Below are 57,671 nucleotides of genomic sequence, written 5' to 3' on the forward strand. Positions count from 1 at the left end.
CCAAATTTAAGAAGGATTGATAGTTATGGCGGGATGGGGGATGAGTCTGAGCAAGGCGGCCCGATTGGAGGCGGGTCTGCGACCCGTGCCAATCGGGTCCCGCATCCGCGGGACTGCTCAGGCTCATCCCCCGCCCGTCCGTAAGGATGCGCCCGGAATCGAAGGTCGCGGCGTTGCAGGGATCGACGCGTATCTCGATACGCATCCGATCCCTGCGCCTTGCGCTGCTTCGATTCCGAACTGCACCACAACTGTCAATCCTTCTTAAATATGGTATTACATCAGTCCGGGTAGATTCATACCTCCGGAAATGGCTGACATTGCCTCGTCCCCCTCTGACTTCGCTTTTTCCTGGGCCTCCTGAAGAGCTTCCAACAAAGTCTCGCGAACGAAGTCCAAGTCTTCCTTTAGAAACTCGGGGTCGAAATTGACGTCTTGGATCGTGCCCTGACCACTGATTTTGACTGTCACCGCACCACCACCACTCGACACTTCGATGGTCTTCTCCGCTAGTTCCTCCTGCATTGCCTCCATCTGCTTCTGCATCTTGGCGGCCTGTTTTAATAACTTTCCTACTCCTGCCATAACCCCTCATAGCCTCCGAAACTGCCTAAACAAAGGCAAGCGGAGATTCCGTTCCGAAGACCATGATACCCTGTCAATTATTTTTAACCTGGTTAATTATTAGAGAGGACTAACACAAGGGTCCTAAAGAACTCCCAAAAAGACCTTATTGACTCATCAATATATCCTGATTTGTTGATACGTATGAGTTTCTTCCGCGATGTCTGGCTGCAAAAGCGTCCTGTGTGCTCCATCGAGTTTTTTCCTCCTAAGAATGACGCCACCGAAAAGCAGTTTCTACAAACCGCCGAGGCACTGCAGGACTATGCACCGGACTTCGTTTCGATGACCTATGGCGCCGGGGGCACGAGCCGGGAGCGTTCTCTTGGATACGGGCTGCAACTCGTTCAGGAGTTTGGCTACACAGTCTTGCCTCATCTCACCTGCGTCGGGCACTCAAAAAACGACCTTCGCCAGATTCTCGGTTCTTTCAAAGACGCAGGATTCAAGGGAATCATGGCCCTACGGGGAGATCCCCCAAAAGGGGAATCTAGCTTCAATCCTCATCCGGATGGCCTCCGCCACGCTTCTGATCTGGTCCGATTCATCCGCTCCGAACATTCGTCTTTCGCTCTTGGAGTCGCCGGCTACCCGGAGACCCATCCTGAGGCAAGTTCACCGAAGGATGATCTCGATCACCTCGCCTTCAAAGTCCGTGCTGGTGCGGATTTCATCACCACACAATTGTTCTTCGACAATGAGGAATACTTTCGGTTCGCCCAGTCTTGTGGAGATCGCTCAATCGACGTTCCGATTCTCCCGGGTATCTTACCGGCAGTGTCGTGGAAACAAGTGTCCCGTTTTTGTGATCTTTGTGGGTCGTCCATTCCTTCCCAACTGGCCGCTTCCCTCGAAAACGTTGCCGGAGACGAAAAGGCAGAGGCTGAAGTAGGTATCTCCTGGGCTCACGGGCAAGTACTTGACCTTCTCAACAAAGGTGCGCCTGGATTTCACCTCTACATACTGAACCGGTCAGGTCCGGCCCTTGAATTGATGCGTCGCCTACGAAGCGACCTCGGTGACGATTTTAGAACGTTTACCTCTAGGACAGCTTCTTGACTACTCCAACAAGGCTCTCGACCACGCGAGTCACACCATCTCGTGCCCGTTCGTCAACCCACTGACCATTTTCATCAAACGCTTTGTGCGCACTGCCAATTCCTCTCTCATCGGGGATCACAAGGACGCCAATGTTTCCCAAAATATCCCTGAGGTGAACCAAAGACCTCATCGCGCCCAAGCGTCCCGGTGATGCAGCCAGTAGCGCCGCGATTTTACCTGTAAACTCGGCCATTGGCTCTTGTCCCTCTTCTGGTCGAGAAACCCAATCGATTAGATTTTTCAGAAACGGAGTTACAGAAGAGTTATATTCGGGGCTACAGAACACTAATCCCTTATGTTCGCGGAAAAGTCTCTTAATCCGAACCGCATCGGGAGGTAAGCCCTGCTCCTCTTCCTCGTCTCCATGGTAGAGCGGCAAGTCGACTTCACCCGCTTCGAGAAGGGTGACTTCAACTCCTCTCGTGATGAGGATTTGCTCAACCGCTCTGGCAAGAACGCTATTCAGGGAGTTTTTTCTCGCACTTCCCGCGAGAACCAGGATGCGAGGCTCACTCACCGGATAGGATGGATGAAATGGTCGAGGACCCTTGCACTGCTAATAACGCCCGGAAGACCAGCACCCGGGTGAGTCCCCGCCCCGACAAAGTAGAGGTTTTTGACGTCCTCGCTTTTGTTATGTGGCCGGAACCAGGCGCTTTGCGTCAGCGTAGGTTCAAATTGAAAGGCTGATCCGGTGTAAGCGTCCAGCTGAGTTTCAAAATCCTTCGGTGTAAAAATCAACTTTGACTTGAGGTGTTTTCGAAGGTCCGGAACCAAATAATCCTTCTCCATAGACGCGAGGATACGGTCTGCATAATCCTCTTTGATTTCATCCCAGTCCTGCCCGCCTCTAAGATTCGGGACAGGGCTTAGAACATAGAAGCACTCGGATCCGGGAGGAGCGAGAGAAGGATCAGTGCGAGTCGGCGCGTGGAGGTATAAGGAGAAGTCTTCCGCAACAATCTTCTTGTCAAAAATGTCTTTCAAAAGACCTTCATACCGTGGCCCGAGAATGATCGAGTGGTGCGGGAGATGATCGTAGGTCCGGTCCGTCCCAAAGTAGATGACGAAGAGCGACATCGCGTAACTCATCTTCTCAAGCTTACGATCCGTCCACTTCTTCCGGTGCCGCGGGTGCACCATCTTGCGGTAGGTGTTCGCCACATCGCCGTTCGAGATGACGACTTCCGCTGGAAACGTTCTTCCATCAGAAACTCTGACCTCTTTCACTGCACCTCCATCGACGACGATCTCTTCGACTTTGGCATTCAGCTCAATCTTTCCACCGATGTCCTGAAACATTCGGACAAGGCCATTCACCAAAGAACCAGTGCCTCCCATCGCGAAATGCACGCCCCAAGTCTTTTCGAGGTAGTGGATCATCGAGTAAATCGAGCTTGATCGAAGCGGATTCCCACCAATCAGCAAAGGCTCAAATGTAAATACCTGACGGAGTTTCGGGTGCTTGATGAATGACGAAACCCGTCGAAACACGGACTGTTCAGCACGGAGCCGGATGAGATCGGGTGCCACTTTTACCATCTCCGTGAAACGGTCGAAGGAGTGGTCTGCCAAATCCGTAAAGGCACGATCAAAGACCCGCTCACTGTAATCCCGAAATCTCCGGTAACCTTCGACGTCTTCTGGACTAAATTTCGCTATCTCTGACTCCAGCCGTTCCTGTTCTCCACGGTAATCGAAGATCGAGCCGTCGTCGAAGTAGATCCGGTAGAAGGGATCGCAGGGAACAATTTCTACATAGTCGGCAATCTTCTTCCCAGCAGCCTCGGCAAGATCGTCGAGAATGAAAGGCACGGTGATAATGGTTGGCCCTGCATCGTATATAAAACCCTGATCCTCATATACATAGGCACGTCCACCAGGCTTATCACGCATTTCCAGAAGTGTGACCTCGTAGCCCTTCGCTTGGGTCCGAATCGCGGCCGCTAACCCCCCGAAACCACTTCCAACAACAACCGCCTTGCCCGCTCCCTCGTGAACTACTGAAACCATAGGACCTGATAGCCCCAGAGAAGAGGGGTTTCAAGCTTCACAGCGGAAAAAGAGTTAGGAAACCGCGACTTTGGAGTTTCGTCTCAAAGACCCAAACCACGTCAATCCGACGGATTTTTCGGCGTTCCTCTTCTCACGCTGCCCCTGAATTAGGTCGAGGATCCCTCCAAAAAGCCACGCCTGCTCTTCACTCGTTAGGCGAAAGTCCAGCCACAGCTCCACCATTTCACAACGCTTCTCCAGACAGCGGGCCTTAAAGTCGCGTAACTCCGGAGATCTGCTAGTAGCTTCAGCAATCCGTTTGCGTTGTCGCTTGGATAAATCGCGACACAGATGGGTGCTTACATCCCGCAGGACCCTTTTCTCATCTTCAGTGAGATTGATGAAGTGCACACCAATCAAGTCACAACGAATCCTAAGTAGTCGCTGGCACATCGCAGACTTCGAGTAGCCAAAAGCTCTTGCGGCGCCCTCCACAGTCCAATTCCCAATCTCAACCGCCAAGGCAATCACGCGGTCAGAGGGAGAAAGTTGACCCAAGGCAGCTATTCTCGAATCCGGTGAAAGAGTTCCGTCAGCAAGGTCACTCTGCTCCAATGCGGTTACCAACTCCCTTTCGTAGTCAGTAATCTTGGAAAGCGATGGCAGCCTCTCCCAAAGCCGAAAAAATAGATTTTGAGTCGCGTTCATAGCTTCGGTGAGCTGCAACGGAGCCGACGCCCGAAAAAAGCCAAACACCAGTGCTTCAAAACGCTGAACTACAATCACGTAGTCCTCTTCGGAGCCGGATCGTGCCCTTGAAAACGCACGAGAAAGATCAGATTTCATAGGATGTAGAGATAGATGCCCACTCGCATAATCAAAGGTCGCCAGAGGTAGAACCTCAGTCCCGGTCCGTAGGTCGTCGCCGTGCCTCGTCGCGGCACTCGTAAATCACCCGCAAAGCAATCTCGCGCAAATCAAACAACGCACCCCTCAAAATCCGGTCGGCTGACCGCACCTTTCGGGAGCGTCCGCTTTCCGGTTCCGGCAGGATAGAGAGAGAGCGGTTGAGCTCTCCTAGCATCCCTTTGAAGTGACAGACAGCCAGTTCCACATCTCCCATTTCGACTGCCTGTGTGGCCAAAACTCCGGCAATTTCTCCCTCATGAATAGAGCGGGCAAGCATCCACGAGACTTGAGGATCGGAAGGTGCTAGACCAGTGTTTAAAAGCGACTCCCACTCCCTCCGGATCAACAGGTAAAGCCCACGCGTAGCGAGAAACACCGGGTGTTGATGAACAGTAAACGGATCGAATTCGATAGAACCACGCTGCTCGGGTTCCGGGATGTCGGTCCGCTCGGCTGACGCAAAACCTGAATCTTCAATCGACCAGTCACCACTATCCCATCCCATGTGACGGGCCACCTGGTCAAGGCGTTCATGGGAGGACTTTAAACCGGAATAAATCTGAACAAACCGTTCAATCTCACCATCGGACTCACTCAGGTAACGCTGCCAGTCGAATTCTTTCCAAACTGGCTCGGGAACATCTTCCCAATCGCTTTCCTCATAGAACTCGGAAAAGTCTTCGCTCATCCGCGTTCTTCCCCTTTCCAGCCGTTTTCGGCTGCTTCGATTGCTGACCTGTGGAAAAGGCAAACGGTGACTTGGCCGCCGCCCGGAGAGAGTAATCTCATTACCGAAAACCATACAAAACCCGTCCTTTCATGCAATAGAATTTCCCGAAAACGAGGAATTACTTCTAAGCCGTTTTCCGTGCGCGGTTTACCGCGCTGAGGAGGGCAAAAAGACCAGCTTCCTCGATATTTGTATCCAGCCCACAGCCGTAAAATCTCCCTCCATTGACCGACTCGATCACAATGTACGCTGCCGAAGAGGTCGCCGAACCATGGCCGATCGCATGCTGTTCGTAATCCTGAAGGTGGAAGTTCTTCCATCCTTGGTTTTCGAGGGCATGAACAAAAGCGTTGATTGGGCCATTCCCTGACCCCTCCAGAGGAAAATTCCTCCCATTTTCTGCAACAACCCCAGAAAATTGATAGCGGTTTTTATCATCGTTACTTCGCCGAATGTCGTAGGATACCAGCTGGAAAGGCTTTGAAACGTTTACGAACTCCTCCCGAAACAGATCGTAAATATCTTGTCCGCTCAGCTCAGCACCCCGCTCATCCGCTACCTCATTCACGTACGCCCCCAGTTCCGGCTGCATCGCCTTGGGAATTTTAAACCCGAAATCGCGGGCGAGAACGTGCGCCACGCCACCTTTACCACTTTGACTGTTGATTCGGATGATTGCCTCGTAGTTTCGCCCTATGTCACGGGGATCGATCGTCAGATAGGGAACATCCCAGAGTATTTCCAAATCCTCCTTCTCCTTTTCCCGCAGATCAAAGCCCTTCTTGATCGCATCCTGATGAGACCCCGAAAAAGCGGTAAAGACTAGGTCACCACCGTAAGGATGACGTGCGTGGACATCCATCCGCGTGTTGTCTTCGTAGATCGCTCGAATTCTCGCCAAATCCTTGAAATTCAGATTCGGATTTACCCCCTGAGAATACAGATTCAGGGCAACGGTAACGATATCGAGATTACCCGTCCGCTCACCATTGCCGAACAAGGTCCCCTCTACACGATCGGCACCAGCTAAAATACCTAGTTCAGTAGCTGCGACGCCAGTCCCTCTATCGTTGTGGGTATGCAAACTGATGATCACGGAATCCCGCCTTTCCAAACCCCTACAAAACCACTCGATCTGGTCGGCGTGAACATTTGGCGTGGCCACCTCAACCGTAGCAGGAAGATTGAGAATGATCTTTTCCTCCGGTGTCGGCTCAATCACATCGCAGACCGCTTCGCAGACTTCCAGAGCGTACTCCATTTCCGTGCTGGAGAAGCTCTCCGGCGAATACTCCACGCGGATATGAGAATTCTTCATTCGAGGCAGCCAGTCTCGCACCACTTCTGCCCCACGAACCGCGATCCCTTTGACCTCCTCCTTGGACAGGTTGAAGGTAATACGGCGCTGAGCCGGAGAGATCGAATTGTAGAGATGCAGAATTGCGTTCTTTACGCCCGTAAGTGACTCGAAAGTCTTGTCGATCAGGTGCTCCCGCGCCTGCACAAGCACCTGCACGGTGACGTCGTCCGGAATACGGTCTTCCTCGATGAGCCTTCGCAGAAAATCGTGTTCCACCTGAGAGGCAGAAGGGAAACCCACCTCGATTTCCTTGAAGCCGATCTCGACCAGCAGTTCGAACATCCGCAGTTTCTCCGTAACACTCATTGGAACCGCGAGTGCTTGGTTTCCATCACGCAAATCGACCGAACACCATACCGGTGCACGTTCTATCCGCCGGGACGGCCATTGCCGATCCGGTAAGTCAATTCCCTCAAATGGGCGATACTTTCTATGAGGTTCTTCTAACATGGAAAACCTTGAAGAATGACTGATCCGTTGGAACGGAGCAAGAATGCAATCAAACCGGTTTTCCCTGCGACCCGCCTTCTTGAGACGGCTCCCTCAGTCTCCCATGCTACTTGTCCTGATTCTCAAGCTCAAAAACTTCGAGGGCCTCTACTGAAGTATTTTTGACCGGCTCAATCCCAGCCCGACGAGAGGCGCGGGCGATTAGGTGAGCCGACACTGGCATCGTAGTGTAGAAAAAAACGACCAGCAAAATCGCTTCCAACCATGCTCCGAAGGTGCTGAAAAAGATGCCCACCGCCAACGCAAGGAGCGATCCTCCGAAGGCACCTGCTTTCGTCGCAGCATGAAGTCTGCAATAGCAGTCCGGGAAACGCACTACCCCGATCGCGGCCAGCAGTCCAAAGGCTGAGCCAATCAAGACAAGAAGAGAGACGACCGTTTCCATTACTTCCGACCCTGCCTTTCTAAATGCCGTGCGATCGCGATCGTTCCAATGAAGGTTACCACGGCTATCGCAAACGCCACCGTGAGGTAGAGCGACCTTCCACTTTCCAAGGCAATCAGAAGAGAGAACGAGAGAACGATACCCGCAATAAGATCGATTGCCACCACGCGATCCGTCAGAGTGGGACCGCGAAACAATCGCCATGCTCCGACAAAAAGCGCTGCAACGAGGAGGACTTTTCCGATGGCAATGGCTAATGTGAGAGGGATCATGTTTTCAAAAAATTTCCCGCACCCGGTTCACATATCCTTCCTCAAAGCTCCTGCGATCCTCTTCAGGGGATTCGCCGGGTAAAAGGAGGTGAATCAAGGCAGTTCGCCGGTCCTTGGAAACGTCGAAGGAGAGCGTTCCAGGGGTCATCGTGATTAAATTGGTTACGATAAGAAGCTGAAGATCGGTCAATCCCTCTATCGAGATCACAAGGAAAGCCGGGTCCCGCCTCAGACAAACGGGCCTAAGCACCGCAATCGCAATCTGTAGGTTGGCCACTATCACCTCCTTGACGTAGAAAACCAGAAAGGCAAAAAACTTACCCACCCTAATCATGATGGCTCTCCGCCGCCGAGGACGGCATCAATATAAAGAGAAGGATCGAGCAGTTGACGGGCGGCTTCCATCGACCAAACAAAAACGGGCTCCCCGAAAAAGCTCAGACAGAGAATGCCCACGACCACCATGACCATTGGAGCCAAAGACAGTCTATGAGATTTCTCCGAGGATAGTTCCACCTTTCCTTCTTTTTCTGCATCAGGGTCTTTCTTCCAAAACGCCTCAGCCCAGATCTTCGTCATGGAAAAAAGAGTCATCATCCCCACCGCAAGTGCCGCGACCGTCAACCAATAGAATTCACCATCCAAACCAGCCCGCACGATTCCCAACTTCGCCCAGAAACCGCTCAGCGGAGGGATCCCGGCAAGTGCAAAAGCCGAGATCAAAAAGATCAGGCTGCAGCCAATGGATGCCCGGTAAAATCCACCTATCTTCGCCAAGTCAACTGTTCCCCGTCGGTGCTCGATCCAAGCAGAAACCAAGAGCAGGTTCGTCTTCGCAAGATTGTTGTGGACGAAGTAAAACAGCCCGGCGGCAAGACCGAACGGAGTAAACATGGCCAGTCCCGCAAACAAATAGCCAACCTGACTAATGATGTGAAAGGACAGAATCTTTCGCATCTCGAACTGCGCTGCCGCACCCAAAACCCCTGTGATCATGGTCAGTGCCGCGACCCATAGGAATAGGTTCTGCCACGAAGCGATATCCTCACCGATAAACAAGGTTGCGACTCGAAGGAATGAATAGATTCCGACTTTCGTCAGCAAACCTGCAAACAAAGCCGTCACGATTGGAGCCGGTGTGTGGTAGGACGCGGGCAGCCAAAAGAACAGGGGAAAGAGTCCTGCCTTTACTCCAAAAGCAGCAAAGATCAGCGCTGCTCCACCTTTGATGAATCCAGCAGGACTGCCGCCATCCCGAATGATCATGGCAAGATCCGCCAAATTCAACGTTCCCGTCTTGCCGTAAATCAAGCCAACACCCGCCAGAAAAAACGCGGATGCCACCAGATTCATCACCACATACTTCACCCCGCCTTCCAACTGTGGCCGTTTGCCCCCAATCACCATAAGAACGAACGAGGAGATCAACATCACCTCGAACCAGACAAATAGGTTGAACAAATCTCCAGTAAGGAAAGCGCCATTCACACCCAGAATGAGCAGGTTCTGAAGCGGAAAATACCATCGCTCGAGAGGATCTCCCAAGCGATGAAGCAGGCCAAACAAAGTGACCGCAAACCCGGTAAACGAACAGGTGAGGAGAAAAATTGCCGCAGTAAAATCGAGGACCAAAACAATCCCGAACGGAGCGGGCCAGGACCCAAGGGGCAAGGTGTAGATCGATCCGGACGTGACACAAGAAAAGAGCCAACCGCTCGCTACCAACAATGCCAGTGAACTGATCAAACCAATCGCACTCTGGACCTTTTTACCTCGAGGAAAAGCCAGCCCGAGAAGGGCAGCGAAAAGCGGTATAACGAGCGGGAGAGTCAGTGCGTTCAAGGCTTACCCTCCGTCTGATTGAACTGATTCAGATCGTCGGAACCGACCGACCGCTCCGCTCGATGCAGGAGTGCGATCGTAAAGGCGATTACTCCGAACCCAATCACGATTGCAGTCAGCACCAGTGCCTGTGGAAGAGGATCAGCGGCCGCAGAGGAAAGCAGTTCCTCCGAGCCAGGGATCACGGGTGGCTCACCCCGAGTAAGTCCCCCGGAAGTAAACACGAGCAAGTTTGCCCCTTGACCAAGAAGCATGATCCCGAGCACGAGTCGGAACAGACTCCTTCGCAACAAACAGAACGTTGCCGCCGCAAAAAGAAAGCCGATGAAGAGAGCGATAAAGACTTCCATCAATCCTCCTTCAACACGGTTTCAAAGTCATCCGTCTCGTCCTTGAGGCACCTCGCCGCATGAACCACAAAGCCAATGACCGCCAGATAGACTCCTACATCGAAGAGCAGAGGCGTTCCCAAATGGACCTTCCCTAGCAAGGGCAGTGAAAACCCGGGAAGCCAAAGCCCGGTGAAAAACGGTTCTCCGAACACTACGGGTATCACCGCGCTAAGGCCCGCGATAGCAAGACCAAGAATCATCCAGAGGATCGGTCTGGGGAGGCCATTCAACTCGTTCGCCGTTTTTCCTCGGCCCCGCGCGTCCTTTCCGAAGTCGCTCAATAGAATCGCCGTGGCGGCAGTCAATCCACCGATAAAACCGCCTCCCGGCAAATTGTGTCCGCGGTAAAGCAGCACCAGTGACACTACGAAGATCACCGGACTCACATACCGGGCAGCGGCACGAAGAATCGCAGAGTTCATTCGCCCTTTCTCCCCTGACGCATGAGTATGCCAACGCCCAGAGCGGCGATCACGATAACGATCACTTCGCCGAAGGTATCCAGAGCGCGAAAATCGACGAGAATCACATTGACGACATTCTTGCCCTTCGCGAGCGGATAGCTCCAATCCCCCAGCTGCGCTGAAATCGCAGGAGCCAGCTGAACGAGATCCGCCTTGAGGACCAAAGCGAAGACCAAAAGACCAACCACCGCAGAGAAGCCCGCATCGAACCAGAGCGTCCGCTTCGAAGAGATCCGACGCATTTCCGGCAATCGCGATAGCACCAAAAAGAGAAGTAGCAAAGTGAGTGTCTCCACGACAATCTGGGTGATCGCCAGATCGGGTGCACCAAAGTAGGCGAAGAGTAACGCAATCCCGAAACCGACGATACCAAATCCGAGGAGCGCATTGGTTTTCACATTTGTCATCAAAACCAGCACGGTCGCTCCCGTCATAAGGAGTAAAAGAGCAATTATGTGGATTGGTGCCCCAATATTGAGCGGCTCCACATCCAGCTCAGCGATCGACCGTAATTTCCACGCTACCAGAACCGAAACTGCTCCAAGAATGGTAAAGAGGTAGATTCGCAGCTTCCCGTTTTGCAAGACGCGGGTCTGCCACTTCGAAAAAGAAATCACCCCGTTGAGAATCCGTTGATAGACATCGTTCGCCTCAACAATGCGGGGAAGACCCCAAGAGTTGGATCTCCAGAAAATCGCCCGGAACCGGTAAAGCGTAAATCCAATTAGGAGAGTCACTCCGCTGAGAAGGAGTGGCAGGTTAAACCCGTGCCACAGAGCCAACTTCAGTTCCACTGACTGGTTCAAGACGCTTTCTACGGCCGGCTCGACCAGAGGCCGTTCCAGTATGCTGGGAAAAAGACCAAGAGCCAATCCGGTGACTGCAAGCACGAGCGGCCCAACCCAAAGGAAAAAGGGGCCTTCATGAGGCCGTTTGGGGGTGTCCGCTTCCCCCTTACTCCAGAAAGGATGCACACCGACTTTGAAGGCCAGAGCGAAAAGGAGAGCATTTCCCAGAATCGCACATCCAAGGAAGAATGGTGCGAGGTCACCTATCGCCACGCCCGCTTTGTAGACGTATTCCTTCCCCACAAAACCGAAAAGCGGCGGGAAACCAGCTTTTGATAGAGCAGCCAAACCCGCCGCAAGTGCCGTCATCGGCATCAACCGACGGAGGCCATGCAAACGGGTCACATCACGGGTTCCGGTCTCGTGATCAAGGTTACCCGCAACCATGAACAACGCCCCCTTGTATAATGCATGCCCCAAAAGAAAGAGAACAGCGGATTGAGCCGCCATTTCGAAGTCGAGGCCAAGCAGTAAAACCAAAAGACCAAGGACACTGATCGTGGTGTAAGCCAGGATCGCCTTTAGATCCGTCTGAAAAAGTCCACGGATTGCCCCAAGGAGGAAGGTGATTCCACCAATGGAGACCAAGATGATTTCCCACTGTGCCGTTCCTCCCAGAACAGGCGCAAGAGCCGCCAATAGAAACACGCCCGCCTTAACCATAGTCGCTGAATGCAGGTAGGCACTCACCGGCGTCGGCGCAGCCATCGCATTGGGAAGCCAGAAATGAAACGGGAACTGCGCGGACTTCGTGAAAGCTCCCAGAAGGATCAGGATCAAAGACGCGGTGTAGAATGGATGACCACGGAAATCTACGCCATCCGCCATTAAGCCCGACAGCGTCCATTGCTCGGTTCCAAAACCAAGGAGCACCAACCCAGCCAGCAACGCCAGTCCGCCCAGTCCAGTGATGATTAATGCCTGAAGAGCCTTTTTCCGTGACTCAATCGACTCATGATAAAACCCGATCAGGAAATAAGAAGTAATACTCGTCAGCTCCCAGAATACGAAAAGCAAAATCAAGTTGTCCGCGAGAACCAGCCCCAGCATTGAGCCCATGAATCCAGTCAATGCGACCAGGAACCGTCCGAGATCCTTATGCCCGGCCAGATACCCATTCGCATACAGAAGGATAAATGCGCCGATTCCCGTCACGAGAAGGGCCATCAAACGGGAAAGCCCATCGATTCGAAAATCCAACGAAGCTCCTAGAACGGAATACCACTCTACGGTGACAAGCAGAGGGTCTGAATTCAGACCCGCCAAAAGAAATCCAAAGATTGTCGCGGGGACTGCAGCAAGAATCCACGGCGCCGCTTTCGGAACGATCCGCAAGAGGATCGGCGCAAGAGCACCGATCAACCAGATCAGCGGAATTCCCCAAAAAACGACCATCGGCTTTCTTTGTGGACGGAAAACGCTGTCGTTAGCAAGCCGATCCGCATTTGGGCCAAAGATCTCAGTCGCTTGCGCATGCCAGATATCCACACCACCCTCACTGCATGCCCGAGTTAGCGGAAGTCGAATACTACAAGCGACGGTGGGAGCCCTCCCTCGGCGAAAGGGTGGTTTCCGTCTCCCTTCATGAACAGAATCGCATCTTTCGAGGCACCCCAACCGCAGCCCTTGCCTCGCAGATCAAAGGGACCAGATTCCAGCAAGCTTTGACCCACGGCAAACAGATGGTCTTTCGCTTCGGAGTTCGTGGATGGGTTGGCATTCACCTAGGAATGGCCGGGAAGCTACTTCGGGAACCCACCGCAAGTTATGTCCCTCACAAACACGATCATTTAGTGATCCAAACTGGCAAAGCCTGCCTGGTCTTTCGGGATACGCGCTATTTTGGACGCGTCCTATGGTTTTACGGCAAAGAAGATCCGCCATGGTGGGCCCATCGCGGTCCCGACATTCTTTCACCGCAGTTTTCCCATGCCTATTTCGACAGAATTCTCGATAAGCGGCCGGGATCCCCCATCAAGCCACTTCTTCTCAATCAAGACGCTTTCCCCGGAATCGGAAACTGGATGGCAGACGAGATCCTCTGGAGAGCAGCCATCCATCCAGCGACTCGGACGCGAAGATTAGACCCAAACGATCGCCGGATTCTCTATGCAAAGACCCGTGAGGTATGTCGCGCTGCCATGAAAGTGATCGCACCGGATTGGTCCACTCCGCCAAAGACTTGGCTCTTCACCCACCGCTGGAAAGACGGTGGAACCTGCCCGAAAACGGGTGAACCGCTCCTAAGAATCGAGGTAGGAGGTCGAACCACCTGCTTCTCTCCTGCAAGACAGGGAGCCAAACCAAAAGGTTAGGCTGGAGGCCGGCTCAGAGGGATATCGGAGCGGCTGCTTCAGCTGCCGAAAAACGGGGAGGTTTGGAATTGGATTGCCCTCCCCTAGAGATCATCCCCAAGACAAAAGAGAATCGGCGACTGAAGTCGCCGCTCCCCTGTTCTACATGCCCGAATCCTCGGGCTAGGATATGGATCGGTCGCGAAGACCAATGACCTGCAAAGGCTGACGGATACTCATGACGCCGAAGTCATCCGCCTCCGCGGCGGATGCTCCTCTATCTTTGTTAGGGAAGCTTATCCTAGCTCCATTTACCCTTACCCCAAGCGTTCGCGGAAAGTCTCGTACCCAAAACGCTTCGTGGTTTCAAGAGTACCGTCCTCTCTCAAGACCGCAATTGACGGCAATTGGAGTCCGTTAAAAGTCGTGTTTTTTACCATCGTGTATTGGCCCATGTCTCCAAAAACGAGTCGGTCTCCTACCTTCAATGGATGATCGAAAGAATAGTCTCCAACCACATCTCCCGCGAGACAGCTTCGACCACAAAGTTGATAATCGAAAGGCTTTTCACCTTTCCGCCAAGCACCCCAGACCTCCGGACGGTAAGGCATTTCCAATACGTCCGGCATGTGAGCCATTGCAGAAATATCAAGAATGGCGCGCTCTCCCTTGTTCTGAACGATATCAAGGACAGTGGTTACCAAAACCCCTGCACCCAAAGCAAAAGCCTCGCCGGGCTCGAGATAAACCTCCAGCCCGGTCCGTTTCCGAAATTCATCCAACAAATGAATCAATCGATCCACCTCGAATTCATCGCGGGTGATTTGAAGCCCTCCTCCAAGATTCACCCAATCGAGGTAGCGAAACGACCAACCAAACTTCCCTTCCACGACGGCCAAAGTCCTTTCCAAAGCATCCACATCGTTCTCGCATAAAGTGTGAAAATGGAGGCCTGATATGCCGCTCAAATCAGTCAAGCTGAGATCTTCGGATCGTACGCCGAGCCGTGACCCGTCAAAACAAGGATCATACAATTCAATGTTTACCTCCGAGTGCTCCGGGTTGATTCGGAGGCCGAAATCGACTGGTGCGTGATCGCGAACAATCGTCCGCATCCACAGGTCTTTTTGGGCAAGAGAGTTGAATACCACTTTATCCAAGCGACCATCCAAGCTTTTCCAGTCTTCGGACCCATAAGCAGGTGAACAAAGAAAGACTTCACCGCCAACTTCCTCAAACGCCAGTCGAGCTTCGTGGGGAGAGCTTGCCGACGCTCCTGAAACCACCTTTGAAAGAAGTGGTAGGAGTGGTCGACAGGCGAAAGCCTTTAAAGCAATCAGGATCTTCGCACCACTCTCCTTGGCCACTCGCTCGAGGACGGAGAGATTGTAGCGGAACTGCCGCTCAACCAAAACGTACGACGGACTTTCTGCCTCTTGTAAAAGGACACCCAACTCACCGGGCTCCGGAAAACGAATCGCTCGTTCTGTCAAAGTGGCAACTCTTTGCGGGTCCATGGCAAACCGTATCGCTCCAAGTCCCTCATAAAAGGATCGGGATCGAATTGCTCGAGATTGAAGACCCCTTTACCCGTCCACTCTCCTGTGAGCATCAGCTTTGCACCGATCATCGCCGGAATCCCGGTTGTGTAGGAAACTGCCTGGGATCCTACCTCGGCGAAGGCGTCCTCATGATTACAAACATTATACACATAGACTCTCTTTTTGTTTCCTCCGTAAACGCCTGTGCCAATACATCCGATGCAGGTCTTTCCTCGGGTCTGATGTCCGAGTTTCGCCGGGTCCGGAAGTAAAGTCTTCAAAAACTGGAGAGGGACAATCGCTTTTCCCTCATAGTCAACCGGGTCGATCCGCGTCATGCCGACGTTCTCTAAAGCCTCCAGATGGTTGAGGTAACTCTCTGAAAAGGTCATCCAGAAATGAGCACGTTCCAGACTGGGAAAGTGGAGGCAGAGAGACTCCAATTCCTCGTGGTACATCTGGCAGACGTTTAGGGGACCGATACCTTCAGGGAACTCAACGGTCTTTCTGCGAGATAGCGCGGGAGTCTCTATCCACCTCCCGTTTTCGTAGTGACGGCAGGGCGCCGTCACTTCCCGGATATTGATCTCCGGGTTAAAGTTAGTCGCAAAAGGCATTCCGTGATCACCCGCATTCGCATCGAGAATCTCGAGCTCCTGAATCTCATCGAAATCGTGCTTGGCCATCCACGCCGTAAACACATTGGTCACGCCCGGATCGAATCCGGATCCAAGGAGAGCCATCAGGCCCCTTTCGCGAAACCTATCCTCGTATGCCCATTGCCATGAGTATTCGAACTTCGCTGTATCACGCGGCTCATAGTTTGCCGTATCCAAATAATGGACACCCGCGTCAAGACACGCATCCATAACCGATAAGTCTTGGTAGGGAAGGGCCACATTGATTATGAGGTCCGGACTCTCTTCCTTCAGGAAAAGAGTCAGGGCTGCCGTATCGTCTGCATCGATCTCAGCCGTCCGAATCGGTCGATCAATCTGCTTCGCTATCGCCTTACATTTTCCCTCCGAACGACTGGCCAGGACAATCTCTTCAAAGACTTCCGGAACCTGTGCACACTTTTGGGTGACGACTCCACCGACCCCGCCAGCTCCAAGAACGACTACCTTTGCCACTTCGCCGGTTTCGGCTACTCGCTCGTCTCGGAACCGGTTTTTTCGGGCTCCTTCAGAACCGCTAAAGGTAGATCCGCGACACCGGCATAGAAGACTACGATCACTGCCGGGACGTCTCCTTCGTTGTGGCCGTAGTGTAGCAGGTCCACCATTTCAATGATCGCCTCTCCAGCTTTGAGAACCTTGTTTTGACCATCCGCTCCGGTTACCGTCAATTCCCCGCTGACCATATAACCAGCATTGATCGAAGGATGGGTGTGCCATGGTAGTCTTGTGTGCGGAGGCACCGTATACTTCACAATACTGATCTGCGGAGCCTCGGTTGGGTACGCCGGTAGCACAACGCCATTCCATGACGAACCGGATTCTCCCAACACGTCGATTTCAACTTCACTATGGTCTTCCAGGCTGTGAGCCAGGACTGACAATGAGGGAACGGCCAAAGCTAAACAAAGATAGAGGAGTTGTTTCATCAGCAAAAAAATCTCCTAAAGTCCTGTCCCGCGCAAGCCCGGGATTTTGCGCCTCGACACCATCTTATGGTTCTCGAGCCGCCCGCCTAGGAACTGAAGTTCGAAAGACTCCGAAGGCTCAGCGTTGGTCAAAAATCATCCTGACGGCGCGACTTTCTTCACCCCACGGAGCAATATTCGTCATCTGAAGAACCAGCGAACCATCAGGACGCTCAGATAGCTTGATTCTCCATCCCCACTTCGCGTTTTCATCCTCACCATATTCGTACTGAGCGGTGAATACGCCCCACGCTTCAGGGATACTGATGCAAGGCACTGCCTCTTTTTGGTGCCAGCCGTCCACCCAGGTAACCCCATCACTCTCGAAAGTAAAACGTCCCTCGACGACCTCTCCCTTGTAAAACCAGGAATAAAGGATGGAGTCGTCTTTGATGGAAATCTCACACTCGTAGTCTTCACCGGTATTCCCAAGTGGATCCAACCACAACTCGCCCTTACCTTTCCACCGGTTTCCGTCCATTTTAGATAGCCAACGATCCATATGACCCCAATAGCAAACAGCTGCTCAATGTCGACCCCGATAAATGAAACTGTCCGGAAAAACGCCGGTCGATAAATACCCGTTTTTGCCGATTGTCCGAGTAAAATCGAGAAGGTGGGGTTTCTACGGGTGTAATTAAAAGCGAGGGATATCGGGCCAATGGTACTGATGCGGACTCAAGTCCGCGCTCCTCAAGACCATCACGATGGAGCTCGGACTTGAGTCCGCACCAGTGGAGTAGTGTGTTTTCCATACTACCCCGTGGGTTTAATTACACCCGGTTTCTACTCAGTAGCGAGATAAAGCCCTCCGCAGGAAAGGAACTCGGGATTTGGCCAATTACTTTCGATTTGATTCTGAGGAACGAGAAATTCTCGAATCTGGAGCTAGCCTATCGAATCGCTTGCCATTAGCGGATCGCTTCGGAACGATTAGCGGTTCCGCCAAATGACCAAAACAGTTGCACTCATCGACATGACCGGCTTCCCCGGTCTGGTTCTCGCCCTGATTATCGTCGTCGGTTTGTGCTTTTTGATGGTGGGAGGTGATTGGCTCTGCCGTGGCGCAGCGTCTCTGGCAATCCGCCTCGAGGTGCCACCTGTGGTCGTTGGTCTGACGGTCGTATCGATTGCCACATCCACGCCAGAGCTGTTTACGGCACTAGTGGGAGTCGCGAGCGACCAACCAGGCCTTGCCATTGGGAACGTCATTGGAAGCAATGCTGCCAACATGGGACTTATTCTCGGAGTCGCTGCTCTGATTACGCCCGTTACCGTTCACTCCCGACTCATTCGGTGGGAAGTGCCTATACTTTTGGGTGTGACCGCTCTTTTCGGTCTCCTCTGTTACGTTGCAACAGGAATCGGGCGTTTGGATGGGTCTCTCCTGCTCATCCTCACATTCGCCTATCTCGTCTTCATTGTTTTGACCTCGAGAAATTCCCGTATCGGTCCCGAGGTGGAAGAGGAACTTCCCTCCCCGCTGGGAAACATCTTCGTTTGTTTCCTGTTCCTGGGAGGGGGCACCCTTCTCCTCTGGCTCGGAGCCGATCTCCTGGTTGATGCCTCCGTTGAAGCTGCGACCAGAATGGGCGTCAGCGAGACATTGATCGGCATCACAATCATAGCAATCGGAACGAGTCTTCCCGAACTTGGAGCCACGGTCGCAGCAGCGATCAGACGCCAGAGCGGGATTATCGTAGGCAATATTATCGGTTCGAATCTTTTCAACATTCTCCTGATCTGCGGAGTAGTCGGTGTCGCGTTACCATTTCCAGTAGACTCAGGCCTTATTCAGCTCGAAATCCCGATGGTATTTGCCTTCACCTGCGTCTTCGCTTGGTTCATCTTCACTGAACGAACCGTCTCTCGCAAGGAGGGTGGTCTCCTTCTTGCTCTCTATGCGGCATTCATTCTTGTCACCAGTCTCTCACAAACCGGCAGCTTCAGCATCGGTCCGCCCGACAACGAAGCTTCAACTGAAATTGTCCTGACCGAATGAACCCCCCAACCGCCTTTTTGTTTGTTTTCGCTATTCTCGGACCCGTTTTCCTCAACGGAATGGGCCGGGAGCCAGCCTCTGTCCAGATGGAGGTACCGATGGACGGAAAGGAAGGCAAAACCGGTAGCGAAACTCCCTCCGCAGCTGATCCTTCAGTCGTGTCCGATGAATTTATCTCGCTCGAAGACATTGAACCAGGAGATCCCGGAGTCTGGAAGACCGCTGTATCCGGCACAACTGTTGAGACTTTCCCGCTGGAAGTAGTCGGGATACTCGACTCCTTCGTAGGGCCGGAGATGCCAATTATTCTCTGTCGGGCAACGGATGCGGAAAACACCCTTACCGGTCCGGTGTCCGGGATGAGTGGTAGCCCAGTGTACATAAAAGGACGGCTAGCCGGAGCCTATGCCTACGGTTTTCCTTGGTCGAAGGAAAAGACACTAATCGGCGTTACTCCGATTGAGTTCATGACTCCCCTTCTCGACTACCCGGACCGTCCCTACCGCGACTCTTTTGGGCCATCTGATCCGCCGCCTTCGAAAATCGCGGGGCTTGGTTTGCCCAGTGGTTTCAACTTCATTCAGACCAGTGGCCCAGCCTCTTCTCCTGAGGCACTCCCTATTCCGCTTCTTGCGGGCGGTGTCTCTGCAAATGTTCTGCAGGCTATCCAGCCGTGGCTCGAAGAAAGAGAACTCCGAATCACTTCTGGGACCGCTGGAGGATCATCCGCAGAAGAGGTCTCCACGGAAACCTCCTTTGCAGCTGGGGCACCTCTTGCCGTAGTCCTGACTTCAGGGGATTTGTCATTGGGAGGAGTAGGAACCATTACCTACCGGGAGGGAGACCGGCTGGTTGCATTTGGACACCCGATGATGGGTGCGGGTGCAGTGGAATTACCCATTGGTGGCGCAGAAGTGGTCGACGTTGTCTCGAGTTATTCCATCAGTTTCAAACTCTCGAATATCGGGCCTGTTTCTGGAACACTCTGGCAAGACAGCAATCCCGGAGTTCAGGGACAAATTGGTCCGATCCCTTACATGATCCCGATCACCGTGACCTCGGACAACGGTATCCACTCCCCTGTCGAGGGTAAGATTGCCGAACACAGAACCTTTGCACCAACCGGTGCCCTAATCTACGCCGCTCAGACTCTTCTTACCTCGAAAGACAGCCCGGAAAACGGAACCGTCTACGGCAACATACAGCTGAAAATTGAGGGAGAGAACGAGGCGTTGAACCTGACCCGGCGCGGAACAGGGTCCAGCGGAGCGATGGATATTCTTTTCTCCTTCGCGATGATGGTGGACTCTGTGCTCAACGGATCACAGGAGTTTCCTCGCATTGAAGAAATAGCCATCGACTTCACTTCGAAAGAAACGGAACTGCGTCAGATCCTTCACAGCACGCGGCTCGACTCCGCCCGGATCGAGCCGGGCGATTCAGTAGGCTTGAGTGTTTTCACCCGTTCGCGGGACGGAGAACTCGTCCGACATCCAATCGAAATCCCTCTGCCGGACGGACCTGCCGGGACCAATTATTCTCTCTTCATTGCAGATGCCGATGCACTCCGAGCCTTCGACGGCCTCGCCTCTTACAATCCGACTCAAAACCTCGATGACCTGCTGACGGAGCTCCGCCAGATTCGCGACAATGGATCCATCTACGTTCAGCTGCTCCGCCCCAACCCCGGTCTTCGCCTGGAAGGGAGAAATCTTGAGGAACTTCCCCCATCGGTTCTTCGCCTATACCAGAGCAATTTAGAAACCCCAGGGGATAATTTTCTCAAGGAGAGCGTGATCTGGGAGACCGAAATACCACTCCCCGGAGTTTTCGAAGGGAGCACTCGCATCGAATTTCAAACGGTCAATTAAATTATGAAGAGATCCTTTCCATCCATCCTTGGTTTACTCACTTTCACGACCTCCCATCTCTTCGGGGTTCAGACCAGCAGCAAAGTATTCGAGGGATATCCTGAGCTTTCCGATGGAGAACTGGAGGGCGTCGCGGTCCATTGGGATGGAGGCCTCGGACTGGGACCCGCATTGGGATCCGGTCTCCGTCCGGAAGAAGGTGCATTAATCTGGGATATGGCTGCAGACCCGGACGCAGGCCTCCTTTATTTTTCCACTGGAGGACCCGGCGCAGTTTATCGGCTCGAAATCTCTTCTGGAGAGATCTCTCTTATCCTCGACCCGGACGAACCTCTCCTCCGGGCAATCCACGTGGCAAGCGATGGTTACCTTTACGCAGGATCATCACCTGAAGGGCGTATTTATCGAGTCGCTCCAGGAAACGGATTCCCGGAAATCGTTATCGATCTGGAGTCTCTCTATGTCTGGCAAATCGAGGCTGATCCTAACGAAGAGGGCGCATTATTAATCGGTGCCGGAGCACCGGGACGCATCTACCGCCTGCCCGCCGACTTCAGCCCGAGCGACGACCCCGAAATTGTAGTCGATGCCGAGGCCATACACGTTTCCGCCTTCGCCTATGGTCCGGATGACTCTCTTTTCTTCGCCACCGGTCCGGGAGGCCACTTGATGAAACAATCCGCAGACGGAACCGTTCAAACCCTTGTCGAACTGGGCGCAGCGGAGGTTCGGAAGATCTTCCCTGCCGAAGACGGAAGTGTTCGAATCGCGGTCTTTCGTTCCGAAAGTGGCGATGGAGGTAACGGCAACCAATCCGACTCCAAGCCACCTCTTGGACTGCCTTCCGGTATTTTCGAAGTGGGACCAGACGGTTTCGTCGAGTTACTCCTTGCTGGCTCGACGGAGAAGATTTTTTCCGCAACCATGCTAGGAGACGAAATGTTGATTGGGAGCGATACTCGGGGCCGGGTTTATCGTTTTCACAACCGTTTTGACTGGAGCCTTCTGGCGGAAAGTGAGAACGGAGGAGAGGTTTCCGCAATCGAGAGAATTGATGACAAAACCGCTTGGGTAGCCACCAGCAATCCCGCCGCGATCCATCGGCTCAGCTACGATCCAACTGCAACTGGCCTCTTTACCGCCGATGTTTTTAATGCGGGGCAAAAAGTCCGTTGGGGTGCCCTTACAGCGGCTGGAGTCGATCTAGACGCAGTGCGTTTCGAGACGCGCACCGGGAATCGGCGGCAACCTGACGAATCCTGGAGTGAGTGGGTGGCGCTGGACGAGAACAAGATTTCGAGTCCTCCAGGACGTTTTTTCCAGTTCAGAGCCTCTTTTGAAAACCCGGGAGCGGTTGTGCGGAGGATCGAAGCTTTCTACCAACTGCCCAATGAAGCCCCTGCATTTCGGAGAGTCACTGGATTGCCCGTTCGCCTGGAGAGTATCCCGATGCCACCGCAGCCTCCCGGCCGCGCGACACTCCCCCAACTTTTCAATGACAATGGTAATAGCGGAGAAAAAAACGGCAACGGATCCATACCACAGCCTTTTGTCGTCCATGAGGAAACCGGGTGGCTCTCAATTGTCTGGGAAGCTATCGATCCGAATGATGACGAACTCCGATACCGCGTTTTCCTTCGCAAACTGGATGCTCCCAACTGGTTTCTTCTGGCAGAAGACCTTGATCAACCGTTTTTCTCGCTAAACGTCGCTGGTTTTGAACCTGGCTACTACGAACCGCGGATCGAAGCCAGCGACCGCATGAGCAATCCACCCGGAATGGCAAAGACATCAGAGACGAGGGGAAATTTGATTCTCATCGACAACCAACCTCCGGAAATCATTCCTCCGACGAAGGAGAATCCGCTCGAGTTCACGGTGCGCGACGCCTTCAGCGTTATTCGTGCGGTTAGCTTTCGACTTGAAGGATCTGAATCACGAGCGCTTCTCCCGCTCGACGGTATCTTTGATAGCCAAACCGAGTCTTTCCGTCTACCTGAGGATGCAGCCCAACCCGGCGCCACGCTTCATATAGAGGCAATAGACGTTCTCAATAACCGAGCCGCTTGGACAGGACTAATCGAAGGCGAGAAGCCGTAGCTTTTCCCTCGTAACAACCAAACAAATACCCGCCAATAAATCGTTATGAAAACCATCTCTGCCTTGTTCGTGGCTTCCTTATTCGGGAGTCTATCCCATGCGGATCCAACCAACCAAGTAGTCACAGTCTTGGGTGAGTTTCCGCAACGTCCGGGAAATCCGGCGGTTGGGCCCGACGGAACGGTTTACTTCAGCATGCACCCTTTCGATAATCCCGAGTTTTCCGTGATGCGGCTCGAAAACGGGGCAGCGGTTCCCTACCCCAGCGAAGCTATGTCCCGCGATTTTGGGTCTGTAATCGGGATTCAGGCCACTCAGGATGGGTCGGTCTGGATGCTCGATATGGGCAGTGAAGACCTTTCGCCAAAACTGGTCGGTTGGGATTCGGAGACAGACCAGCTTAAAGCCGTCTACACGGTTCCGAGGGAAGCTCGGGTTCCCAACTCATTCCTTCAAGACTTTGCTATCGATGAAAAGCGTCAAAAGGCCTTTTTGGCGGACATGTCGCGGGGTGGATTGATTGATGCAAGTGAACCGGCGATTGTAGTTATTGATCTTCAAACCGGTGATACCCGTCGGGTTCTCTCCGGGGACCCAGTGTTCCAACCGTCCGAAACTCCCATCATTGCCGAAGGAAAAGAAATGCAAATGCGGGACACGGATGGCACGGTCCACCCGATTAAGCTCGGGCTAAACCCTATCGCCATCGATCCGGAAAATGAATGGATCTACTTCGGTCCAATGACACCGGGAAACTTGTATCGAGTCCCAGCAGCGGTTCTAGGAGACTTCTCCCAGCCCGAAGAAGTGATCCGGGATTCTATTGAAATCTATGCCGAGAAGCCTTCCAGCGATGGTATTGCCGCCGGTAAGAACGGCGTAGTCTACATAACCAACGTGGATGAGAGTCGAATCGATGCAGCGGATGGGGGCGGAACAAACCCTTGGGCAGTCGATGACCGATTGATCTGGCCCGATGCCATTGCAATCGGTCCAGACGGCAAAGCTGTCGTGGTGGCCAACCAATTGAATCGGGCGGCAGTTTTTAATGACGGACAGTCGCTGGCCGAACCGCCCTACCTCATTCTCGAAATCTCCGACAACTAGAGCCTTCTCACTACCTATTGTCGTTTCATAGCAGCTCTCAGGATTAGAGGAACGATCCCTTTCATCGAGCGCAGAAGCTCTACACCTTCGACGTTGAGAACTTCCGTTCCGTCGGCTTCTTCAGAAAACCACTCACGCATCCTACGCTCCGTATTCAACTCTGCATCATAGGGGATCCAAATAATCTGATCCGGCTTGAGAGTTCCCCGGTAAATGACCTTCTCGCCCGCCTGGGTCACGTCTGCAAAGAGAAGACCGTTTCTCAGGTAGTTTCTCGCTTCAACAAACGTCATTTCCCCATCGACTTCGAAAGCGGTCAGTGCGCGGATGGACTCTCCAACTTTCCAGTATTCCGCAGCAACGGGGAATTTCCGCATCACCTCACCATCTATGGTTTGGACCGTCACTTCGCCTGTCCAAGAGCCAAGATACTGTTCGAGTCGCTCCGTGATTTCCTCACGTGAGGCCAGCCTGGCATCAAGGCCCAAACCACACGCTAGAAAAATCAAACCACAGAGCTTGAAGGTGCGCATCTAGAGAGGAAAGCGGATATCACTCACCGCGTCAACGAGGCGTCTACGGGTTCGGAGAAAATGGCTGGCAAATCCAGCCTTCAAACTCTGATCAGTCTTCGGGAGTGACTCCAAAAAACTGCGCTGGCACTTTCTCCTGACCCGTCTCGATCACATACTGGAGTTCCTCTGCCAGAGACGGCTTCAACCTTTCGAGGACCGCGTGATCCTCCAAGGCTTTCCCCTGGTCACCCATCTGGACATACAGCACACCGCGGTACATGTAGGCTTCGCTCAGTTTCGGCTCGAGCTGGATCGCCTTGTTGTAGAACTCTAGCGACTCTTCGAAATGATCTGATCCTTGCTTTCGAAGAACGTAGGCCAAATTGTTATAAGCTTCAGCAAGTTTGGGGTCTTCTTTGACAGCTTCTCTGAGCTGCACTTCCGCCTCTTCAAACTCTTCTTCAAAGAGTAACTCCGTTCCTTTGTTGTAGGCTTTTATTCCTGGCGGTTCCTCCACCTTACGCGGTTTGGAGGACGCCGCTGTGAGCATGGAGCTTGAGAAACCGAGAAAAGCGACTGCGAGGAGTATGAATCTTAATTTCTGCATGCCGAAACCCTGCACTGAAGAAGAAGATTTTCAAATGAGAGCAGTCCTTTCGCGAAGCGATACGAAACTGTGCTTGCGATCTCTACCAGACTATCTTGCCTCTAAACCGATGAACGACCAGCTGCCCATGGAGATTTCTGTTTCCGAATCCCAAGCTCGAAGACTGTCGGAAGAGCCTCCTCTATTCCTCGACGTACGCGAGAATTTCGAGCTGGAGATCGCTCACCTTTCACCCGACCTTCACATCCCCATGACTCAGTTAGCGGAGAGATGGCAAGACATCCCACGTGACAAACCCATTGTAGCCTATTGTCACCATGGAAAACGCAGTCTGAATGTGACGGACTTTTTGCGCGAGAGGGGATTGATTCAGGTACAATCCATGATTGGAGGGATCGACGCTTGGTCGCTTCAGGTTGATCCTACAGTTCCGCGGTATTGAGCTCCACATCGATTTGGAAATCAAGTCTATCTCCCTTTTCAGATCATCTATTCGCAAAACGTGCCGCACCCTTTCAAAAGACAAACGGCCAACTCGAAAACGTTAGTCTCTACCTTTTCTCAACCTCCGCCTGCTTGACATCCTTCCTCCGCAAAGCCGATAGTGCGCCATGCACCTTGTGACGCTCGATTTGGAAGGAGTTCTTGTTCCAGAAATCTGGATCGGGCTGGCTGAAAAGACAGGGATCGAAGCACTTCGCAGGACAACACGGGACGAGCCCGATTACGACAAGCTGATGAAATATCGGCTAGGGATTCTTCGGCAAAACCAAATCAAGGTGAACACTATTCATGAAGTTATCGGTGAATTGAGACCTTTGGAAGGAGCCCTGGAGTTTATCGAGTGGCTCAAGAGAAAAACGCGGGTGATCATTCTTTCCGACACTTTCGCACAGTTCGCTGGCCCGCTTATGGATCAACTCGGAAACCCGACCTTATTCTGCCACGAGCTGGTCATCGATGACGAAGGCTGGATAGCAGACTATAAGCTCCGGCAACCAGACCAAAAAAGGAGAGCGGTCGAGGCGTTCCGTAGCCTGGGATTCACAATTTTTGCTGCCGGTGACTCCTACAACGATGTCAGTATGCTGGAATCCGCGGACCAGGCATTTCTCTTTCGCCCACCGGAGAGTCTAGCCAGAGAGAGAAGCGATTGGCCGGTCACGAATGACCACAAAACGCTCCGAGCGAAACTGGAACCACTTCTTCAGTAGCACTACCGATTGCTTCTACCAGTGAGCGATAGATGAATCTTCTCACCATCGATATCGGTAACACCCGCTCTCACTGGGCGTTTTTTGAAAAAAAGAAACTCGTGGCAAGAGGTGCAGAGTCCTCTCGCGATGAGGAGTGTGAGTTTACCCACCTTTTTACGCCAGAGGACCAAAGACTCACTCCTGACGCAGTCATTGCCTCTTCTGTAGTTCCTCGTCTCAACACTCCACTTTCTCAGCAAGCCAGCGACTCCGGTCTCCGCTGTGAGTTTCTCACTTGGGAAAACACCGGCCCTCTACGCCTCCACCATCCCCATCCCGAAGGTGTCGGAACCGATCGATTCGCAAGTGCCCTGGGAGCGATCTCCCACTATGCACCGCCACTGGTTGTAGTGGACATGGGAACTGCGGTCACTGTGGATGCCGTTACCGCAAAGAACGGCTTTGAGGGTGGATGCATTGCTCCCGGTCTCTCCATGCTCTCAGAATACCTATCTGAAAGAATATCACTGTTGCCAAAGATCGATCTCTCTACCGATCAAAACCTGTCTGGCATAGGCCGGTCTACTCTCGAAGCGACGGAGATCGGATGCAAAATCGGTTTTACGGGAATGGTTCGTGAACTCATTTCGACAGTCTCCGAAGAGATCCAATCGATTGACGGAAAGGCCCCGCAGGTTGTCCTCACGGGCGGTAGTTTTCCTCTCATTAGCAAGGGATGGCTTGGCCAATTTCCCTATTTTCCGGATCTGGCCCACGAGGGCCTCCGCACTCTGGGAGACTTTCTCCTCCAGTCATCGTGACCACTTCCACGGGCAAGGTCCCTCTCGACAGTGGAGACTGGCGCAGAGTCGCCCACCTTCTTTTTGATCTCGGAACGACGATTCGCGACCAGATTCAACGCAACCGTGGAGAGGATCCTGATCATTCAGCATCAACCATCCACAAGGTGACTTCTGCTGACACGATCTACCAAATCGACAGGGTTAGCGAAGAAGCACTCGTCGGGTGGTTCGATAGTTTCTGGCCGAGTGATTACCCGGCAATCGTTATCGGCGAGGGACTGGATGATGAAAAAGGAACAGTCTTTCCGCGAAACTCTCCTCGCCCGCTCATCAAAATATTAATTGATCCAATAGATGGCACTCGGGGTCTCATGTATGACAAACGATCAGCATGGATGCTAGCTGGAGCAGCTCCAATCGGAGATTCCGAACCCACCCTTGCTGACCTCAAAGCAGGTGTGATGGTGGAAATTCCAACTTCTCGCCAAGTTTCTTCCGATGGAGCGTACGCATGGGAAATCGGAAACGACGGATTTGTCGTAGAAACTGTTCGCTTTCCAAGGCCCGGAGCCAGTCCATCCCCAATCAAACTCACTCCTTCACGGGCGACAGATTTGAGCCATGGATTCGCTACTTTCGCGTCCTATTTTCCCGAGGGCCGAAAACAGATTCAGGCAATCGAAGAGGCCTTTCTCCGGAGACATCTGCCAGAATATCCGTCCGCTACTCCTCTCGTTTTTTCCGACCAGTATATTTCGTCGGGAGGACAGATTTTCGAACTACTCGCTGGTCGTGATCGCTTTGTGGCCGATCTTCGTCCTCTCGTTTTCGAAAAGCATGGACCCGTCAATGGGCTAACGTGTCATCCGTATGATCTCGCCTGCCTGCCAGTCGCCACAGCCTCCGATTGTGTCATTGAAGATCCCTGGGGAAACCCAATCGAGGCACCATTGGACACTACAAGCCAGGTAGCCTGGGTCGGCTATGCCAACAAAGCACTCGCAGAAGAATTAAGACCTGCCTTAGTCGCCGCTCTTCAGGAAGTCCTGTAGGTAGGGGCTTCGGGTCCCTCCAATTTAGAAATCTGAAATTTCAGATTCATCGGGCGCACGCCCGATTCTACCCCACCCCAAGCAGCGTTTTCATTTCCGCCAACTTCCGAGTGTTGGCCACTTCTTCCGCGGTAAGACCCGCCTTTCGCGCAGTATCTACCCCGAAACGAAGGAACTCCAATCCGTCCGGGCGGTGAGCGTCCGGGTTGATGCAGGCGAGAACTCCTTTCTCACGGGCCCGACCCCACTCGCGCCAGTCCAAATCAAGCCTCATCGGGTGCGCATTGATCTCAAGCCATTTTCCGTTCGCAGCAGCTGCATCAACGACCCTCTTTAAATCAACTGGGTAAGGTTCGCGTCTAAGAAGAAGGCGACCCGTCGGATGAGCCAAGAGGGTAACAGAAGGATGCTCGAGAGCCTTAAAAATCCTCTTCGTCACTGTATCCTCGTCCTGCCCGAATCCTCCCTGGTGGATGGATACCACCACGTAATCGAGTGCCTCGAGAAGATCATCGGGAAAATCCAGCGAACCGTCCTTTAAAATGTCACACTCTGTCCCGGCGAATAGATGGATTCCCAGCTCTTTGTCTTCATTATATTTTCGAATCTCCGCGATCTGTTCCCAAAGCCTATCCTCACTCAATCCATTCGCCTGAAAACTCGAGCGGCTATGATCCGCGATCCCGAGATACTCCCACCCGAGACCTGCCGCCGCAGCAGCCATCTCTTCCAAGGTCCCCTTCCCGTCTGAAGCAACTGTGTGGTTGTGCAAGGCTCCCCGTAAATCATCCAGTTCCAAAAGGTCTGCATTTTTGCCGGATTCCGCGAGCGCCAGTTCTTCGCCGGTCTCTCTCCGTTCAGGGGGAATCCACGCTAATCCTAACTCAGTAAAAACGTCCTTCTCCTCGGCTACTGTCCGATAGTTTCCATCCTCCCCTTTGTTCTGAATGCCCCACTCGCTCAGGCTAAGACCACGCTCTAACGCCCGTTTCCGCATCTGGACGTTGTGCTCCTTCGACCCGGTAAAATGATGAAGGGCGGCGGGAAATTGTGCGTTTGTAACGACCCGAAGATCCGCCTGAAAACCCGCTAGGCGGATGCTAGACTTGGTTCTTCCATGTGCAATGACTTCCTCAACCCCGTCCAAACCAACGAACCAATCCATCGCTTCTTCGGAATCATCAGTAGCCACTATAAAGTCGAGATCTCCTACCGTCTCTTTTCTTCGCCTGAGGCTCCCGGCAATCTCTGCTCGCTCCACGGACTCCAACTTTCGCAACCCCTCAAGAATCGGCATGGCAGTCTCTTCTGCGACAGGGAGCAACTGCCGCTCAGCAAATTTCTCAAGGTTATCGATACCTTTGAGAATCTTCGTAGCGCTCTTTTCTCCAAAACCCTTTAGACCAGCCACAGCACCCGATTCGCAAGCACGACGCAAGCTATCCAAAGAGTCCACTCCCAACTCAACGTGCAATCGATGAATGGATTTGCCACCAAGACCAGCAATCTTGGTCATCGACCGAAGTCCTTCTGGGACCTCGGCCTTCAATTTTGTATAAAACTCCAACTCACCGGTAGCATGGAGCGTTTCAATCTTCTCGCGCAGCGCCTTTCCCACTCCTTCAAGATCGCCGAGGCGATTTTCGTCAATCAGGGTCTCCAAAGTTTCTTCTGATCGCTCCAAAGCCCGCGCACCGTTCTCGTAGGCGCGCACTTTGAAGGCATTCTCTCCCTTTATCTGAAGGAGTAGTGCGATTTCCTCCAGCACCTCTACGATCTCTTCCCGATTCATTGACATTGCCCTCCAGCTTTCAGACCATTCGGCAAAACCACAACAAGGTTTCGCAAAAGCCATTGAAATCCGCAGAAATGCTTAGAACCCTCATTCTCACGACACTCTTTGTCCTCAGTTCCCCATCCTTTGGGCAGTGGTTTATTGATGGCGTAGACGTCAACGATCCTCCGGAAGGCATGTTTGGCGAGGAATGGGTAGAAATGTTCCTCAACGGGCAAAAGATTGGCTACATCCGAACGTTTTTCCGCAGAGAAGGGGATGAAGTAGTAACCGTTGAACGAAGCTACACCCGACTAGGCCGAGACGATACTCAAATCGAGTCGTCCAGCGTAACGAGAACCCGTGAGAAGATCGACGGGACACCAATCTCCATGAGTGTTATCAGTCGGGAAGGACCGCTGACAAAGAAGCAGGAGTTCACCTTCGAAGGTAATCGTGTTTTCGTTCAAACGGACGACGGCTTTCGCTCCTGGGAGAACACATTCGATCTTGAGCCTGGATATCTCATCAGCTGGAGTTTTGTCCGCAAACTGGCGCTCACGCCTCCAAGCGAAGGGGATATTTGGGAAGACAAGATCTATTCACCCGACCTCGTTCTGGACCGCACTCTTCCGGTGACTACAAAGTTTCTCGGCAAGGAAATTCTAAACGAGGACTCTTCTCCCGTGGAAACCCTTGTTGCCGAGCAAACGCTGCGGATCGGTTTTTTCCCTCTTACCGTTTCACTCTGGATCGGTGAAGACGGACGCCTTGTCAAAGCCAATATGCCAATGGGGGGAATTGATATCCTAATCGTCGGATCGACCAAAGAGCAGGCTCTGGCAGATTTTGCGGATCAGGATATCTTCACCGAGTCATTAATCGATTTGGCGATCCACCTTCCTCAGGGTTCAAAGTCGATCACCTTTCTCCTTGAAGCAGAATCAGGCACCATTCCTCCTCCTCCAGAAAGTGCCAACCAAACCGTCACCGAAAAGAGTGTCGGGGCCTACGAAATTCACGTCGTCGAAGGGCAGTTGCCCGATCCCAGTGAAGGGGTAACCCCAGTGGATCCGGTATACCTTGAGGCGTCTAAAATGGTGGATTTTGAAGATCCGGCGATTCTCGAGCTTCTTGCAGAGGAGAATCTGGATTCTCTCCCCTTCGCTGAAAAGGTGGAAAGGTTGGTAGAAATCGCAGATGAGAATATATCGATCAAATCGCTGGATCTCGGCTTCGGTTCGGCCTCGCAGGCTCTGGCCCTTCAGGAAGGTGACTGTACGGAACATGCTCTTCTCCTTACCGCGCTTTGTCGCGCCGCCGGAATCCCTGCAAGAGGAGCTTCAGGTCTTGTTTACACGGGAGAGATTACCTGGTCTCCGCAGATGGGCTACCATATGTGGACCCAAGTGTGGAATGGTGAGGAATGGCTCGATATCGACGCCGCCTTTAGCGCAGCCCGCACCGAGCCGATCCGAATCCTGCTCTCTGTGACGGACCTTTCCGAAATGTCGCTCGCCGAAGATTTCTTTGCGATTTACCAATACTTCGACCGTATCAACCTTTCCGTTCTCGCCATTGATGGAGAGCCGGTGGTGGAGGAAAGCGGATAGCTTTCCGAGAGCTCCCTTAGTGCCCCTAAGAAAAAAATCTACTCCGTTGTCTCCGTGGGGATGGTATTATCTGTCCTTACGACGAGAACCGGTTCCTTGTTCTTAATCCAAACCCCCTGTTCCTTGAAATGTCGGGCAGTCACCGCTTCGCAGGCTTCCCCAATCGTTTGGACCGGCATGCGCCGACCTTTCGGGGTAGCGTTAAATTCATATGCTGCACGAACAATTCGGTCCTTTATCAAGTGAGGGCTCTCGCCTTCTGGCAACTGAACGGCCCAACCCGTGAGGTCCAGCCCCTCCAACTTCCCTTCAGGATCCGAAACGAGTAACGCGAACTCCTTCTTCACCAAGGGCGCCTTAGGCTCATCCTCCCTCTCCAGCTCCTTGCCGATATCCTCCATGATCTGGGCTACTGTTCGCACATCGAGCTCGTTTCTTTCCAAAACCCTTTTTAGGAGCTCCAAATCTACTTTTCGACCTGGCATCAGACTACACCCTCCCTAGGTACGATCCATTGTCAGTGCTCACCTTGATGCGGTCTCCCACTTTAATAAATAGCGGCACCTGCACGGTGAGATTGGTCGTCGTGACCGCTGGCTTTTGCGCCGCACTTGCCGTATCCCCACGAAGACCTTCCGGAGCTTCAGCGACTTCCATCTCAACCGATGAAGGGAGCTGAATCTGAACCGGACGACCATCCACATGTAAAATGTCGTATTCCTGATTCTCGGCCAGGTATGACTTCTTATCTTCTACCATTTCTTGCGGCAGCACCGTGTCCTCAAAAGTCTCAGGATGCAGGAAGTGATACCCCTCCTGATCCTCGTAGCTAAATTCAAGTCTCTGATTCTCGGTGTGGAGGAACTCCACGGAATCCGTTGACCGGAACTTCGTAGTTGTCGTCGACCCCGTATTCAAATTGCGAAGCGTAGTCTGAACAAATCCAGCCTGCCGCCCCTGAGTGCGGTGGAGCATTTCCAGCACGAGATGGGGCGCGTTCTGGTAATCAATTACCCGTCCTTTGCGAATATCGGTAGGTGAAGCCATAAGCGACCCAAGGAAACTGTTGCAGCGGTCGGTGACAAGGGGGAAGTCACAAGACTACCTTAGTGTGATCTGGACGAGTGCTTCATTTCGACTACTGTCATTTCCTTAACTTAGACCTTTTGATCCTCATTTACCCAAAAATGTCCTACCCTGGATGAATTCCTATCACCCGGAGTCTTTTTCTACCCTTGCAGCCATCAAGCGACCTATCCATCTCGCCATTGGAATGTTCGATGGGATTCACCTTGGGCACCAATCGGTAATCTACTCCGCTATCCGATCTGCCGAACTCGATGGCGGTCTTTCGGGAATTCTTACCTTTGATCCCCATCCGAGCCACCTCTTTCGACCCGAAAATCCTACTCCTCAAATCTATCCCGCGCGGGTCAAGGAAGAACTCCTACGAGAGATTGGTGTCGACCTCGCCCTCATACAGACTTTTGACCACAAGTTCTCAAAACTCACCGCCAAGGAATTCGTTGGTTGGTTGCGCGGCATCGTTCCTTCCCTGAGTAGTGTTTCGGTGGGCGAGAATTTTCGCTTCGGCAAAGGACGATCGGGTTCACCAAAGGTTCTCGTGGAAAGCCTCCGCAGCCACGGCATTTCCGTTTACAGTTGCGAAAGGGTTCAACTGGACGGCGAACCCATCAGCAGCACCCGGATAAGGTCCTATTTAGCCGATCGACCTATCGAAGAAGTGAATGCCCTTCTCGGCAGACCCTACCATTCTATCGGAGAGGTTCAAAAAGGAAAACAACTCGGTCGTACTCTTGGGTTTCCAACCCTCAACATGCCAGTCGAACACGAACTGATTCCCACTTTGGGTGTATACCTTGTCCGGTACCGCGTTCTCGCTCCCCAACCGAGCGTCCTTCGACCGGCCGTCGCTAACTTTGGGCGACGCCCAACCGTCGAAGAAAGAGATTTACCGCTTCTCGAAGTTCATTCTCTGGAAGACTGCCCCGCAAGTTATGGAGACACCTTGCTCGTCGAATGGATACGACTTCTCAGGCCCGAGAGAAAGTTCTCAGGGGTGGAAGAACTAAAGGATGCAATTGGCCGCGACCGAGAGCTTGCGCTGGCGCAAATCGCTCAAAATCCGTCCCTCTGTAATACGACTTGAACCACTACTCGATCCCGCTGATCGGAGTATCGTCCCGATTGCCATACTCGAACCAACTCGCGTCGTAGACGACCACGTTGTCGTAACCAAGGTCCTTCAAGGCAAGTGCGTGAAGGCTAACCCGCGTTGAAGTCTGGCAGTAGAGAACGATCGTCTGATCCCGGGTAATTCCCCGTTCGTCCAGCTCAGCCTGAATAACCTCCGCCGGAAGGACCTCCATCGTGTCAGGATCAAGTCCGTCTACGTAGTCGAAACGAATCGCTCCCGGAATATGGCCCCCTCGAGCATTGTCGCGTTTATTCTCACCGACGTATTCCGCCTCTGTTCGAGTGTCTACAAAGACAACGTTCGGATCATCGAGCGAACCCAGCACTTGACCCAGGTTCCAAATGTAGCCGGGAATTGGAGAAGCAACATAGGAGGAGGGTTCCAGAGTCCGCGGCTGATCTGTAAGGTTGAAACCAGCACCAGTCCATTGATCGACTCCGATTCCGTTCAAAAACGCGATATTCTCATGTCCCAACCATTCGAGGATCATCGCTGGAACCGAACCATCTGTTTTGCCTGCGTGGTTCCCGTAAACAATGATGTCGTGAGAATTTTTCACCCCTGCCTGACTGAGGAATGATTCATACTTTTGAACATCCGGCTTCTCGTCTGAATCTCGGAAGATGTACTGGCTCTCTCCCTTGCCGGGTTTTGCCTTCGGAGTGCGCCACCGCGATCCAGGCAAATTGATCGCACCGGGAATGTGTCCCGCCGCGTATTCGTCGGCGCTCCGAACATCGATCGCCAAAGTATTCGGCTTTTCAAGCAGCTCGGCCACCTGAGAAGCGGTCACATAGGTCTTCCAGCCTCCAGCCGAGTTCCCTTCGTCTGCGGAAGCTGCAACTGCAGCCGTCATCGGAAGGAATGCTAGAATGACCAATTTAAGGAATGTATGCGTCTTCATTGTGAAAAACCGGAAGTCTATGGGCTAGAATGCAGAAAAAATCAACACTCTGTGCAGGATGGTTCAAAAACGTTTGCCACAACAACAAGCGTCGAAAGACCATCAAAAGTTCGGCTACACTCAGCCCTTTAGCATGAGAATCACTGGAGGAAAAGCAGCGGGAGTTCGACTCCAAACACCCAGAAAAGGTCCCGAGGTCCGACCTGCGACCGACCGCATGCGGGAAGCCGTGTTCTCCAATATCGGATCTGGTGTGATCGGCTCAAAGGTGCTCGACCTCTTTGCTGGCACCGGAGCCTATGGCCTTGAGGCATTGAGCCGCGGTGCAAGCGCGGTCACTTGGGTAGAGTCCTCCCGGCGGGTAGCTGGCATTCTGGAATCCAACCGTCAGGCTGTTCGAAAATCGATGGGGAGTCCGCAATCGGCCGAGCACGTGATCGTCCGTGACTTCCGTCGCCATGGTATTCCTAGTAATCGGCAGTTTGACTTCATTTTTGCAGACCCTCCCTACAATTTAGCCGAGGACCTGCTAACCGATCTAATGGCTTTTGCGGACAACTACCTCTTTCCATCGGGAACGTTTCTGCTTGAGTGTAGGGGAGATCTCCCGCTTCCCATTCAAGAGTGGACGGAAGTCCGCAGATTCGGTAATGAAAAATCCGGACCATCTCTTCGGGTATTGAAACGGTGCAACGATTAAAATCTCAGCAGGAAAGCAAACGCTGAACGCTCGCCTTACAGAGAACCCGTCGCACCTTACCCGATCCGGGGCACTTTTCCTCACTGTGGCGGGTGCGATTGGTGCGGGCATTGGCGCTTTGGTGTTTAGCCTCATCGAAAAATCGGCGGATACACCCTTGCTGTACATTCACGAGAATTATCCGTGGATTCCGCCATTGGTCATTCCCGCGATGCTGCTCCTGATCCTTTGGCTAAGGGACAAATACTTTCTAGGAACCGATGGAACAGGAATTCCACAGACCATCGCCGCGCTCAAACTCGGACCCGGTGAGGAAAGGGATCGCTTACTCTCTCTCAAGGTAGCGGGGGGGAAGATTCTCCTCACGTCAATGGGACTCCTCTCCTTTCTTTCGATCGGACGGGAGGGACCGTCGGTTCAGCTCGGAGCGTGCTGTATGCATACCCTTTCCCGTCTCCGTGGAGTGCCCCAACATCTGGCAGACCGAGGACTGATCCTCGCCGGCGGGGCCGCCGGAATTGCCGCAGCGTTCAACGCACCTGTCGCTGGAATCGTCTTCGCAATGGAGGAGATCGGGCGTTCCTTTGACAAGCGCAACATGGCCGTGATCGTTCGGACGGTCGTGATCGCCTGCGTAATCTGCGTGATCGGTGTGGGCAATGACTACTTCTACGGAAGGCTCCAAGAAGGCACGAACCCGCTCCTTCTCGCTGGCTGGAAACCGTGGATAGCTGTCCTCTTGATTGGTCTGGTGGGAGGCGCACTGGGCGGCCTGTTTTCCAAGTTACTCCTCATTCTCATGCCATTCGTCTCGAGGATGATCAAAAAAAGAAAAGTAGTCACCGCATTGGTGATTGGAGCAATGATAGCGGTTATCGGCATTGTTTCAGACGGGCAGAGCTATGGGAGTGGATATGCACAGGCCCGTGCACTGCTGCTGGAGGGAAGTCCAGCCTATTTCGATACGCTATCCGAAGAAGCGCAGAGCGAACTACTAAAGATCCGTGAAGGAATCACCCCTCTCTATCCAGCCTACAGGGCTTCTGCCTCTTTCCTTGTTCTCCTTACCGCTATCCCCGGTGGGCTTTTCGATCCGTCCTTTTCAATAGGTGCCGGCCTCGGTTTGGCTACGCATTCTCTGTTTGCATGGACTGGCCTTGAACTTCAGGCCATCGTCCTCCTTTTCATGGCTGCCTACTTCGCCGGAGTGGTGCAGAGTCCGATGACCTCCTTCATTATTCTCCTGGAAATGACGGGTGTCCTTCTGTTTTCACTTCCCCTAGCCGGAGCTGCTATCACCGCCTACGCAGTCTCGAAGTTGATTTGCAAGAATGCCCTCTACGAAGCGCTTGCCGAAAATTTTATCCAAAGGAAGAAATTATGACCACCGCTTGGCTCAATTCCTGCACACTTAGCCTTGCCTTCAATCGTCCACATCCTTACTCATTGGGCACCGATCCTACCTAGCGTGGTACTTCTCGAAATAGTCCTCCTAATTCCGTTCGTCGCTGGCTTTGTGATCGGTTTACATTCACTTCTGCGGCCTGCATCCCATCCGAACTTCGAGGGACTTTTTAAGAGAATTTATCGCAGAACCGAGTGGAATGAACGCAACCCAGAGACCTTTACCCGCAGGATTGGATTTATTATTTTCCTAGTGAGTATCCTATACGGAGTGGGAATCATTGTCCCTCTCATGGCACGGTGAGCTAATCTTCTAGTAATAGTGGACATCGAAATCCTTTCGCGGATCCAATTCGCATTTACGATCTCGTTTCACTACCTATTCCCGCCGATGACCATCGGCCTAGGTCTGATTTTGGTGATTATCTCGGGGCTTTGGCTAAAGACCCGTAACCCTCTCTACCACAACATGGGGAGGTTCTGGACCCGCATCTTTGGGCTGATCTTCGCGATTGGCGTTGCCTCAGGCATCGTGATGGAGTTCGAATTCGGAACCAATTGGGCGACCTACTCCCGTTTCGTCGGAGACGTCTTTGGCTCTCCGCTCGCGATTGAGGGCATTTACGCATTTTTTCTCGAGTCCGGCTTCCTCGCAATCCTTCTCTTTGGCTGGGACAAGGTAGGGCCACGCCTCCACTTTTTCTCGACCTGCATGGTCGCTCTGGGTTCCCACTTTAGCGCGATCTGGATTCTCGTGGCCAATTCATGGATGCAGACTCCCGCAGGATACCACCTTGCAAAACGCTTCAAAGTCGATGAGGAAGGCACACAGCACCCACTTACCGCAGATCTCGCAGAGGGCTCGTATACCTTTGAAGAAGTACCACTGCCGAAAGACTACGTTCTCCAAGCCGAAGACCTCGATAGCGTGCGCGCGGTGATTACCGACTTTTGGGAGATGCTCTTCAGTCCTTCATCAATGGATCGACTGGTCCATACCGTGCTCGCTTGCTGGCTAGTTGGAACTTTTTTGGTGATCAGCGTCAGTGCGTTCTACCTCCTCAAGAATCGCCATATTCCGTTTGCCAAAATGAGCATGAAAATTGCGCTCATTGTTGCAGCAATCACCACTGTCCTCCAATTCTGGAGTGCAGATTCAACCGCCCGCGGTGTAGCCGAAAACCAGCCAACCAAGCTCGCTGCGATCGAGGGCCTAGCTCAAACCACCGCCGATGCTCCCCTTGGAATAATAGGCTGGGTTTCCTGGGAGAAAGACGAAGAGGGAAATCGAATCGGCATCCGGGAAACTTCTCTGAAAATTCCCTACCTACTGAGTATTCTGGTATCCGGAGACTTTCTTCATCCAATCAAAGCAAGCCAGACCATCGTAAAAGGGTTGGAGGAACTGCCTAGCGACGAATTTCTTCTTAGCCGGCACCCCAATGCCACTCCTGAAGAACTGAAAACCATCCGTCCCAACTATTGGCCAAACGTTCCGGTCATATTTCAAACCTACCACATAATGATCGCCTGTGGAATCGCGCTATTTTTCATCGCGTGGGCAGGACTTTGGTTCTGGAAGACGGGTCGCTTGTGGACGACCGACAACCGATTTACCCGTTGGTACCTAATCATTTGCGTTTTCTCTGTCTTTCTTCCGCAGTTGGCTGGTCAAGCCGGTTGGTACACAGCCGAAATGGGGCGACAGCCGTGGATCGTTTACGAAATTTTAAAGACCAGCGAGGGCCTTTCGAAAGCAGTTCGGGCTGAACAGGTTCTCACTTCACTCATCTTGTTTGGCCTGATCTACGCGCTCCTCTTTCTCGTCTTCTTGTACACCCTGCACACCAAGATTCACCACGGCCCCAGTGACGACATCTCCGGCGAGCAGATCCCGGAAAAGTGGCGTTCGATCGAGGTGCTCAGCGAAAAAACCAGAGGATTGTCCAAATGATCGCCTTCGATCTTCCTACCTTTTGGTTTGTTCTTGTTGGTATCCTTTTTACCGGATACGCCATGCTGGACGGATTCGACCTCGGCGTAGGAGCCCTCCACTTGTTTACGAAAACTGACGAAGAGCGGCGGATACTGCTCAATTCAATCGGCCCGGTCTGGGATGGAAACGAAGTGTGGCTCGTTACGGGGGGCGGGGCCCTTTTTGCAGCCTTTCCTGAGGTCTACGCCACGGTTTTCTCTGGATTCTACGACGCTTTTATGTTCCTGCTCTTCGCCCTCATTTTTCGGGCTGTGGCTATCGAGCTGAGAAGCAAGCAGCCACAACTTCTATGGAGGAGGAGCTGGGACAAAGCGTTTGCCGTTGGCAGTGTGCTGTCGTCCTTTCTGATCGGAGTGGCAATGGGGAATGTGGTCTGGGGGATTCCGCTGGATGTTCATCATGAATTCACAGGAAACCTTCTTACCCTACTCCACCCTTATGCCTTGTTGCTCGGCTTCACCACAGTGGCACTTTTTGCGATGCATGGTAACATTTACCTGATCCTGAAGACAGAGGGAGAGCTTCAGGCAAAGCTCAAGCGGTGGATAAAGATAACCATACCGATTTACATGGTTCTGTTCCTGATAGTGGGTCTGAGCACCCCATTCGTCTCCGAACATGTCGCCAAGGCCTTCGATGAGCGACCAGCCATTCTCTTTGTTCTCTTCGCTCTGGCCTTGTTGCTTGCATTCAATATCCCACGAGAGGTGTACCATGGACGCGAGAATATCGCCTTCGTCAGCTCATGTGGATCGATGATTGCGCTAATGACTCTCCTCGCGGCTACCATCTACCCGACAATGGTTTTTTCGACTCCAAACATCAAAAATTCCCTCACGATTTACAACGGATCCTCTACCGAGAATACCCTGAACTTCATGATGATCGTAGCGCTTGTCGGAGTTCCAATTGTTTTAACTTACACGGTTTCGGTGTATTATATCTTCCGCGGCAAAGTAAAAATCACTGAAGAAAGCTACTAGCATGCCTCCCATTGAAATTGAATCATTTGGAAACCTACCCGACGGCCGGGAGGTCTCCCGCTTTACCTTGAGTAACTCCAATGGGATGGTTGTGCGTCTCATCAACTACGGTGGGATTGTTCAGGAAATTCATACTCCGGACACCAGTGGGAACCCCGCTGATGTAGTCCTCGGAGAACCCGATCTCGCCGGGTATCTTGACCATCATCCCCACTATGGAGCCATAACCGGAAGATACGCCAATCGAATTCGCGACGCCGAGTTCGCCCTCGATGGGCACACTTACCATCTTCCGAAAAATAAGTTCAATAAGTATTGCCTCCACGGAGGGTTCAAGGGATTTGACAAGAAACTCTGGTCGGCAGCTACGATGAACGATGGTGCAGATTCCCTGGTCCAATTGTCGTACACTAGTCCTGACGGCGAAGAAGGGTTCCCGGGAAAACTGGAAACCATGGTGAGCTATCGCCTCACCTCCGGAAACGAATTGCGAATTGAATATACCGCCCAATCAGACCGGACAACAGTGATCAACCTGACCAACCACAGTTACTTCAATTTGGGAGGGCCGGAGAGTCATTCGATCAAAGATCACGAAGTCTGCATACGTGCGCCGTTCTTCGTGCCCACCGACGAAGACGATATACCAACAGGAGAGATCCTTGCTGTTGACGGAACTGATTTTGACCTTCGGAAATCTGTGCCTGTCGGTGAGAGGCTCGCTAGCGATCATCCGCAGATCCTGCGGGTCGGCGGATTCGACCACTCTTTCCTTTTCGGTCAGCGTAGCCATGACCGGGACTGGGACTGCCGCGTGGTTCATCCCGGCAGTGGGCGAACCATGGAGGTTTTGACTAGTGAACCTGCAGTGCAACTCTACACCGCAAATACTCTCGGTGATACCACGCTACCCGGAAAAAACGGAGAGAAACCCAGAAACCACCAAGCACTCTGCCTCGAAACCCAGCATCTCGCAAACAGTCCAAACGAGCCTCACTTTCCCTCGACGGTATTAAAGCCGGGAGACACGTTTCGCAGCTTTACGGTATATCGATTTGGCGTGGAGAATTGAACCAAGACCACTTCCGCGTTCGCTCAGGTCTCCTTGGTGGAGACAAGTCCTCGGTTCTTCCTAAGCCCACAGAAATTCGAGAGGCCAATTCGCCCAAAGAACCAAACCCCACGTCGCTCCCGCAAAGACCAACGTCAGAAAAACGGCAGCGCTCCCTAGGTCTTTCGCGCGTTTTGCTATAGGGTGCAGGTCAAATGAAATGTAGTCGATACAACACTCCACCGCCGTGTTGAGAAGCTCTGTAACCAGAACGAAAAACAAAACCCCAACGAGCAAGACCTTTTCGGTCACCGGTAACTCAAGCACAATCGCAAGAGGTATCAATATACAGGCCAAAACGATCTCTTGACGAAAAGCCGCTTCGTGTTTGAGGGCTGCCCCGATACCGTCTATTGAATGATTGGCCGCTCGAATCAAGCGCATGAACCCCTTAGCCTGTGTTGGCTTTCCCCCCTCAGAGGATCCTATCTCACCTACCTCAGACATTCTCCGTTCACTGCTGTTCGAAAATTCCGTTTCTAGGAGAATTCAGACTCGATAAAGTCTTTCAAGCGCTCCAACCCGCGGTCGATAACGTCGTCCGACGTCGCATAACTTAGCCGAATCCCGCTTTTACTTCCGAACCCTTCTCCGGCGACCACTGCAACCAACTTTTTCTCCAAAAGGTCTTTGGCAAAATCCGCTGGAGCTATCTCCAGGGCACTAATATCGGGGAAAAGGTAAAACGCTCCGGTAGAACGGTAGCAGGAAACTCCTCGAATTGAATTGAGACCCTCTAACAGCTTTATCCGCCTACGGTCAAAGACCTGTATCATCTTGTCCATCTCGCGTCTCGCCAGATCCCAATTTCTCATTGCTGCCAGTGCGCCGTATTGGGCGAAGGTCGTAGCATTGGAAGTCGTCTGGCTTTGCAGACTGGAGACTGCTTTTGCAATTTCGGGAGTGGCGACCAGGGTGCCAAGACGCCATCCCGTCATTGAAAACGTTTTACTAAATCCTCCTACCGTTATCACCAGGCGCGCGGCTTCTTCCGAAATCGAGGCGGGAGATAAATGCTCGCTGTCGTCATAGAGAAGATACTCATAGATTTCATCCGACAAAATCAGGATCCCGTGTTGTGAACAAATCTCGAAGATTCTGCGGATTAGTTCAGGAGGGTAAACTCCACCGGTCGGGTTCGAAGGACTGTTTAGGATGAGGAGTTTTGTCTTCTCCGTGACGGCCTCTTGAAGTCGGTCCGGATCAAGGCAAAACCCATCCGAGATTTTTGTTTCGAGTATTTTGGGAATGCCCCCGGCCAACTTTACCATTTCCGGGTAGCTTACCCAGAAAGGTGCCGGAATCAGCACTTCATCTCCATGGTTGCAGACCGCCTGTATGGCCAAATAACAACTATACTTTCCTCCCGGACTCACCACCACTTGAGAGCTTTCGCAGGAGGAAAATCCGTTGTCCCTTTTATACTTCTCGGCAAGTGCCTCTCTCAATTCCGGTAGACCTGGAGCAGGTGCATACTTCGTCTTTCCGTCATGAACCGCCTGAATGCAGGCTTCCTTGATAAACTCCGGTGTATCAAAATCAGGTTCTCCCGCACCAAAACCACAAACGTCGCGGCCTTCGGCTTTGAGTGCCTTTGCCTTGGCATCCACAGCGAGCGTTGGAGAAGGCTCAATAGCCAAGGCTCTAGCGGACAGAAACTTTTGGAATCCTTCCATGCCCAATGAGGAAACAAGATACTAGTTCAGGTTCAAGAGAACCTTTCATTTCAAAATGGGTAGTTCTCCCTTTCCCTTAAATCCAGAGGGTAGCGGGAGCTCCGAGTTCGAGACCGAACGGACCCGGCCCAGCCGGAGCTCAAGTCCAAACAGGCCTATCTCTTACTCCCAAAGAATCTGGTATCTCTCCCTACTGAAGTGCGGATACCAAAACCGCTTAGAAAAGGGTAAAAGCACGTTTCACTGGCACCGGCTCCAGGTGAAACCTTCACCCGGAGCCAGCCAGCTCGTGAAACCGCCTTAAAAGCGTATTACTTCTTCTTCTTTTTGGCCGCCTTCTTTACAGCCTTTTTCGCTGCCTTCTTGGCAGGTGCTTTCTTCACCGCCTTCTTGGTAGCTTTCTTGGCTGCCTTTTTCGCAACCTTCTTGACGGTCTTTTTCTTGGCCTTTTTCGCCACCTTTTTGACAGCCTTCTTGGCTACCTTCTTAGTCGCTTTTTTTGCAGCTTTCTTCGCAGCCTTCTTGGTCACTTTCTTAGTGACTTTCTTTGCAGCCTTTTTGGCAACCTTCTTTGAAGGAGCCTTCTTGACTGCTTTTTTAGCCGTTTTCTTCACAGCCTTCTTGGCCGCCTTTTTGGCCGCCTTTTTTTTCACTGTTTTCTTTGCCATGTCTGTTTTGCTGGTTTCACGAACCACTTCACGGAGCGGTTTTTCGGAGAGCGCACCAAGAGCGGCGCGCAACACTTCTCCAAAACTTACTTTATTCTTTTTAGAAACACGGGACACCACATCACGCAGTTTTGGGTCGAGGCGAACTGACAGTTGGCGGGTCTTAGAGGTTTCAGGATTAAAGTGATCGTAATCGAAAATCTGAAGGGCAATCCGGATTACATCGCTAAGATTTTTAGCACCGGTAAGGTCTACCAATTCTCTTAACTTCCGGAAGGATTCTTCATCCACCTCAAAGGTGAGCGGAGTCGAATAATTGATAGCCATAGTTCCCGGAGTTTCGAGGACTAAACCGCTTTGAAAGCAGCCCGTCAATACTGGTTTTCCATCCTTACCTCCAAGACATGCTTTCTTTCAATCGGATGACCGAACCCAACCATTATCTTTGTATCCAAAAAACACTGATCTCGTAATTGCCGATCACCAGAAATAATTCCTGATGTTAACCCCGAGAACTCAAACCAATCACCATCATTGGATGATGAACGTTCTGCAATCAGGCCGAAATGAAAACGGTTCTTGATCGATAAACAAATGCCTTTGAAGCATCGATCCCACTCCCGGAAACTTTACTCCTCTTTAAGGAGAGAAACGCACAAGATCAAAAGAGTTATCCCTTGCCCAAGGTTGGTGCTTCGCCCGTTGTCTCAACAGTATCGGCTAAACCATCAGGTGTAAAAGTTTCCAACGGAAGCACCAGTTCAACAACTGCGTCATCGATCCGCCATTCCGTCCGGTCCCTTGTCCTTTCGTCTACCACTTCCAACCGTCGAACGATCCAAGTGTCTGAAATCTTCTTAAAACTTCTCGCCTCTAATGAACGGATCACATCACCATCTGCATTCAAATACTCAACTCGAATCGGAGCATCAAAACGAGCGTCCAAAGCAACCATCACTGTTGCAGGTCCATCCCTCGGAAGCAGAGTCTTCCACTCCTCCGGAGGAGAGAATCGAAACCAGTGAGCTGGGCTATCGAGCACTCTCTCCGATTTCACATATTCCGCCTCTGTCCAATCAAGGTAAGGGGTCAAAAGGTCGAAGGCAGTCAGGTCCATTCCCTCGAGGAGAGGTTGAAACAGCTGCCCGCTGGGTAACTCAGCGAGACCTCCCTCCAAACTCCATTCCCATCCGGTAGGACTTTTTCCACCTAGAAACAAAAACCTCTGGGAGGGAGCGAAACCATCTGGCTCCTGCTCTATACGTAGATCGAGGTCTCTCCCCCGCCAACCTGTAAAAACGCGAATGGGAAGTACCGTGCGTTCTCCTCGGCGAGGGTAATGAGTCAAACGACCGTCGAGAACCGAATCCATTCCTCCGCGGGTCCGCAGAAACGAATTCAGGAAAATCTCAGCCTCCGCCGCCGAAAGAGGATTTACGTCTCTAGCCGTTCGTCCGAAATCCCTGCCAGCTTGACCCGATACCCACGTTACCGCTGCCAAAGATAGAAAAGCACAGACGCAAAACCTTTGAAGGCTCCGCGTCATGTCCTCACGAACCGGTTCCGTCTGTTGACGGTTTGTCCAGATCCTCTAGCTGAAGAGCTTCGGACTGAGGGGTATCCGGTTCTGCAGGAACTGCTTCACCTTCTTCCGAAACGGCTGCAGAGGATTCCGTCGATTCAGACTGGTCGCCATCTTCGGTAGTCTCAGTAGCGGCAGGAGTGTCCGTGGACGGCTCCTCTTCGATGTTGGTCAACGACACGCCTGGGGCTCCCCCATCGGCACGCTCAACAGTCGCAAGCGTCGCCAGATAAAGACCGAAGGATAGTATGAAAAAACCGATGATAGCGTAGATGGTCCCGCGGGTAAGGACATTCGTTGCTTCACCACCAAATGCCTGTTCGGCAGCACCTCCCCCAAGTGCGGCACCCATGCCTGAATTCGCACTAGGCTTCTGCATGAGGACGAGCAAAGTCACGAAAAAGCAGATAAGGATCAGAACTACCGAAAAGAGAGCTATCAAAAACGTGGCCATGGAAAATAAAAACCGAAGAGAATGAGTAGATGGAAGGGACCTTTCAACCCCGAAAGTCATTAGAAGCTACGCGTTTTCCTGCGCTGATTCGTCGTACCAGTATCCCTTTTTAGCACTACCCCACCCTGAGTATGCGGGCAACATGGCCTCCGTTCCGAAAATCCAATGTCCCATCGATTGATCCCAAAAATCATCTTTTCGAGTTCGCACACAACACTGGGGATTGATTCTTCCTTCCGCGTCTTCTTTAATCGAAGGTTGCATGTATTCGCGGGACGCCAAACAACGGTACTCAATACCAGCTCTAAAGACTTGGTCACGGTGGCTGGCACGGGATTGGGAAGACCATTTTTCCCCCGATAGACTCTCGCAAGGGAGACGTTTGTATCGCACCAACCGAATCAGCGAAATTTCACTCACCCCTCAGGATTTGACCGTTTCCGTCGATACTGCGGAAGGCGAAGCCTACTCCATTGTCGAGTGGTCGCGGATCGGCCCGAGAGTCCGCGACTCACGAAATGATCCCGACCTCGGACACTCGATCGCGATTGCAGGTCTCTACGAAGTCGAGGAGTTGATCGCAGACCGACTGACACCCCTTCCCTTCCAAGTCACCAACTCGCCGTCTTCTAAAGGATCTGATCAGGGCTCAAACAATTCCCAAGAACCAACGCCGAGTAGAATTGAGGCTAAACCCGTTATCCTTCTCTTCATCGAGGGAGAAAAACTCTGCTTTCGTAGCTTGCCCACCCATGAGTCAGGCCGCGATGAGTCTTCCGCCCATCGGGAAAAACTCATCCAACTCTCTCACATGGCGCGACAGAGCGGCTTTCGCTTCAATAGTCATTCGAAGATTTTTGAGATGCCCGAAACGGAGATGTTTCTCAGCTTTCTGCGAACAGGCGTGCCTTCTTGGCGTCCCTATTTTGACATCCGTCAAACGGCGGATGTGAACCTGCTCGACTATGGTCAGCGGGAAGTTCACCTCCAAGCCAAGGTCTCCCGCTCCACAGCTGGGAAAGGACTCAGATTGGAATGGACTTCCGAGCTCAACGGCGAGCGGCTGTCCGAGGCGGAGATTAACCGACTCATCCGTCGCAAAGAAAGTCCACTATTTCTTCCGGGACGCGGCCTTGTTCGTCTGGATCCTGACGGCATTCATCTTTCTCATCAGTTGGACGGACTGCCGAAAGAGAAGAGACAGGATCTACCGCCCTACTTGTTTCTGAGCCTATTTCAAACCCAACCGGTTACCTTTCAACTCTCTCGGGAGGTCAGCGATTGGGTTGAGGCTCTGAAGTCTCCCGACGCAGTACCTCCTGCGGGCACACCGGATTTTCTAAGACCCTACCAGAAACGTGGCGTCGCACATCTCCACCACCTTTGCCAGCACGATTGCCACCCCTTGCTTGCCGACGAAATGGGCCTCGGCAAAACGGTTCAGGTACTTTCCCTTTTGAATCTAGACGGATTGAGAGAGGCTTCTTCTCTCGTAGTATGTCCGGCTAGCGTAGTTCCTGTATGGATACGGGAGGCCGAACGCTTCTTTCCGTATCTAAAGGTCAAGACTCTTCGATCTGGAGAATCCTGGAAAGACGACAGTGAAGTCTGCCTGTGGATAGCCAGCTATACTCAGCTTCGTCGCCATCGACCTCTTTTGGAAGAGCATCGGTTTCGTTACGCTGTTCTGGATGAAGCCCAACAAATCAAGAACCCTGATGCCAAGGTGAGTCGTTCCTGCTTTGCCATAAAGGCCGTCCACCGGATTGCTCTAACCGGGACTCCTGTCGAAAACAGTCAGATGGACTTGTGGTCCATTTTCCGCTTCTTGATGCCCGACCTTCTCGGCAGTCGCCGGGAGTTTTTTGATCAAATGACCCGGGACAGCAAGTCGTTGATAGAGCGTGTCAAGCTACAAGCGGCACCGTTCCTGATTCGTCGCACGAAGAAAGAGGTCGTGCAGGAACTACCCGGGAAGGTTGAGACAGACCTGTTCTGTTCCATGGGCGACCCCCAAACCAAAATCTATAACCGGATTGCCGATACGATTTTTCAAGACTTCAACACTGGCTATCAGAGTATGAGTGGCCAGCGCAGCTTTCACTTTCTTACCGCGATCACCCGGCTTCGACAGGCTTGTTGTGATCTGCGGCTTCTTCCAACACCGTTTCTCGAGGAATCGGATGTGAATCTGGAAGCCCCGCTCGCGTCACTTAGCGGTAAACTCGAAACCCTTAGCGAGCACCTCAAGGAGATCCTCGTCGGCCCCCGGAAAGTAGTTGTTTTTAGCCAGTTCGTCTCGCTTCTGGATAGAGCAGAGGAACTTCTGCGCGACCGTTTTCCGCAGACGACTCTCTTTCGCCTAACTGGCTCTACCAGAGACCGCGAAGTGCCGGTCGCAGAGTTTCAAAAGCATCGCCGCGCGGGCGTGATGCTCGCCAGTCTCAAAGCGGGTGGCACCGGAATCACTCTCCATGCCGCCGACTACGTCTTCCTTCTCGATCCATGGTGGAACCCGGCCGCCGAACAACAGGCGATTGACCGTGTCCACCGAATTGGCCAACAGAAAACCGTATTTGTCTATCGGCTCATTACCCAGAACACCATTGAGGAGAACATTCAGCGTCTGAAGGAGGAGAAAACCGGCCTTTTCAAGGAGATCGTCGAATCCTCACGTCCACTCGAGGCGATTCGGACGCACTTTGATACGATCGAGAGCTTCCTTCGCCCTTGATCGGAGCCTCCTGTTCTTGCCTCCCGGCGAACAAGGCCGTTGTCTTTCCGAACGGCCATGAAAGTTCTCTCGCTCTACCACATCAAAGGAGGTGTCGGAAAGACTACCTCTGCAGTGAATCTCGCCTACGCTGCTGCAACGGAAGGATTTAGTGTCTTACTTTGCGACCTCGACCCACAGGCTGCTTCGACTTTCTACTTGCGGGCGAAGCCACCGACCAAGATGAAAACGGGCAAACTCATCAAGGGGAAATCGTTTGCCCACAAACAAGTTCGACAAACCGAGTTTATTCATCTGGATCTGCTTCCCGCGCACCTCGAGTTCCGCCATCTCGACCGGACCCTGGACGAGGAAAAGAAGTCTTCGACCGCACTCTCTGCCCTCTTCAAGGGATTCAAGGGGGATTATGATTTGATTGTCGCGGATGCACCTGCCGGGATCTCTTTGCTCTCCGAAAACCTGTTTCGACTGTCACATCTCGTGTTAGTCCCAACGATCCCCTCTACACTCTCCGTCCATACCTTTGACCAAGTGAAGGGTTTCTTTGAGAAAAACAACCTTCCGGTAAATCGCTTAAAAGCCTTTTTCTCCATGGCAGACCAAAGGAAAAAACTTCACCGCGAAACCATGGAGGAATCCCGCGAAGGAAGCCCTCACTTCCTCGCACAAACGATTCCTTCGGCAAGCATTATCGAGCAGATGGGGACTCACCGCCGTCCGGTAGCCGCTTTCGCAAGAACCTCCCCCGCCGCAGCTTCTTTCCAGTCCCTTTGGTCGGAGGTGCGCACAGAACTCGGGTTGGACTAGGGCCTGTACGGGACATCGCAACCCGGCTTGAGGACTACCTTTATGATGAACTTGCAGATGAAGAACCATTGACAATGGCATTGTAATAACTTTTGTTATCACTATGGCCATTGAAACCAAAGTCCGTCGAATCGGGAACTCACTCGGAATCGTTATACCTAAGGAAGCACTGCACACTCTAAAAGTCGAAGAGGGTGCCTCGCTCTACCTTACCGAAGCCCCGGAGGGTTCGTTACGCATTACACCGGAACGGCCGGGCTTTGCGGAGAAAATGGCAATTGCTGACAGCTTGATGAAGAGGTATCGAAATGCTCTTCGAGAGTTAGCAAAGTGAAAGAACCGGTTTGGATAGATGCCACCGATTGCCTTGCGGTTCATTCTTCTGCTCTTGAAAGATTTGGTGGTGCGGATGGTTTGCGTGACGAAGGACCGCTTTTGGCGGCATTGGATCGGCCAAAAAATCTCTTCGCATACGGAAAGCCCGACCCTTTTGATTTAGCGGGATCCTACGCCAGTGGGATCATTAAAAATCATCCGTTCTTGGATGGGAACAAGCGAACCGGCTTCCTCACTGCCACCCTGTTCCTCGAGTGCAACCAATACTTGTTCTCCGCTACCGAAGAGCAGGTAGTTGAGCGAACGCTGGCCTTGGCGTCGGGTGCGATACCGGAGGCCGATTACACCGAGTGGCTTCGGGAGTCCTCCGAAACTTCGGACTAGGAAGCATAAGAATTTGCCTCGCAGTTTCGGGTAGCATCGGCCGTGAGGCCGATGACCACACGGACTACGGACCCGCATCGCTATCCCGCCACACCTGCAGCAGTCCACTCCCGTGGGATGAGGGTTCACCCCTCGATCATCTACTTCGTATTCCAGCCATCTTGGTCGAGGCGTAACCGTCCTTCGCCTTGCTGGCTACGGAGGTCAAGAAGCCTCTCCTACAGGGCGCAGGGCTAGTACCGGTAGTGCTCCGACTTGTACGGGCCTTCCTTTTTCACACCGATGTAGTCGGCTTGGTCATCGGTCATGACCGTAAGCTTTGCTCCGATCTTCTCAAGATGCAGGCGGGCCACCTCTTCATCCAAACGCTTCGGCAGAACGTAGACTCCCGGACGATACTTTTCGAGTTCCTTCCAGAGCTCAACTTGCGCGAGCACTTGGTTGGTGAATGAATTCGACATCACAAAGGATGGGTGACCGGTCGCACAGCCAAGATTGACCAATCTACCCTCAGCCAGCACATAGACCGCATGTCCATCGTTGAAGCGCCACTGGTCCACTTGGGGTTTCACGTTGACCCGCTCGACTTCCGATGAGTTTTCCAGCCTATCCATCTGGATCTCGTTATCGAAGTGACCAATGTTACAGACGATGGCTTGGTCCTTCATCGCCTTCATGTGTTCGTAGGTGATGATGTCCTTGTTGCCCGTGGTGGTCACATAGATGTTGGCGACATCCAAACTGTCTTCGATAGTCGTAACCTTGAAGCCCTCCATGGCGGCTTGAAGAGCACAAATCGGATCAACCTCCGTCACGCGAACCTGCGCGCCCATCCCCCGGAGAGCCTGGGCACAGCCTTTTCCAACATCACCGTAGCCACAGACAACCGCAACCTTTCCGGCGATCATTACGTCGGTCGCACGCTTGATTCCATCGATCAACGATTCGCGGCAGCCGTAGAGGTTATCAAACTTTGCCTTGGTCACCGAGTCGTTCACGTTGATCGCGGGAACGAGGAGCTTCCCCTTCTCGTGCATCTGGTAGAGACGGTGAACACCGGTTGTCGTTTCTTCGGATACTCCCTTCCACTCTTTGAGAACGTTGTGCCAATGGATCGGGTCTTCGGATTTCGTCTTCTTCAGAAGGTTCTTGATGACTTGCTCCTCTTTGGATCCACCCGGTTGCTCGGGCCAATCATCGCCGTCTTCATACTCATAGCCCTTGTGGATAAGTAAGGTTGCGTCGCCACCGTCATCAACGATCAGGTTAGGTCCTTTTCCGTCCGGCCATGTCAACGCATTCCACGTGCACTCCCAATACTCTTCGAGGGTTTCCCCCTTCCATGCAAAAACCGGCACACCAGAGGCCGCAATCGCGGCGGCTGCGTGGTCCTGGGTTGAGAAAATGTTGCAGCTTGCCCACCGCACATCTGCTCCCAAATCCACCAGCGTCTCAATGAGTACTGCTGTCTGAATGGTCATGTGGAGCGAACCACTGATTCGCACACCAGCCAATGGTTTGCTCTGAGCATACTTCTCCCGTGTAGCCATCAGGCCGGGCATTTCCTGTGTAGCGATCTCGATCTCCTTCCGTCCGTAATCGGCGAGAGTGATATCCGCTACTTTATATTCAGTTTGGGTTTCAGTGATGACTGCCATAATAAAATCCTCAGTGTTAGGTTGTCAGTGATATCGGGCTTCGCATACGGGTCAGACTGCCGCCTTCAAGTCTTCCACTTTACTGGTCTGCTCCCAGGGAAGGCCTGCCTTCCCGAAGTGACCGTAGTGGGTCGAGTCTCGATAGATCGGTCGAAGAAGATCCAGCTGCGAGACAATATCCGCAGGCTTAAAGCTAAATACCTCACGGGCCGCAGCGGCTATCTGCAAATCAGTCAGTCCCTCTTTTGCGGATCCAAACGTGTCCACGTGAATACTCGTCGGGTGAGGATACCCAATCGCGTAGGCCACCTGTAGCTCGCACTCCGAAGCCAATCCAGCCGCAACGATGTTTTTCGCTACCCAGCGGCAGAAATAGGCAGCCGATCGATCCACCTTCGAAGGATCCTTTCCGGAAAAAGCACCTCCCCCGTGACGGGCCCATCCGCCGTAAGTATCGACGATGATTTTCCGCCCCGTGAGGCCGGCATCACCCTGAGGACCCCCGATCACGAAATTACCCGTTGGATTGATCAGAAACTGGGTGTCATCCGTGCAGAGATTCTCCGGCAGAACCTTCCGAATCACTTCCTCCACGCAGAACTCCTTGATCTGCTCGTGCTTCACGCCATCGCGATGCTGGGTGGAGATAACCACGTTCTCGATTCCAACAATTTTGCCACCTTCAAAACGCACGGCGACCTGACTCTTCACATCGGGACGCAGCCATTCTACACCCTCTTCTTTCCGCTGGCGCGCCATCTCGCGCAAAAGCCTGTGCGCAAACATGACTGGAGCCGGCATCAGCTCGGAAGTCTGGTCGCAAGCATAGCCAAACATGATTCCCTGGTCCCCGGCACCCTGCTCGTTAGTGTCTTTTCCTTCAGCAGCCGTAGCGTCCACACCCTGTGCGATGTCGGCAGACTGTCTCGTCAAGCAATTCGTGACAAATACACTCTCTGCGTGAAAAACGTCATCGTCGTTCACGTAACCGATATCCTCAATCGCCTCCCGTACGATTTTTTCATAGTCGAGCTTGGCACTCGTCGTAATCTCCCCCGCCAGAACCACGCAGTTACTTTTCACCAGCGTTTCACAGGCTACGCGGCTCTTCGGATCCTGTTTCAGGCAAGCATCGAGGACACTGTCGGATATCGAATCCGAGACCTTATCCGGGTGACCCTCGCCCACAGATTCTGAAGAAAAAACGAATGATTGACTCATAAACCCTCTAGTTTGAAACCCGGAACCTCAAAGGATCAAGCCAATATATCAAAACATCCAGATTCGTTGATTTGTATCTTTCCTACGGTAAATAACTTGCAAAAAACTGCCTAAGATTGCCCTGACGTTGACTTAAAACAGGAAGACTAATCCCGTCATCCCATGCGTGATTCTAAGTCAGCTGCTTTTGCGGCACTGTGTGTCCTCATCCTCACCACTCCTCCACTCAACCTTTTTTCTGCCACAATCGCTTCCGAAACCCTCTCCGAACAGGTAGAAAGGGCCGATGGGGTGGTCGTTGCAGTCGCAAAGGAACAAGGGGTAGAAGAAATCGATCACCAAATTTTCACCCGCTTTGTCTTTCAAACCGTGGAGTCCATCCGCGGCTCCTTTCCAGGTCAATTTTCCGTCCTTGGTTACGGTGGATCTTTAGGTGGGATTGCCGATTACGATGCCCGTAAACCTACAATCATCACTAACCAACGGCTTCTCCTTTTCGTCGACGTTGGAGAGCACGGCCTTCTTTTTCGAGGCGGTCCTGAAGGGGTCCAAGAAGATACCAACGGCCTTGCCGCACAAGCCAGTCAAATCGCCGATCTTTTAGGACCTGGTCTCGACTTCTCCCAATACGTGGCCGAATCCCAGGTAAGTGTTCTCAATGTTCCCGCTAGTGGCCTACTGGGCGATACTCAACCTCGCAGATTTGTAACCCCCGATCGGGGCGAACCGATTCCCGTGATTATCGATACATCAACCCTTCCAAGCGGTATTTCCGAAGAACAAGCGATTACGGCTATTCAAAACGCACTCGGTGCGTGGGAGGCAGTCTCGTCAGTCCGATTCGAGATCGTCGGCAACGAAGTATTTTCAATTTCCGCACGAAACTACGGTCTTGAGGACGGCAGCGTCATTCGAATTCAGATGCATGACAATTTTAATGAGATCGACGACCAGTCGAGTACTTTGGGGTTTGGAGGAGCTACCTTCTTTACCACCAAGCAAGGAGAGGGAGGCACAATCGACGGGCTCGCATTCAACCCATCCACCCATGGATATGTAATTCTAGACCACACAAAAGCCACCCTCTCCGATCCGATTTCTCTTGAAGAAACGCTTACTCACGAGATTGGTCACGTCATCGGCCTTGCTCACAGCAGCGAAACTGCCAGTGAGAGCGATTCGGATCGAGCCGATGCCCAAATGTATTATCGCCTCCACAGAGACGGCCGCGGGGCGGATCCAAGAACGTGGGATATTTCGACGATCGCCAAGATTCACCCTTCCGATACACCGCCTTTCTCCTTTGTGAGGAGAGAGGTTGCTATATCCTATCCCACCGCTCCATCCGCAGGCGTCAACACGTTCACGATTCCCTATGGAGACCTGCAGGGCGATAACGTCACCGTTCAGCTCAACTCTCAGACTGGTAACTTGGGGGTATTCGCCCTTTCTGGCGACCAACTCACTTATGTCCCCAATGCTTATTACGTTGAGGCAGATGCGGGCGTCAACTCATTTTACGACAAAGCGATCGTTCAACTTTCAGACGGCACGAACGAACTTTTGGTGGCCTTCAACATCGTTGGATTCCGTCCCGATTCAAGACCATCAGACGCCCCCGACGGAGTTCCGAACGCTTGGATGACCACGTTTTTTGGTAGTAACGATGGATCTACCGCAAACGCAGATCCAGATGCGGACGGTTTTTCCAATGAAGACGAATTTCACCTCGGAACGGATCCGACCGATCCCAACTCGCGCTTCTGGATCGTTGACAGCGCAGTGGGAAGTATAGAGTTCACCGCCCAGCCTGACGATGTCTATCGGATCGAAACCTCAACCGATCTGGTCACATGGAACGAGATTCGCCTTGTCCAGCAAATGGGCGGCGAAGACACCTTGACTGTCGACGATCTACCGAATGCTTCGACAGACGCGCCGTTGTTTGTAAGAGCGGTTCGGCTTCGGTGAACTCAGGAAGATCTTTCGCACCCATTCAAAAGGAGGGAGGTAGCCAGTTATACCCGAAAGATCGCACCCAGCTTCTTCCCCAACAAGACCGACGCACCGATGATGGTCACTGCGAGAAAGGCCATCGCCCAGACCCCTAGCGCGCTGGCAATGTAAGGTCCATCGCCCAATAGGTTGAGAAGCTCGTAAATCGCTTTCGTGATCGGATAATACTCCTGCTTCTGAGCCAGGATCAAACTATCGGACACTTCTAGCATTGCTTGGGAGAAAGCGAGAATCGCTCCGGCCAGGAGGTTCGCCACAATCAGCGGCATAGTGATCCTCAGTGCAGACTTTACCGGCGGACAACCGAGATTCTGGGCCGCCTCTTCGTAGGTCACACTCGTTTGCTCCAAACCGGCTACCGCCGATCTTACGACAAACGGCAACTTGCGAATCGCGTAGGCGATGATCAACAGCGGAACCGGATTCACCGTCGGATTGATGAAATCAAAAGCCTTTCCGGATTGCGACATCGCGAGGTATCCAAAGGCAATCACGATTCCTGGGACCGCCAACGGGAGCATTGCCATGGCATCGAGAATCGAACGACCCGGTATCGTCGAGCGGACCACCACATAGGCAATCGCAACTCCGAGTGCCACGTTCAGTACGGTAGCCGCCGAGCTGTAGAAAAGGCTGTTTTGGATCGATGAGAGAGTGAGCGGATGACCCAACGCCAACTTGTAGTTCTCCAAGGTCCAGCCTGTGGGCAGAATGCTCGCATACCAATCACTGGAGAAAGAGATGAGAATCACCGCGAGGTGAGGCAGAAGGGCGAGAAAGGTAATCCCAAGGAAGAAGGCAAAGCAGAAAAGCTGGCCGAGTTTGCCAGGACGCTTGGTCACCGATGCGTGGCCCGCCTTCGCCATCATCGAAAAGGTGTTTCTGCCAAAGAGAATCTTACCCACCAGGTAAAAGACAACCGACGCCGTCAGCATCACCGCAACTAAAGCATAAGGAAAAGGATTCGTCCCGATCTCCTTCACTCCATTGAAGATCTGAACAGGAGTGACGCGATTGAAATCAAAGATCAGCGGAACCCCCAGCTCGGTGAAGGCCCAGATGAAGACAATCGTGCTTCCGGCGAACACCCCCGGCCTCATCAAGGGCAGAGTCACCGTAAAGAAACGTTTCCATCCGCGGCAGCCCAAGTTCTCTGCCGCCTCCTCCATCGCAGGATCAATATTCGCGAGGGATGCAACCGCATTCAGATAAAGAATCGGATACAGACTCAGACCATTCAACACGATCACCCCCCAGAACCTGCTATTCCCGAGCCAATCAATGGCGTCTCCGGGATCGATGAGTCCGAGGTGGACGAGTCCAGTATTCAGCAGCCCGTATTGACCCAGAATCTGACGCACTCCAATCGCCCCAACGAAAGGAGGCAGCATGATAGGGAGCAAAATAAGGGCGGAGAAGACCTTTTTCCCGAAAAACTCGAAACGATCGGAAATAAAAGCCAACGGCAAAGCGATCAGGAGAGCGAGAATCGTGGAAAAGAGTCCCATTCCGAAGGCATTTACCAATCCCTCCATATAGAGGTCGTTACGAAAGACTTCGACCACGTAGGCAATCGTCCACTCGCCATCGACCCCGACAAAACCACCCTCTAAAACCTGCCAGATCGGCCAAAGGAAAAAACAGGCAAAGAAGAAGCCGGTAACCCCCAGAATCGTGTAACTAAAACCGCGACTCACACTTTCTCGATAGTCGAGGACGATTCAGATGCGAGGCGAAAAGTAGACGAGGGCAAAGATTTCAAGGAAATCCAGTTCCACGGAGGAAAATCGTCCTCCATGTCCGAATCCCTTACCCGCCAAACAATTCCTGTGCCCGTTTGGCGACTTCCTCATCGGAAATCACTTCAATCACCTGAACAAAGCACCAACGATAGCCAAAAGGATCCAAAACGATCGCAGTTCGTGCACCGTAGAATTGGTCCTCGGGCGCACTGAGCGAGGTCGCTCCCGCAGCAATCGCCCGCTCGTAGTCCTCATCACAATTCCCGCTCTCTACACTGAAAAGGCAACTCGCCATGGCTCCTTCCGGCATAGCATACGCCTTAAAATCATCGTCTTCATCGGAGATGTAGATCTTGGTGCCCTTGATCGCCATTTCCGCATGGGCGATTCCGCCGTCGGGACTTGGTAAACGGTAGAGCTCAACCGCCTCAAAGCCTTTCGCGTAAAAATCCAACGCCTCATTAGAGTCTTTCGTTGTGAGCGAGATAGTAACTGAGGGGACGGTGACGGAAACGTTTTCTGACATAACGGTTGAGCTTCTACGACACCGCGATTCAAAAGGGGAGCATATTCGGCGACCGCCTCCTCCGGGCAAGCTTCGGCGGGCCATGGATGTCGCCGCTCCGCTCAAGATGCCGTCCGCTTCTCGGCCTTGCGCCGCTCGTTCGCATCGAGAAGGCGCTTTCTCATGCGTAGAGAGGTCGGGGTCACTTCGACGAGTTCGTCGGGAGCGATGTATTCAAGAGCCCGCTCGAGGCTAAAGCGCACCGGAGGCGAGAGCATGATCCCTTTGCCCTCCCCGCTACTCCGCATGTTATCGAGCTGCTTCGCCTTGGTCGGATTGACCGGAAGATCGTGCTTTCGGGGATTCTCACCAACGACCTGCCCCGGATAGACATCCTCACCGGGTGCCACAAAAAGTCGCCCCCGCTGCTGAAGCGTATCCAACGCATACGCCATGACCGACCCTTGGTCCATCGAGACCAAGGTGCCCGTGGTCCGCAGATCAATGGGGCCTACGGTAGGGCGATACTCGAGGAAGAGATGGCTCATCACACCGTTACCACTGGTCAAATTGACGAGGTCGGTCTCTAACCCGATCAGACCCCGAGTCGGAATCTCGGCTTCTACGGTCACTCCAGATGCGTGATGATCGAGGTTTGTGACCTGGCCCTTTCGCCGGTTGATCGCCTCTATAATTCCGCCGAGGTCCGACTCTGGAAGCTCCACCCACAGAGTTTCAAAGGGCTCAAAGACCTTCCCATCCCGTTCTTCATAAACCACCGTTGGACGGGAAACCAACACTTCGAAACCCTCCCGCCTCATCGTTTCGAGTAAAACGGAAATCTGCATCGCCCCACGCGCCGTGACCAGAAAGGATCCTCCATCGGCTCCGTCTTCGATTCGGATCGAAATGTTCGACTGAGTCTCCCGGACCAAACGTTCTCGAATCTGGCGTGAGGTCACTTTCTTCCCCTCCCGTCCCGCGAAAGGTCCATCATTCACGGAAAACTCCATCTGGATT

56 protein-coding genes (1 of these 56 running past the window's edge) are annotated in these 57,671 nt (G+C 52.7%); 22 read left to right on the top strand and 34 right to left on the bottom strand.

Annotated features, from left to right (window positions below; all coding sequences use genetic code 11):
* A partial coding sequence (locus AAGJ81_09775; protein MEM0966423.1) for a hypothetical protein occupies positions 1-205 on the bottom strand: 205 nt, incomplete at its 3' end.
* 71 nt (positions 206-276) lie between these two features.
* Positions 277-585, bottom strand: a complete 309-nt coding sequence (locus tag AAGJ81_09780; GenBank protein ID MEM0966424.1) for a YbaB/EbfC family nucleoid-associated protein — start codon at positions 583-585, stop codon at positions 277-279.
* 183 nt (positions 586-768) lie between these two features.
* Between AAGJ81_09780 and metF the strand changes: the two genes are divergently transcribed.
* Positions 769-1,683, top strand: coding sequence for a methylenetetrahydrofolate reductase [NAD(P)H] (gene metF / locus AAGJ81_09785; protein MEM0966425.1), 915 nt, complete (start codon positions 769-771; stop codon positions 1,681-1,683).
* Here the strand turns inward: metF and AAGJ81_09790 are convergent.
* From AAGJ81_09790 to mbhE, 12 genes are all read right to left on the bottom strand, one after another.
* Positions 1,667-2,242 (bottom strand): NAD(P)H-dependent oxidoreductase, encoded by a 576-nt coding sequence (locus AAGJ81_09790; GenBank protein MEM0966426.1) that lies wholly within the window; start codon positions 2,240-2,242, stop codon positions 1,667-1,669. The genes metF and AAGJ81_09790 overlap by 17 nt on opposite strands.
* Positions 2,239-3,738 carry a phytoene desaturase gene (locus AAGJ81_09795; GenBank protein ID MEM0966427.1) on the bottom strand — a complete coding sequence of 500 codons (1,500 nt, stop codon included), beginning with the start codon at positions 3,736-3,738 and terminating at the stop codon, positions 2,239-2,241. The genes AAGJ81_09790 and AAGJ81_09795 overlap by 4 nt, the downstream gene beginning before the upstream one ends.
* 54 nt (positions 3,739-3,792) lie before the next feature.
* Positions 3,793-4,566, bottom strand: coding sequence for a hypothetical protein (locus AAGJ81_09800; protein ID MEM0966428.1), 774 nt, complete (start codon positions 4,564-4,566; stop codon positions 3,793-3,795).
* Positions 4,567-4,621: 55 nt separating this feature from the next.
* Positions 4,622-5,317: a hypothetical protein gene (locus tag AAGJ81_09805; protein MEM0966429.1), complete on the bottom strand. Its 696-nt coding sequence runs from the start codon at positions 5,315-5,317 to the stop codon at positions 4,622-4,624.
* Between the two features lie 166 nt (positions 5,318-5,483).
* Entirely contained in the window at positions 5,484-7,169 is a 1,686-nt protein-coding gene (gene leuA / locus AAGJ81_09810; protein MEM0966430.1) for a 2-isopropylmalate synthase, read from the bottom strand.
* A 106-nt stretch (positions 7,170-7,275) separates the two neighbouring features.
* Positions 7,276-7,614 carry a monovalent cation/H(+) antiporter subunit G gene (mnhG, locus tag AAGJ81_09815; protein MEM0966431.1) on the bottom strand — a complete coding sequence of 113 codons (339 nt, stop codon included), beginning with the start codon at positions 7,612-7,614 and terminating at the stop codon, positions 7,276-7,278.
* Positions 7,614-7,886 (bottom strand): monovalent cation/H+ antiporter complex subunit F, encoded by a 273-nt coding sequence (locus AAGJ81_09820; GenBank protein MEM0966432.1) that lies wholly within the window; start codon positions 7,884-7,886, stop codon positions 7,614-7,616. Before AAGJ81_09820 ends, mnhG begins: the two co-directional genes overlap by 1 nt.
* 4 nt (positions 7,887-7,890) lie before the next feature.
* Positions 7,891-8,220, bottom strand: a complete 330-nt coding sequence (locus AAGJ81_09825; protein MEM0966433.1) for a Na+/H+ antiporter subunit E — start codon at positions 8,218-8,220, stop codon at positions 7,891-7,893.
* Positions 8,217-9,728 carry a proton-conducting transporter membrane subunit gene (locus AAGJ81_09830; GenBank protein MEM0966434.1) on the bottom strand — a complete coding sequence of 504 codons (1,512 nt, stop codon included), beginning with the start codon at positions 9,726-9,728 and terminating at the stop codon, positions 8,217-8,219. The genes AAGJ81_09825 and AAGJ81_09830 overlap by 4 nt, the downstream gene beginning before the upstream one ends.
* A complete protein-coding gene (locus AAGJ81_09835; GenBank protein ID MEM0966435.1) occupies positions 9,725-10,078 on the bottom strand; it encodes an NADH-quinone oxidoreductase subunit K in 354 nt (117 codons plus the stop codon). Before AAGJ81_09835 ends, AAGJ81_09830 begins: the two co-directional genes overlap by 4 nt.
* Positions 10,078-10,542: an MnhB domain-containing protein gene (locus AAGJ81_09840; GenBank protein MEM0966436.1), complete on the bottom strand. Its 465-nt coding sequence runs from the start codon at positions 10,540-10,542 to the stop codon at positions 10,078-10,080. The genes AAGJ81_09835 and AAGJ81_09840 overlap by 1 nt, the downstream gene beginning before the upstream one ends.
* On the bottom strand, positions 10,539-12,920 hold the full coding sequence (gene mbhE / locus AAGJ81_09845; protein MEM0966437.1) for a hydrogen gas-evolving membrane-bound hydrogenase subunit E: 2,382 nt from the start codon (positions 12,918-12,920) through the stop codon (positions 10,539-10,541). The genes AAGJ81_09840 and mbhE overlap by 4 nt, the downstream gene beginning before the upstream one ends.
* A 14-nt stretch (positions 12,921-12,934) precedes the next feature.
* Here mbhE and AAGJ81_09850 point away from each other — a divergent pair, with 14 nt between their 5' ends.
* Positions 12,935-13,747, top strand: a complete 813-nt coding sequence (locus tag AAGJ81_09850) for a DNA-formamidopyrimidine glycosylase family protein (GenBank protein ID MEM0966438.1) — start codon at positions 12,935-12,937, stop codon at positions 13,745-13,747.
* Between the two features lie 296 nt (positions 13,748-14,043).
* Here the strand turns inward: AAGJ81_09850 and nspC are convergent, their stop codons facing one another.
* The 4 genes from nspC to AAGJ81_09870 form a co-directional block, all read right to left on the bottom strand.
* Entirely contained in the window at positions 14,044-15,243 is a 1,200-nt protein-coding gene (gene nspC, locus AAGJ81_09855) for a carboxynorspermidine decarboxylase (protein MEM0966439.1), read from the bottom strand.
* Positions 15,216-16,400: a saccharopine dehydrogenase family protein gene (locus AAGJ81_09860; GenBank protein MEM0966440.1), complete on the bottom strand. Its 1,185-nt coding sequence runs from the start codon at positions 16,398-16,400 to the stop codon at positions 15,216-15,218. Before AAGJ81_09860 ends, nspC begins: the two co-directional genes overlap by 28 nt.
* Positions 16,401-16,414: 14 nt before the next feature.
* Positions 16,415-16,873 (bottom strand): cupin domain-containing protein, encoded by a 459-nt coding sequence (locus AAGJ81_09865; protein ID MEM0966441.1) that lies wholly within the window; start codon positions 16,871-16,873, stop codon positions 16,415-16,417.
* Between the two features lie 118 nt (positions 16,874-16,991).
* Entirely contained in the window at positions 16,992-17,393 is a 402-nt protein-coding gene (locus tag AAGJ81_09870) for a hypothetical protein (protein ID MEM0966442.1), read from the bottom strand.
* A gap of 468 nt (positions 17,394-17,861) precedes the next feature.
* Here AAGJ81_09870 and AAGJ81_09875 point away from each other — a divergent pair, with 468 nt between their 5' ends.
* From AAGJ81_09875 to AAGJ81_09890, 4 genes are read left to right on the top strand one after another with little or no spacing between them, the layout of a single operon-like run.
* Positions 17,862-18,914: a calcium/sodium antiporter gene (locus tag AAGJ81_09875; protein MEM0966443.1), complete on the top strand. Its 1,053-nt coding sequence runs from the start codon at positions 17,862-17,864 to the stop codon at positions 18,912-18,914.
* The gene (locus AAGJ81_09880; GenBank protein MEM0966444.1) at positions 18,911-20,785 is read left to right on the top strand and encodes a hypothetical protein; all 1,875 of its coding nucleotides are present in this window, start codon (positions 18,911-18,913) and stop codon (positions 20,783-20,785) included. The genes AAGJ81_09875 and AAGJ81_09880 overlap by 4 nt, the downstream gene beginning before the upstream one ends.
* Positions 20,786-20,788: 3 nt before the next feature.
* Positions 20,789-22,885, top strand: coding sequence for a hypothetical protein (locus tag AAGJ81_09885; protein MEM0966445.1), 2,097 nt, complete (start codon positions 20,789-20,791; stop codon positions 22,883-22,885).
* Positions 22,886-22,930: 45 nt separating this feature from the next.
* Positions 22,931-23,992, top strand: coding sequence for an L-dopachrome tautomerase-related protein (locus AAGJ81_09890; GenBank protein ID MEM0966446.1), 1,062 nt, complete (start codon positions 22,931-22,933; stop codon positions 23,990-23,992).
* 14 nt (positions 23,993-24,006) lie between these two features.
* Here AAGJ81_09890 and AAGJ81_09895 read toward each other — a convergent pair whose 3' ends face one another.
* Together AAGJ81_09895 and AAGJ81_09900 are read right to left on the bottom strand one after the other, a co-directional pair.
* Positions 24,007-24,525 (bottom strand): hypothetical protein, encoded by a 519-nt coding sequence (locus AAGJ81_09895; protein ID MEM0966447.1) that lies wholly within the window; start codon positions 24,523-24,525, stop codon positions 24,007-24,009.
* 91 nt (positions 24,526-24,616) lie between these two features.
* Complete coding sequence (locus tag AAGJ81_09900) at positions 24,617-25,114, bottom strand: tetratricopeptide repeat protein (protein ID MEM0966448.1); 498 nt, start codon at positions 25,112-25,114, stop codon at positions 24,617-24,619.
* Between the two features lie 34 nt (positions 25,115-25,148).
* Here AAGJ81_09900 and AAGJ81_09905 point away from each other — a divergent pair, with 34 nt between their 5' ends.
* The 4 genes from AAGJ81_09905 to AAGJ81_09920 all read left to right on the top strand — a co-directional run bounded on the left by AAGJ81_09905 (position 25,149) and on the right by AAGJ81_09920 (position 28,165).
* Positions 25,149-25,556 carry a rhodanese-like domain-containing protein gene (locus AAGJ81_09905; GenBank protein ID MEM0966449.1) on the top strand — a complete coding sequence of 136 codons (408 nt, stop codon included), beginning with the start codon at positions 25,149-25,151 and terminating at the stop codon, positions 25,554-25,556.
* Positions 25,557-25,725: 169 nt separating this feature from the next.
* Positions 25,726-26,328 (top strand): bifunctional phosphoserine phosphatase/homoserine phosphotransferase ThrH, encoded by a 603-nt coding sequence (gene thrH / locus AAGJ81_09910; protein ID MEM0966450.1) that lies wholly within the window; start codon positions 25,726-25,728, stop codon positions 26,326-26,328.
* 32 nt (positions 26,329-26,360) lie between these two features.
* Positions 26,361-27,131, top strand: a complete 771-nt coding sequence (locus AAGJ81_09915; GenBank protein ID MEM0966451.1) for a type III pantothenate kinase — start codon at positions 26,361-26,363, stop codon at positions 27,129-27,131.
* Complete coding sequence (locus tag AAGJ81_09920; protein MEM0966452.1) at positions 27,128-28,165, top strand: inositol monophosphatase; 1,038 nt, start codon at positions 27,128-27,130, stop codon at positions 28,163-28,165. The genes AAGJ81_09915 and AAGJ81_09920 overlap by 4 nt, the downstream gene beginning before the upstream one ends.
* Before the next feature lie 67 nt (positions 28,166-28,232).
* On the opposite strand, the gene polX is transcribed toward AAGJ81_09920, so the two are convergent.
* Complete coding sequence (gene polX / locus AAGJ81_09925; GenBank protein MEM0966453.1) at positions 28,233-29,957, bottom strand: DNA polymerase/3'-5' exonuclease PolX; 1,725 nt, start codon at positions 29,955-29,957, stop codon at positions 28,233-28,235.
* Positions 29,958-30,034: 77 nt separating this feature from the next.
* Here polX and AAGJ81_09930 point away from each other — a divergent pair, with 77 nt between their 5' ends.
* Positions 30,035-31,552, top strand: coding sequence for a transglutaminase family protein (locus tag AAGJ81_09930; GenBank protein MEM0966454.1), 1,518 nt, complete (start codon positions 30,035-30,037; stop codon positions 31,550-31,552).
* A 38-nt stretch (positions 31,553-31,590) separates the two neighbouring features.
* Here the strand turns inward: AAGJ81_09930 and AAGJ81_09935 are convergent, their stop codons facing one another.
* Positions 31,591-32,037, bottom strand: coding sequence for a hypothetical protein (locus AAGJ81_09935; GenBank protein MEM0966455.1), 447 nt, complete (start codon positions 32,035-32,037; stop codon positions 31,591-31,593).
* 4 nt (positions 32,038-32,041) lie between these two features.
* A complete protein-coding gene (efp, locus tag AAGJ81_09940; GenBank protein ID MEM0966456.1) occupies positions 32,042-32,599 on the bottom strand; it encodes an elongation factor P in 558 nt (185 codons plus the stop codon).
* Between the two features lie 154 nt (positions 32,600-32,753).
* Between efp and ribF the strand changes: the two genes are divergently transcribed.
* Positions 32,754-33,722, top strand: coding sequence for a riboflavin biosynthesis protein RibF (gene ribF, locus AAGJ81_09945; protein ID MEM0966457.1), 969 nt, complete (start codon positions 32,754-32,756; stop codon positions 33,720-33,722).
* A gap of 4 nt (positions 33,723-33,726) precedes the next feature.
* On the opposite strand, the gene AAGJ81_09950 is transcribed toward ribF, so the two are convergent.
* Positions 33,727-34,674, bottom strand: coding sequence for a rhodanese-like domain-containing protein (locus AAGJ81_09950; GenBank protein ID MEM0966458.1), 948 nt, complete (start codon positions 34,672-34,674; stop codon positions 33,727-33,729).
* 133 nt (positions 34,675-34,807) lie between these two features.
* Here AAGJ81_09950 and AAGJ81_09955 point away from each other — a divergent pair, with 133 nt between their 5' ends.
* The 5 genes from AAGJ81_09955 (at position 34,808) to AAGJ81_09975 (ending at position 40,829) form a co-directional block, all read left to right on the top strand.
* Positions 34,808-35,374: an RsmD family RNA methyltransferase gene (locus tag AAGJ81_09955; protein MEM0966459.1), complete on the top strand. Its 567-nt coding sequence runs from the start codon at positions 34,808-34,810 to the stop codon at positions 35,372-35,374.
* Between the two features lie 85 nt (positions 35,375-35,459).
* The gene (locus AAGJ81_09960; protein MEM0966460.1) at positions 35,460-36,758 is read left to right on the top strand and encodes a chloride channel protein; all 1,299 of its coding nucleotides are present in this window, start codon (positions 35,460-35,462) and stop codon (positions 36,756-36,758) included.
* Positions 36,759-37,100: 342 nt separating this feature from the next.
* The gene (locus tag AAGJ81_09965; GenBank protein ID MEM0966461.1) at positions 37,101-38,732 is read left to right on the top strand and encodes a cytochrome ubiquinol oxidase subunit I; all 1,632 of its coding nucleotides are present in this window, start codon (positions 37,101-37,103) and stop codon (positions 38,730-38,732) included.
* A complete protein-coding gene (cydB, locus tag AAGJ81_09970; protein MEM0966462.1) occupies positions 38,729-39,757 on the top strand; it encodes a cytochrome d ubiquinol oxidase subunit II in 1,029 nt (342 codons plus the stop codon). The genes AAGJ81_09965 and cydB overlap by 4 nt, the downstream gene beginning before the upstream one ends.
* A gap of 1 nt (position 39,758) precedes the next feature.
* Entirely contained in the window at positions 39,759-40,829 is a 1,071-nt protein-coding gene (locus tag AAGJ81_09975) for an aldose epimerase family protein (protein ID MEM0966463.1), read from the top strand.
* Positions 40,830-40,889: 60 nt separating this feature from the next.
* Here AAGJ81_09975 and AAGJ81_09980 read toward each other — a convergent pair whose 3' ends face one another.
* From AAGJ81_09980 to secG, 5 genes are all read right to left on the bottom strand, one after another.
* Positions 40,890-41,315 (bottom strand): diacylglycerol kinase, encoded by a 426-nt coding sequence (locus AAGJ81_09980; GenBank protein MEM0966464.1) that lies wholly within the window; start codon positions 41,313-41,315, stop codon positions 40,890-40,892.
* A gap of 32 nt (positions 41,316-41,347) precedes the next feature.
* Entirely contained in the window at positions 41,348-42,544 is a 1,197-nt protein-coding gene (locus AAGJ81_09985; GenBank protein ID MEM0966465.1) for a pyridoxal phosphate-dependent aminotransferase, read from the bottom strand.
* A 311-nt stretch (positions 42,545-42,855) separates the two neighbouring features.
* A complete protein-coding gene (locus AAGJ81_09990) occupies positions 42,856-43,503 on the bottom strand; it encodes a CopG family transcriptional regulator (protein ID MEM0966466.1) in 648 nt (215 codons plus the stop codon).
* A 379-nt stretch (positions 43,504-43,882) separates the two neighbouring features.
* Entirely contained in the window at positions 43,883-44,758 is an 876-nt protein-coding gene (locus tag AAGJ81_09995; protein MEM0966467.1) for an outer membrane lipoprotein-sorting protein, read from the bottom strand.
* A 4-nt stretch (positions 44,759-44,762) separates the two neighbouring features.
* Positions 44,763-45,248, bottom strand: coding sequence for a preprotein translocase subunit SecG (gene secG / locus AAGJ81_10000; GenBank protein ID MEM0966468.1), 486 nt, complete (start codon positions 45,246-45,248; stop codon positions 44,763-44,765).
* Positions 45,249-45,510: 262 nt separating this feature from the next.
* Between secG and AAGJ81_10005 the strand changes: the two genes are divergently transcribed.
* From AAGJ81_10005 to AAGJ81_10020, 4 genes are all read left to right on the top strand, one after another.
* Complete coding sequence (locus AAGJ81_10005; protein MEM0966469.1) at positions 45,511-47,982, top strand: DEAD/DEAH box helicase; 2,472 nt, start codon at positions 45,511-45,513, stop codon at positions 47,980-47,982.
* Positions 47,983-48,039: 57 nt separating this feature from the next.
* Positions 48,040-48,789, top strand: coding sequence for an AAA family ATPase (locus AAGJ81_10010; GenBank protein MEM0966470.1), 750 nt, complete (start codon positions 48,040-48,042; stop codon positions 48,787-48,789).
* Between the two features lie 103 nt (positions 48,790-48,892).
* Positions 48,893-49,123 carry an AbrB/MazE/SpoVT family DNA-binding domain-containing protein gene (locus AAGJ81_10015; protein MEM0966471.1) on the top strand — a complete coding sequence of 77 codons (231 nt, stop codon included), beginning with the start codon at positions 48,893-48,895 and terminating at the stop codon, positions 49,121-49,123.
* Complete coding sequence (locus AAGJ81_10020) at positions 49,120-49,509, top strand: type II toxin-antitoxin system death-on-curing family toxin (protein MEM0966472.1); 390 nt, start codon at positions 49,120-49,122, stop codon at positions 49,507-49,509. The genes AAGJ81_10015 and AAGJ81_10020 overlap by 4 nt, the downstream gene beginning before the upstream one ends.
* Positions 49,510-49,742: 233 nt before the next feature.
* On the opposite strand, the gene ahcY is transcribed toward AAGJ81_10020, so the two are convergent.
* Positions 49,743-51,167, bottom strand: a complete 1,425-nt coding sequence (gene ahcY / locus AAGJ81_10025; protein MEM0966473.1) for an adenosylhomocysteinase — start codon at positions 51,165-51,167, stop codon at positions 49,743-49,745.
* Positions 51,168-51,218: 51 nt separating this feature from the next.
* Positions 51,219-52,388: a methionine adenosyltransferase gene (metK, locus tag AAGJ81_10030; GenBank protein ID MEM0966474.1), complete on the bottom strand. Its 1,170-nt coding sequence runs from the start codon at positions 52,386-52,388 to the stop codon at positions 51,219-51,221.
* 162 nt (positions 52,389-52,550) lie between these two features.
* On the opposite strand from metK, the gene AAGJ81_10035 reads away from it, so the two are divergent.
* Positions 52,551-54,359, top strand: a complete 1,809-nt coding sequence (locus tag AAGJ81_10035; protein MEM0966475.1) for a matrixin family metalloprotease — start codon at positions 52,551-52,553, stop codon at positions 54,357-54,359.
* A gap of 47 nt (positions 54,360-54,406) precedes the next feature.
* On the opposite strand, the gene AAGJ81_10040 is transcribed toward AAGJ81_10035, so the two are convergent.
* From AAGJ81_10040 to typA, 3 genes are all read right to left on the bottom strand, one after another.
* Entirely contained in the window at positions 54,407-56,101 is a 1,695-nt protein-coding gene (locus AAGJ81_10040; GenBank protein ID MEM0966476.1) for an iron ABC transporter permease, read from the bottom strand.
* Positions 56,102-56,213: 112 nt separating this feature from the next.
* Complete coding sequence (locus AAGJ81_10045; GenBank protein ID MEM0966477.1) at positions 56,214-56,672, bottom strand: VOC family protein; 459 nt, start codon at positions 56,670-56,672, stop codon at positions 56,214-56,216.
* Between the two features lie 101 nt (positions 56,673-56,773).
* On the bottom strand, positions 56,774-57,671 hold the end of the coding sequence (typA, locus tag AAGJ81_10050) for a translational GTPase TypA (protein ID MEM0966478.1). 917 nt of this gene lie beyond the right edge of the window; the window shows 898 of its 1,815 coding nt (coding positions 918-1,815); its start codon lies off the right edge, out of view; its stop codon occupies positions 56,774-56,776.

This window comes from Verrucomicrobiota bacterium, from assembly GCA_038744685.1.
GTDB lineage: Bacteria > Verrucomicrobiota > Verrucomicrobiia > Opitutales > Puniceicoccaceae > Puniceicoccus.

What these genes read in the sequence shown, in the direction of transcription:
- AAGJ81_09870 (MEM0966442.1), bottom strand. Translation starts at nt 17,393, where the DNA reads ATGGACGGAAACCGGTGGAAAGGTAAGGGCGAGTTGTGGTTGGATCCA.
- AAGJ81_09820 (MEM0966432.1), bottom strand. Translation starts at nt 7,886, where the DNA reads ATGATCCCTCTCACATTAGCCATTGCCATCGGAAAAGTCCTCCTCGTT.
- cydB (MEM0966462.1), top strand. Translation starts at nt 38,729, where the DNA reads ATGATCGCCTTCGATCTTCCTACCTTTTGGTTTGTTCTTGTTGGTATC.
- AAGJ81_09835 (MEM0966435.1), bottom strand. Translation starts at nt 10,078, where the DNA reads ATGGAAGTCTTTATCGCTCTCTTCATCGGCTTTCTTTTTGCGGCGGCA.
- metF (MEM0966425.1), top strand. Translation starts at nt 769, where the DNA reads ATGAGTTTCTTCCGCGATGTCTGGCTGCAAAAGCGTCCTGTGTGCTCC.
- AAGJ81_09900 (MEM0966448.1), bottom strand. Translation starts at nt 25,114, where the DNA reads ATGCAGAAATTAAGATTCATACTCCTCGCAGTCGCTTTTCTCGGTTTC.
- AAGJ81_09825 (MEM0966433.1), bottom strand. Translation starts at nt 8,220, where the DNA reads ATGATTAGGGTGGGTAAGTTTTTTGCCTTTCTGGTTTTCTACGTCAAG.
- AAGJ81_10015 (MEM0966471.1), top strand. Translation starts at nt 48,893, where the DNA reads ATGGCCATTGAAACCAAAGTCCGTCGAATCGGGAACTCACTCGGAATC.
- ahcY (MEM0966473.1), bottom strand. Translation starts at nt 51,167, where the DNA reads ATGGCAGTCATCACTGAAACCCAAACTGAATATAAAGTAGCGGATATC.
- polX (MEM0966453.1), bottom strand. Translation starts at nt 29,957, where the DNA reads ATGAATCGGGAAGAGATCGTAGAGGTGCTGGAGGAAATCGCACTACTC.
- AAGJ81_09795 (MEM0966427.1), bottom strand. Translation starts at nt 3,738, where the DNA reads ATGGTTTCAGTAGTTCACGAGGGAGCGGGCAAGGCGGTTGTTGTTGGA.
- AAGJ81_09905 (MEM0966449.1), top strand. Translation starts at nt 25,149, where the DNA reads ATGAGAGCAGTCCTTTCGCGAAGCGATACGAAACTGTGCTTGCGATCT.
- AAGJ81_09950 (MEM0966458.1), bottom strand. Translation starts at nt 34,674, where the DNA reads ATGAAGACGCATACATTCCTTAAATTGGTCATTCTAGCATTCCTTCCG.
- AAGJ81_09915 (MEM0966451.1), top strand. Translation starts at nt 26,361, where the DNA reads ATGAATCTTCTCACCATCGATATCGGTAACACCCGCTCTCACTGGGCG.
- AAGJ81_09985 (MEM0966465.1), bottom strand. Translation starts at nt 42,544, where the DNA reads ATGGAAGGATTCCAAAAGTTTCTGTCCGCTAGAGCCTTGGCTATTGAG.
- AAGJ81_09865 (MEM0966441.1), bottom strand. Translation starts at nt 16,873, where the DNA reads ATGAAACAACTCCTCTATCTTTGTTTAGCTTTGGCCGTTCCCTCATTG.
- mnhG (MEM0966431.1), bottom strand. Translation starts at nt 7,614, where the DNA reads ATGGAAACGGTCGTCTCTCTTCTTGTCTTGATTGGCTCAGCCTTTGGA.
- metK (MEM0966474.1), bottom strand. Translation starts at nt 52,388, where the DNA reads ATGAGTCAATCATTCGTTTTTTCTTCAGAATCTGTGGGCGAGGGTCAC.
- AAGJ81_09980 (MEM0966464.1), bottom strand. Translation starts at nt 41,315, where the DNA reads ATGTCTGAGGTAGGTGAGATAGGATCCTCTGAGGGGGGAAAGCCAACA.
- leuA (MEM0966430.1), bottom strand. Translation starts at nt 7,169, where the DNA reads ATGTTAGAAGAACCTCATAGAAAGTATCGCCCATTTGAGGGAATTGAC.
- AAGJ81_10045 (MEM0966477.1), bottom strand. Translation starts at nt 56,672, where the DNA reads ATGTCAGAAAACGTTTCCGTCACCGTCCCCTCAGTTACTATCTCGCTC.
- AAGJ81_09800 (MEM0966428.1), bottom strand. Translation starts at nt 4,566, where the DNA reads ATGAAATCTGATCTTTCTCGTGCGTTTTCAAGGGCACGATCCGGCTCC.
- thrH (MEM0966450.1), top strand. Translation starts at nt 25,726, where the DNA reads ATGCACCTTGTGACGCTCGATTTGGAAGGAGTTCTTGTTCCAGAAATC.
- AAGJ81_09930 (MEM0966454.1), top strand. Translation starts at nt 30,035, where the DNA reads ATGCTTAGAACCCTCATTCTCACGACACTCTTTGTCCTCAGTTCCCCA.
- ribF (MEM0966457.1), top strand. Translation starts at nt 32,754, where the DNA reads ATGAATTCCTATCACCCGGAGTCTTTTTCTACCCTTGCAGCCATCAAG.
- AAGJ81_09875 (MEM0966443.1), top strand. Translation starts at nt 17,862, where the DNA reads ATGACCAAAACAGTTGCACTCATCGACATGACCGGCTTCCCCGGTCTG.
- AAGJ81_09840 (MEM0966436.1), bottom strand. Translation starts at nt 10,542, where the DNA reads ATGAACTCTGCGATTCTTCGTGCCGCTGCCCGGTATGTGAGTCCGGTG.
- AAGJ81_09880 (MEM0966444.1), top strand. Translation starts at nt 18,911, where the DNA reads ATGAACCCCCCAACCGCCTTTTTGTTTGTTTTCGCTATTCTCGGACCC.
- AAGJ81_09955 (MEM0966459.1), top strand. Translation starts at nt 34,808, where the DNA reads ATGAGAATCACTGGAGGAAAAGCAGCGGGAGTTCGACTCCAAACACCC.
- AAGJ81_10010 (MEM0966470.1), top strand. Translation starts at nt 48,040, where the DNA reads ATGAAAGTTCTCTCGCTCTACCACATCAAAGGAGGTGTCGGAAAGACT.
- AAGJ81_09895 (MEM0966447.1), bottom strand. Translation starts at nt 24,525, where the DNA reads ATGCGCACCTTCAAGCTCTGTGGTTTGATTTTTCTAGCGTGTGGTTTG.
- AAGJ81_09885 (MEM0966445.1), top strand. Translation starts at nt 20,789, where the DNA reads ATGAAGAGATCCTTTCCATCCATCCTTGGTTTACTCACTTTCACGACC.
- secG (MEM0966468.1), bottom strand. Translation starts at nt 45,248, where the DNA reads ATGGCCACGTTTTTGATAGCTCTCTTTTCGGTAGTTCTGATCCTTATC.
- AAGJ81_09995 (MEM0966467.1), bottom strand. Translation starts at nt 44,758, where the DNA reads ATGACGCGGAGCCTTCAAAGGTTTTGCGTCTGTGCTTTTCTATCTTTG.
- AAGJ81_10005 (MEM0966469.1), top strand. Translation starts at nt 45,511, where the DNA reads ATGTATTCGCGGGACGCCAAACAACGGTACTCAATACCAGCTCTAAAG.
- AAGJ81_09850 (MEM0966438.1), top strand. Translation starts at nt 12,935, where the DNA reads ATGCCCGAGTTAGCGGAAGTCGAATACTACAAGCGACGGTGGGAGCCC.
- efp (MEM0966456.1), bottom strand. Translation starts at nt 32,599, where the DNA reads ATGGCTTCACCTACCGATATTCGCAAAGGACGGGTAATTGATTACCAG.
- AAGJ81_09975 (MEM0966463.1), top strand. Translation starts at nt 39,759, where the DNA reads ATGCCTCCCATTGAAATTGAATCATTTGGAAACCTACCCGACGGCCGG.
- AAGJ81_09780 (MEM0966424.1), bottom strand. Translation starts at nt 585, where the DNA reads ATGGCAGGAGTAGGAAAGTTATTAAAACAGGCCGCCAAGATGCAGAAG.
- nspC (MEM0966439.1), bottom strand. Translation starts at nt 15,243, where the DNA reads ATGGACCCGCAAAGAGTTGCCACTTTGACAGAACGAGCGATTCGTTTT.
- AAGJ81_10035 (MEM0966475.1), top strand. Translation starts at nt 52,551, where the DNA reads ATGCGTGATTCTAAGTCAGCTGCTTTTGCGGCACTGTGTGTCCTCATC.
- AAGJ81_09935 (MEM0966455.1), bottom strand. Translation starts at nt 32,037, where the DNA reads ATGCCAGGTCGAAAAGTAGATTTGGAGCTCCTAAAAAGGGTTTTGGAA.
- AAGJ81_09890 (MEM0966446.1), top strand. Translation starts at nt 22,931, where the DNA reads ATGAAAACCATCTCTGCCTTGTTCGTGGCTTCCTTATTCGGGAGTCTA.
- AAGJ81_09805 (MEM0966429.1), bottom strand. Translation starts at nt 5,317, where the DNA reads ATGAGCGAAGACTTTTCCGAGTTCTATGAGGAAAGCGATTGGGAAGAT.